The organism is Phyllobacterium sp. 22552 (assembly GCF_052044585.1).
Taxonomy (GTDB): Bacteria; Pseudomonadota; Alphaproteobacteria; order Rhizobiales; family Rhizobiaceae; genus Phyllobacterium; species Phyllobacterium ifriqiyense.
In genome coordinates, this window is the sequence record NZ_JBQENG010000006.1 from 284536 (window position 1) to 342206 (window position 57671).

48 protein-coding genes and 1 tRNA gene (2 of these 49 only partly in view) are annotated in these 57671 nt (G+C 52.2%); 18 read left to right on the top strand and 31 right to left on the bottom strand.

Annotation, left to right across the window (positions count from 1 at the left end):
- A protein-coding gene (locus ACTJI9_RS16045) for an alpha/beta hydrolase (protein WP_354343812.1) crosses the window boundary here: on the top strand, nt 1-849 show its 3' portion. The gene continues 102 nt to the left of window position 1, outside the view; 849 of the gene's 951 nt are visible here — the last part of the coding sequence; the start codon falls outside the window, past its left edge; the stop codon is at nt 847-849.
- A gap of 1 nt (nt 850) precedes the next feature.
- On the opposite strand, the gene ACTJI9_RS16050 is transcribed toward ACTJI9_RS16045, so the two are convergent.
- The 9 genes from ACTJI9_RS16050 to ACTJI9_RS16090 form a co-directional block, all read right to left on the bottom strand.
- Nucleotides 851-2512 (bottom strand): ABC transporter ATP-binding protein, encoded by a 1662-nt coding sequence (locus tag ACTJI9_RS16050; RefSeq protein ID WP_440809277.1) that lies wholly within the window; start codon nt 2510-2512, stop codon nt 851-853.
- On the bottom strand, nt 2512-3336 hold the full coding sequence (locus ACTJI9_RS16055) for an ABC transporter permease (protein WP_440809278.1): 825 nt from the start codon (nt 3334-3336) through the stop codon (nt 2512-2514). Before ACTJI9_RS16055 ends, ACTJI9_RS16050 begins: the two co-directional genes overlap by 1 nt.
- A 10-nt stretch (nt 3337-3346) precedes the next feature.
- Nucleotides 3347-4306, bottom strand: coding sequence for an ABC transporter permease (locus ACTJI9_RS16060; protein WP_122084269.1), 960 nt, complete (start codon nt 4304-4306; stop codon nt 3347-3349).
- A gap of 13 nt (nt 4307-4319) precedes the next feature.
- On the bottom strand, nt 4320-5909 hold the full coding sequence (locus ACTJI9_RS16065; protein WP_115052958.1) for an ABC transporter substrate-binding protein: 1590 nt from the start codon (nt 5907-5909) through the stop codon (nt 4320-4322).
- Nucleotides 5910-6025: 116 nt separating this feature from the next.
- A complete protein-coding gene (locus ACTJI9_RS16070) occupies nt 6026-8029 on the bottom strand; it encodes a CocE/NonD family hydrolase (RefSeq protein ID WP_440809283.1) in 2004 nt (667 codons plus the stop codon).
- A gap of 194 nt (nt 8030-8223) precedes the next feature.
- Nucleotides 8224-8982, bottom strand: coding sequence for an ABC transporter permease (locus tag ACTJI9_RS16075; protein WP_115053290.1), 759 nt, complete (start codon nt 8980-8982; stop codon nt 8224-8226).
- A 92-nt stretch (nt 8983-9074) separates the two neighbouring features.
- Nucleotides 9075-9788, bottom strand: a complete 714-nt coding sequence (locus ACTJI9_RS16080) for an ABC transporter permease (protein ID WP_354344494.1) — start codon at nt 9786-9788, stop codon at nt 9075-9077.
- A gap of 117 nt (nt 9789-9905) precedes the next feature.
- A complete protein-coding gene (locus tag ACTJI9_RS16085) occupies nt 9906-10688 on the bottom strand; it encodes a transporter substrate-binding domain-containing protein (RefSeq protein ID WP_370878825.1) in 783 nt (260 codons plus the stop codon).
- A gap of 52 nt (nt 10689-10740) precedes the next feature.
- A complete protein-coding gene (locus ACTJI9_RS16090) occupies nt 10741-11559 on the bottom strand; it encodes an ATP-binding cassette domain-containing protein (protein ID WP_115052954.1) in 819 nt (272 codons plus the stop codon).
- Nucleotides 11560-11729: 170 nt separating this feature from the next.
- Here ACTJI9_RS16090 and ACTJI9_RS16095 point away from each other — a divergent pair, with 170 nt between their 5' ends.
- Genes ACTJI9_RS16095 through ACTJI9_RS16110 form a run of 4 tightly spaced genes read left to right on the top strand, consistent with a single transcriptional unit; the run spans nt 11730 to nt 16025 of the window.
- The gene (locus tag ACTJI9_RS16095) at nt 11730-12602 is read left to right on the top strand and encodes a dimethylarginine dimethylaminohydrolase family protein (protein ID WP_307285351.1); all 873 of its coding nucleotides are present in this window, start codon (nt 11730-11732) and stop codon (nt 12600-12602) included.
- Entirely contained in the window at nt 12599-13255 is a 657-nt protein-coding gene (locus ACTJI9_RS16100) for a TetR/AcrR family transcriptional regulator (protein ID WP_115052952.1), read from the top strand. The genes ACTJI9_RS16095 and ACTJI9_RS16100 overlap by 4 nt, the downstream gene beginning before the upstream one ends.
- The gene (locus tag ACTJI9_RS16105) at nt 13255-14442 is read left to right on the top strand and encodes a pyridoxal phosphate-dependent aminotransferase (protein ID WP_307286555.1); all 1188 of its coding nucleotides are present in this window, start codon (nt 13255-13257) and stop codon (nt 14440-14442) included. Before ACTJI9_RS16100 ends, ACTJI9_RS16105 begins: the two co-directional genes overlap by 1 nt.
- A complete protein-coding gene (locus tag ACTJI9_RS16110; RefSeq protein WP_307285355.1) occupies nt 14439-16025 on the top strand; it encodes a 5-guanidino-2-oxopentanoate decarboxylase in 1587 nt (528 codons plus the stop codon). The genes ACTJI9_RS16105 and ACTJI9_RS16110 overlap by 4 nt, the downstream gene beginning before the upstream one ends.
- A 28-nt stretch (nt 16026-16053) precedes the next feature.
- Here ACTJI9_RS16110 and ACTJI9_RS16115 read toward each other — a convergent pair whose 3' ends face one another.
- On the bottom strand, nt 16054-17478 hold the full coding sequence (locus ACTJI9_RS16115) for an aldehyde dehydrogenase family protein (RefSeq protein ID WP_337354697.1): 1425 nt from the start codon (nt 17476-17478) through the stop codon (nt 16054-16056).
- A 277-nt stretch (nt 17479-17755) separates the two neighbouring features.
- Between ACTJI9_RS16115 and ACTJI9_RS16120 the strand changes: the two genes are divergently transcribed.
- Nucleotides 17756-18757, top strand: a complete 1002-nt coding sequence (locus tag ACTJI9_RS16120; RefSeq protein ID WP_115052948.1) for a glycine betaine ABC transporter substrate-binding protein — start codon at nt 17756-17758, stop codon at nt 18755-18757.
- A 56-nt stretch (nt 18758-18813) separates the two neighbouring features.
- Here ACTJI9_RS16120 and ACTJI9_RS16125 read toward each other — a convergent pair whose 3' ends face one another.
- The gene (locus tag ACTJI9_RS16125; RefSeq protein WP_440809287.1) at nt 18814-20856 is read right to left on the bottom strand and encodes an oxidoreductase; all 2043 of its coding nucleotides are present in this window, start codon (nt 20854-20856) and stop codon (nt 18814-18816) included.
- Nucleotides 20857-20905: 49 nt separating this feature from the next.
- On the opposite strand from ACTJI9_RS16125, the gene ACTJI9_RS16130 reads away from it, so the two are divergent.
- The 8 genes from ACTJI9_RS16130 to ACTJI9_RS16165 all read left to right on the top strand — a co-directional run bounded on the left by ACTJI9_RS16130 (nt 20906) and on the right by ACTJI9_RS16165 (nt 31554).
- Nucleotides 20906-21937 carry an ABC transporter permease gene (locus ACTJI9_RS16130; RefSeq protein WP_336440027.1) on the top strand — a complete coding sequence of 344 codons (1032 nt, stop codon included), beginning with the start codon at nt 20906-20908 and terminating at the stop codon, nt 21935-21937.
- Between the two features lie 32 nt (nt 21938-21969).
- Nucleotides 21970-22716 carry an ABC transporter ATP-binding protein gene (locus ACTJI9_RS16135; RefSeq protein ID WP_115053288.1) on the top strand — a complete coding sequence of 249 codons (747 nt, stop codon included), beginning with the start codon at nt 21970-21972 and terminating at the stop codon, nt 22714-22716.
- Between the two features lie 47 nt (nt 22717-22763).
- A complete protein-coding gene (locus ACTJI9_RS16140; RefSeq protein ID WP_440809292.1) occupies nt 22764-25340 on the top strand; it encodes a glycosyltransferase in 2577 nt (858 codons plus the stop codon).
- 86 nt (nt 25341-25426) lie between these two features.
- Nucleotides 25427-26626, top strand: coding sequence for a class I SAM-dependent methyltransferase (locus ACTJI9_RS16145; protein WP_307285372.1), 1200 nt, complete (start codon nt 25427-25429; stop codon nt 26624-26626).
- Nucleotides 26627-26731: 105 nt separating this feature from the next.
- The gene (locus tag ACTJI9_RS16150) at nt 26732-28045 is read left to right on the top strand and encodes a glycosyltransferase WbsX family protein (protein WP_307285375.1); all 1314 of its coding nucleotides are present in this window, start codon (nt 26732-26734) and stop codon (nt 28043-28045) included.
- 1 nt (nt 28046) lies between these two features.
- On the top strand, nt 28047-29570 hold the full coding sequence (locus ACTJI9_RS16155; protein WP_440809296.1) for a rhamnan synthesis F family protein: 1524 nt from the start codon (nt 28047-28049) through the stop codon (nt 29568-29570).
- Nucleotides 29571-29629: 59 nt separating this feature from the next.
- Complete coding sequence (locus tag ACTJI9_RS16160) at nt 29630-30601, top strand: methyltransferase domain-containing protein (RefSeq protein ID WP_307285380.1); 972 nt, start codon at nt 29630-29632, stop codon at nt 30599-30601.
- Between the two features lie 257 nt (nt 30602-30858).
- Nucleotides 30859-31554, top strand: coding sequence for a sulfotransferase family 2 domain-containing protein (locus tag ACTJI9_RS16165; protein WP_307285383.1), 696 nt, complete (start codon nt 30859-30861; stop codon nt 31552-31554).
- A gap of 224 nt (nt 31555-31778) precedes the next feature.
- Here ACTJI9_RS16165 and ACTJI9_RS16170 read toward each other — a convergent pair.
- Nucleotides 31779-31863 (bottom strand) — tRNA-Leu (locus tag ACTJI9_RS16170).
- Nucleotides 31864-32091: 228 nt separating this feature from the next.
- On the opposite strand from ACTJI9_RS16170, the gene lipB reads away from it, so the two are divergent.
- Nucleotides 32092-32811: a lipoyl(octanoyl) transferase LipB gene (lipB, locus tag ACTJI9_RS16175; RefSeq protein WP_115052937.1), complete on the top strand. Its 720-nt coding sequence runs from the start codon at nt 32092-32094 to the stop codon at nt 32809-32811.
- Here lipB and ACTJI9_RS16180 read toward each other — a convergent pair.
- Both ACTJI9_RS16180 and ACTJI9_RS16185 read right to left on the bottom strand, forming a co-directional pair.
- On the bottom strand, nt 32808-34820 hold the full coding sequence (locus ACTJI9_RS16180; protein WP_440809298.1) for an acetyl-CoA carboxylase biotin carboxylase subunit: 2013 nt from the start codon (nt 34818-34820) through the stop codon (nt 32808-32810). The two genes, lipB and ACTJI9_RS16180, sit on opposite strands and share 4 nt — an antisense overlap.
- A gap of 62 nt (nt 34821-34882) precedes the next feature.
- The gene (locus ACTJI9_RS16185; RefSeq protein ID WP_115052935.1) at nt 34883-35809 is read right to left on the bottom strand and encodes a DMT family transporter; all 927 of its coding nucleotides are present in this window, start codon (nt 35807-35809) and stop codon (nt 34883-34885) included.
- A gap of 181 nt (nt 35810-35990) precedes the next feature.
- Here ACTJI9_RS16185 and ACTJI9_RS16190 point away from each other — a divergent pair, with 181 nt between their 5' ends.
- Together ACTJI9_RS16190 and parE are read left to right on the top strand one after the other, a co-directional pair.
- Nucleotides 35991-36365 carry a helix-turn-helix domain-containing protein gene (locus ACTJI9_RS16190; protein ID WP_115052934.1) on the top strand — a complete coding sequence of 125 codons (375 nt, stop codon included), beginning with the start codon at nt 35991-35993 and terminating at the stop codon, nt 36363-36365.
- Between the two features lie 124 nt (nt 36366-36489).
- Nucleotides 36490-38595, top strand: a complete 2106-nt coding sequence (parE, locus tag ACTJI9_RS16195) for a DNA topoisomerase IV subunit B (protein WP_440809301.1) — start codon at nt 36490-36492, stop codon at nt 38593-38595.
- 186 nt (nt 38596-38781) lie between these two features.
- On the opposite strand, the gene ACTJI9_RS16200 is transcribed toward parE, so the two are convergent.
- Genes ACTJI9_RS16200 through yajC form a run of 4 tightly spaced genes read right to left on the bottom strand, consistent with a single transcriptional unit; the run spans nt 38782 to nt 42707 of the window.
- Nucleotides 38782-39618: a phytoene/squalene synthase family protein gene (locus ACTJI9_RS16200; protein ID WP_440809304.1), complete on the bottom strand. Its 837-nt coding sequence runs from the start codon at nt 39616-39618 to the stop codon at nt 38782-38784.
- A 27-nt stretch (nt 39619-39645) separates the two neighbouring features.
- Nucleotides 39646-40035: an Mth938-like domain-containing protein gene (locus tag ACTJI9_RS16205; RefSeq protein WP_440809306.1), complete on the bottom strand. Its 390-nt coding sequence runs from the start codon at nt 40033-40035 to the stop codon at nt 39646-39648.
- Between the two features lie 2 nt (nt 40036-40037).
- Nucleotides 40038-42308 carry a protein translocase subunit SecD gene (gene secD / locus ACTJI9_RS16210; RefSeq protein ID WP_307285405.1) on the bottom strand — a complete coding sequence of 757 codons (2271 nt, stop codon included), beginning with the start codon at nt 42306-42308 and terminating at the stop codon, nt 40038-40040.
- 57 nt (nt 42309-42365) lie between these two features.
- Entirely contained in the window at nt 42366-42707 is a 342-nt protein-coding gene (gene yajC / locus ACTJI9_RS16215) for a preprotein translocase subunit YajC (protein WP_106663125.1), read from the bottom strand.
- A 149-nt stretch (nt 42708-42856) separates the two neighbouring features.
- Here yajC and ACTJI9_RS16220 point away from each other — a divergent pair, with 149 nt between their 5' ends.
- Nucleotides 42857-43729 (top strand): ATP-binding protein, encoded by an 873-nt coding sequence (locus ACTJI9_RS16220; RefSeq protein WP_440809309.1) that lies wholly within the window; start codon nt 42857-42859, stop codon nt 43727-43729.
- A gap of 55 nt (nt 43730-43784) precedes the next feature.
- Here ACTJI9_RS16220 and ACTJI9_RS16225 read toward each other — a convergent pair whose 3' ends face one another.
- From ACTJI9_RS16225 to ACTJI9_RS16285, 13 genes are all read right to left on the bottom strand, one after another.
- Nucleotides 43785-45044, bottom strand: a complete 1260-nt coding sequence (locus ACTJI9_RS16225) for a M23 family metallopeptidase (RefSeq protein ID WP_337354689.1) — start codon at nt 45042-45044, stop codon at nt 43785-43787.
- A 135-nt stretch (nt 45045-45179) separates the two neighbouring features.
- Nucleotides 45180-45833 carry a protein-L-isoaspartate(D-aspartate) O-methyltransferase gene (locus ACTJI9_RS16230; RefSeq protein ID WP_440809311.1) on the bottom strand — a complete coding sequence of 218 codons (654 nt, stop codon included), beginning with the start codon at nt 45831-45833 and terminating at the stop codon, nt 45180-45182.
- A complete protein-coding gene (gene surE, locus ACTJI9_RS16235; RefSeq protein ID WP_336440013.1) occupies nt 45830-46588 on the bottom strand; it encodes a 5'/3'-nucleotidase SurE in 759 nt (252 codons plus the stop codon). The genes ACTJI9_RS16230 and surE overlap by 4 nt, the downstream gene beginning before the upstream one ends.
- Before the next feature lie 17 nt (nt 46589-46605).
- On the bottom strand, nt 46606-47889 hold the full coding sequence (gene serS / locus ACTJI9_RS16240) for a serine--tRNA ligase (protein ID WP_440809314.1): 1284 nt from the start codon (nt 47887-47889) through the stop codon (nt 46606-46608).
- Between the two features lie 63 nt (nt 47890-47952).
- On the bottom strand, nt 47953-48768 hold the full coding sequence (tatC, locus tag ACTJI9_RS16245) for a twin-arginine translocase subunit TatC (RefSeq protein WP_307285424.1): 816 nt from the start codon (nt 48766-48768) through the stop codon (nt 47953-47955).
- Nucleotides 48765-49385, bottom strand: a complete 621-nt coding sequence (gene tatB / locus ACTJI9_RS16250) for a Sec-independent protein translocase protein TatB (protein WP_115052923.1) — start codon at nt 49383-49385, stop codon at nt 48765-48767. Before tatB ends, tatC begins: the two co-directional genes overlap by 4 nt.
- A gap of 66 nt (nt 49386-49451) precedes the next feature.
- Complete coding sequence (locus ACTJI9_RS16255; protein ID WP_115052922.1) at nt 49452-49679, bottom strand: twin-arginine translocase TatA/TatE family subunit; 228 nt, start codon at nt 49677-49679, stop codon at nt 49452-49454.
- 179 nt (nt 49680-49858) lie between these two features.
- Nucleotides 49859-50581 (bottom strand): SMC-Scp complex subunit ScpB, encoded by a 723-nt coding sequence (gene scpB / locus ACTJI9_RS16260; protein ID WP_440809317.1) that lies wholly within the window; start codon nt 50579-50581, stop codon nt 49859-49861.
- Complete coding sequence (locus ACTJI9_RS16265) at nt 50574-51416, bottom strand: segregation and condensation protein A (protein ID WP_370878827.1); 843 nt, start codon at nt 51414-51416, stop codon at nt 50574-50576. Before ACTJI9_RS16265 ends, scpB begins: the two co-directional genes overlap by 8 nt.
- 28 nt (nt 51417-51444) lie before the next feature.
- Nucleotides 51445-52464, bottom strand: coding sequence for a beta-N-acetylhexosaminidase (gene nagZ / locus ACTJI9_RS16270; RefSeq protein ID WP_115052919.1), 1020 nt, complete (start codon nt 52462-52464; stop codon nt 51445-51447).
- Nucleotides 52465-52543: 79 nt separating this feature from the next.
- Nucleotides 52544-55063, bottom strand: a complete 2520-nt coding sequence (locus ACTJI9_RS16275; protein WP_440809321.1) for an SPOR domain-containing protein — start codon at nt 55061-55063, stop codon at nt 52544-52546.
- A gap of 100 nt (nt 55064-55163) precedes the next feature.
- Nucleotides 55164-56921: an arginine--tRNA ligase gene (gene argS, locus ACTJI9_RS16280; protein WP_115052917.1), complete on the bottom strand. Its 1758-nt coding sequence runs from the start codon at nt 56919-56921 to the stop codon at nt 55164-55166.
- 64 nt (nt 56922-56985) lie between these two features.
- Nucleotides 56986-57671: the 3' portion of a deoxyguanosinetriphosphate triphosphohydrolase gene (locus tag ACTJI9_RS16285; protein WP_440809323.1), read on the bottom strand. Its footprint extends 523 nt past the window's final position; the window shows 686 of its 1209 coding nt (coding positions 524-1209); its start codon lies beyond the right edge, outside the window; its stop codon occupies nt 56986-56988.

The window sequence follows — 57671 nt, forward strand, 5'->3', positions numbered from 1 at the left end:
CGGCAACGCGAAGTCTACAACACCATGTGCCGGGCATTCTTTTCGCAATATCCAGGATCGGTTTCCTCGACTAACAAATTCGTTCATACCGCAGAACAGCGGATACCGATCCGGGTCTACGAAAAGTCTGATAGCGATCCAGAGGCTGTATGCCTCTATTTCCATGGTGGCGGATTTGTCGTGGGTGGGCTTGAGAGCCATGATGATGTCTGTGCTGAACTTTGCGATGCTACCGGCTTTCGTATCGTCTCGGTTGATTATCGTTTAGCGCCTGAACATTTGCATCCAGCAGCATTCCTTGACTGCCTCGCGGCGTTTGAACACGTCGCATCCACCTGCGAATTGCCGATCATTTTATGCGGTGACAGTGCTGGCGGAAATCTCGCCGCCGCGGTCACACATCATGTGCGCCGTCACGAACGTGCTCCCGTTGGTCAGGTTCTTATCTATCCCGGGCTGGGTGGTGAAACAGATCAAGGCTCGTATCTTACCCATGCTCAAGCACCAATGCTGACGACGCGCGATACGCTCTACTATGCTGAAATTCGCGGTGGTGGTTTTAATTGGTCAAACGATCCGCGCTTTGCACCTTTGAATGATCAGGATTTCAACGGATTGCCCGATACGATCGCCATCTCGGCGGAATGTGACCCACTATCCGACGATGGCCGCGACTATTGCAACAAAATCAGCGCTGCCGGGGGAAAGGCGCTCTGGAACAATGAACCCGGTCTTGTTCATGGTTACCTTCGTGCGCGCCACAGCGTTGATCGTGCGCGAGCGAGCTTTCGCCGGATCACAACCGCCGTACATTTGCTCGGCCAAGGCCGTTGGCCCGGCCAGATTTAACTTAGTTTCCAGCGCTTGCCATTCGCCTTGTCTTCATAGCCGTTTCCAGCCAGCCGAGTTCCATTTCTGGAACCGACGACAAGAGCAAATCCGTGTAATCGTCAAATGGCGGTTTCAACACGTCCGACTTCGGACCGTAGCGAACCACCTCGCCCCGATACATGACTGCGATGGAGTCGGATATGGATTTCACTGTCGCAAGGTCATGCGTGATAAAAAGATAAGCGACGTTTTCATCCTTTTGCAAATTCAAAAGCAGTTTCAAAATACCGTCAGCAACCAAGGGATCAAGCGCGCTGGTTACCTCGTCGCAGATGATGAGCTTGGGTTTTGCAGCCAGTGCGCGCGCGATGCAAACACGCTGCTTCTGCCCGCCGGATAGTTCTGCCGGATAGCAGCCAGCAAAATTTTTGCCCATTTCCATTTTTTCCAGCAATTCGGCAACGCGCTTGTCGCGTTCCTTGCCACCCATACCGAAATAGAATTCCAACGGACGGCCGATAATGGTACCGACCGTTTGGCGTGGATTCATCGCGGTATCAGCCATTTGATAGATCATCTGCAATTCACGCAGATCGTCGCGCGTGCGATTGGCAAGTCGCGCCGATAATGTTCTGCCTTCAAAGGTGATCGCCCCTTCCATCGGCGGCAAAAGCCCAGTGATGACGCGAGCAAGTGTTGATTTACCAGAACCGGATTCACCGACCACAGCCAAGGTCTGACCAAGATGTATATCGACAGAAACGTTCTTGAGCACTTTGACCAATCCGCCGCCATAGGCAGCGGTGATGTTCCTCACCGATAGAATTGGCTTGTCGGCGGGACTTTTTTGTTCGTGCGGAATGTGATGCACGGACACAAGCTGTTTTGTATAGGCTTGGCGCGGCGCTTTGATTATCTGTTGTGTATCTCCGTATTCGACCTGTTTGCCATGGCGCAAGACGAGAATGTCGTCAGCGACCTGTGCAACCACAGCAAGATCGTGCGTGATATAGAGTGCGGCGACATTCGTATCGCGGATTGCATCCTTGATGGAAGCCAGCACATCAATCTGCGTGGTAACATCAAGAGCCGTCGTTGGCTCATCAAAGACAATCAGATCCGGCTCCGAACATAGAGCCATGGCTGTCATGGCACGTTGTAGCTGTCCGCCCGATACCTGATGCGGAAAGCGCTGGCCAAAAGTTTCAGGATTTGGAAGACCCAGCTTTTTGAAAAGTCCGACCGCGCGCTTTTCTGCCTCGGCCTTGGTGCATATTTTGTGAAGCAGCGCGGCTTCAATCACCTGATCCATCAATTTGCGCGCAGGATTGAAGGCCGCAGCAGCCGATTGCGCCACGTAGCAAACTTCGCGGCCCCGTATCTGCCGCAAAATCTTGGCGCCGCCTTTCAGAATATCTCGGCCGTTCAACAGCACTTCACCACCGGTAATGCGTACGCCACCCCTGCCATAGCCCATGCTGGAGAGCCCGATTGTCGATTTGCCCGCACCGGATTCGCCTATAAGTCCGAGCACCTTGCCCCGCTCAAGCTTTACCGACACACCGTCGACAATAATAATATTCCTGGGCGGTTCTCCAGGCGGATAACTGGTTGCTTCGATACGCAGATTGCGGATGTCGAGAAGAAGGCCTGTTTTGTCTTTCAATGGAGCTTTGACCATTATCCGCGACCTCCCTTCAGGCTGGTGGTTCGGTTCAATATCCAGTCCGCGACAAGGTTGACCGAGATCGCAAGCACAGCAATGGCCGCAGCAGGTATCAAAGCTGCAGGAATGCCAAAGACGATACCCTCCTTGTTTTCCTTCACCATTCCACCCCAATCAGCGTCAGGCGGCTGGACACCGAGGCCAAGGAAGGAAAGTGCCGAAAGGAAAAGAACTGCAAATATGAATCTCAGGCCAAGCTCTGCGATCAAAGGTGTCAGGGCATTGGGTAATATTTCCCGGAAAATAATCCAGATACGGCCCTCGCCACGAAGTTTCGCAGCCTCGACAAAGTCCATGACATTGATATCAACGGCTACTGCCCGGGCCAGCCGGTAAACGCGCGTCGCATCCAATAGCCCCATGACGAGGATCAATGTCATTATATTTGCCGGCAAAACCGACAATACAACCAAAGCGAAAATCAACGTCGGGATAGCCATAATCAAATCCACAAACCGCGACATAAGCTGGTCAAACCAGCCACCAATGACTGCGGCAGCAAAGCCAAGCACTGAACCCAGAATAAACGACAGCGCCGTGGCCATCGCTGCAATAAAGATCGTGATGCGGGCACCGAAAATCATGCGTGATAACAGATCACGTCCCAGATTATCCGTGCCAAGCAGATATTTTGCCGACATTGGCTCCCAAACATCGCCAACTGTCTCACCTACAGGATATGGCGCAACCCAAGGCGCGAAGACCGCTGCAAATATAAATATCGCGGTGATGATAAGTCCGATCCACGCACTGATTGGAATATTCTTTGCATTCAACATTATGCGGGCCTCACTTCGGATGTCTGAGGCGGGGATTGGAGACAATCGCCACGATGTCAGCAATGATATTCAGGCTGACATAAACAGCCGCGAAAATAAGCCCGCATGCCTGGACGACCGGCACATCGCGTTTGGCTACATGGTCCACCAGATATTGCCCCATGCCAGGGTAGACAAAAATGACCTCCACCACCACGACCCCGACGACCAGAAATGCGAGATTGAGCATGACGACATTGACGATTGGCGCGATCGCATTGGGAAAGGCATGCCGGGTAATAATCTGTAAGGGAGAAAGCCCTTTAAGCTCGGCCGTTTCGATATAGGCAGATTGCATGACGTTCAAAATGGCGGCGCGTGTCATGCGCATCATATGCGCAAGCACAACCAGTGTCAGGACCGTGACCGGCAAGGCAATGGCGCTGAGCCTTTCACCCAGCGGCATGCCTTCATAAACCGTTGAAACACTTGGGAACCATTGCAGACGAACGGCGACAAAGTAGATCAGCAGGTATCCGGTAAAAAACTCGGGCAACGAAGTTGAGGCCAGACCGAGGCCGGAAATGAGCTTGTCCACAAAACCATTGCGATAGCGCACTGCCAACAGTCCCAGACCAATAGCCAATGGAATGGAAACAATTGCTGCCCAGAATGCAAGGAACAAGGTGTTCCACAGCCTTCCTTTCAGTGAGCTTGCAATGTCCTGCCCGCTTGAGAGGGCCGTTCCCAAATCACCGGTCAATATGCCGCCAAGCCAATGGAGATAGCGGATATAGGCTGGATCATTCAGGCCCATATCACGTCGCAGGTTTTCAAGCGCTTGCGGCGTGGCTGATTGCCCGAGTATGGATTGCGCAACGTCTCCAGGCAGAATCTGGGTGCCTGCAAAAATCAGCACGGAAACTGCAAGGAGAAGAAGGATGCCCATCGCGATGCGTTGGGCAACCAGTTTCAGGACAGGTGTACTCATCTCACGCGGCCGATCAGGCGTTCAGCCAGCAACGCGACAATGCGTAACCGCCGCTCATCTCCTGATTGCCATCTGGTACCCAACCGCCCACCTTTGCGCTTGTCGCATCAATGAAGTCGTTGAACATTGGCACGATCACCCCACCCTCATCGCGCACGATGACTGACATGTCGCGGTACATCGACTTGCGCTTGGCTTCGTCCAGTTCGCCGCGTGCCGTAATCAGCATCTTGTCAAACTTTTCATTGAAGAAGCGCGTGTCATTCCAATCGGCGGTAGAAAGGTAGGCCGTCGAATACATCTGATCTTGCGTTGGACGCCCGCCCCAATAGGATTCGGAAAATGGCTGTTTGTTCCACACTTCTGACCAATAGCCATCGCCGGGCTCGCGCTTGACCTCAATGGTAATGCCGGCCTTTGCAGCGCTCTGCTGATAAAGCTGAGCCGCATCGACAGCGCCCGGAAAGGCAACGTCGGATGTGCGAAGCAATATTGGCCCGTCATGGCCCGACTTTTTAAAGTGGAAGGCGGCTTTATCAGGGTCGTATGCGCGCTGCTCAATATCGTCAGAGAATAATGGATAGGCCTTGTTGATCGGGAAATCATTGCCGACCGAACCGTAACCACGCAGAATTTTCTGCACCATGTCCTCACGGTTCATCGCATATTTAAGCGCCAACCGCAGGTCGTTATTATTGAACGGCGCCGTGTTGCAATGAGCGATGAAAACGTAGTGTCCCTTACCGGCCACGTTCTGAATGGTGACGCCCGGCACGCGCTTGACCAGATCGACAATCTTCGGCTCGACCCGGTTGATCATGTGCACCTGACCCGACTGCAGCGCGGAAGTACGTGCAGTTGCATCATTGATCACGATGATTTCAATTTGCTCGGCATGACCGCGCTTGTCGCCATTCCAATAGTTTTCAAACTTTGCGCCGATATGGCGAACGCCGGGCTCGTCAGTCACGACCTTATAGGGACCCGTGCCAATACCGGCTGTGGGCTTGTCCTTGCCGCCATTCGGCTGAATCATGAGATGGTAGTCATCCATCAGGAATGGCAGGTCAGCATTGGCTTCTTTCAGTGTAAATACAACGGTATCGCCGTCTTTCTTCACATTGGAGATACCACCCATGACGCCTAGCGCACCGGACTTGGAATTCGCGTCGGAGTGGCGTTCCATCGTTGCCACAACATCGTCCGGCGTCATGTCCTTGCCGTCGTGAAACTGAACGCCTTTGCGAATCTTGAATGTCCAGACCTTCGCATCGTCAGATGAGCCCCACTCTTCGGCAAGCTTGGGTTGCAAAGTTCCGTCGGGCTGGATCTCGACCAGTTGCTCGCCCCATTGGCGCCCAAACTTGTAGGGAACCTGACTTTGCCAGGTGGCTGGATCAAGACTGTCAGTCGATGCGCCACCCTGCATACCGGCTTTAAGCGTACCACCTTTGACCGGCCCCTCAGCCAAGGCTGCGCTGGTCAGGAGTGAATTGGCAAAAACTGTGGTTACGCCGAGCGCAGCGGCGCGACCGAGGAAATCCCGGCGCGAAAGCTTTCCAAGTGCAACCCTGCGGCTGAGATAGTCGAGTTCATTAGACATTGAATTCCCCTTCTTGTCTAAGACGCTTTGCGCCTTCTGGTTTTCTCTAATTATGCGACCTGATAGCTATGTATTTCAACCTTTAGATACTTCTCATGTGCGAATGCCGGACATTCTCATATGAAATTTCGATCAATTGTTTCCGCAAAATCACGCTCGAATACGACATTGTCATTCTCATAGGCCTCGATCCGGCCCGTGAGATAAAATTTGTGCTTGTCAGAATGCATGCTCGTAAAAGTCTCAGTTCTGATACGCCAATTGTCACGCCCCGAAATCTCGGTCCAATGGGTTTCACCCCGCGCCGATAGCGGATCATCGGCCTGAATTTCCCAGCGTTCACGCGCCACACCGCCATGGATCAGACCGTGATCCTTGTCTCGCGCTTCGCCGAAATCATCTTCGATCAACAGTACAATCTTTCCACTGACCTGATCATGGACAATTGAGCGACTATTGGCACTGTCGCGCAACGTCTCCAATTGCCATGGCGATGCTGCTTCCGGCTCGGCGAAGGTCCACTCGTCACCCTCAGCCATTGCCCGCGACGGAACAGCAATTGTTCCAGATTGAATTGTCAGACTGACGGGTTCCGGTGAAGGCCAGACCATTGGCCAGTAAGACGAGGATACGGCAACCCGCAACTTATGCCCCGCAGGGAGGCGATAAGCGATATCATCAAGCTTGAAGCTGATTTCATAGCTTTTGCCCGGCTCCAATGCTTCGGGTACAGCGTGATTATTGCGATGGCAAAGATTGAAAACACCATAGGTGATGCGTGTTGAGGCGCCGTCCGGATGCACATCGCAAAGTCGCACGGCAACCATGGCAACAGGCTTGTCGCTCGTCAGTTTCAATGTAATTTCGGGCGCACCGACAATATCCATCGACCGGTCGAGTTGCATATCATAGCAAACGGAAAGAGCGTCATCGCGGCGCTGATCGCCTGGCATTTCCGGACCCAGCCAGATCGCGCAGTATTCGCCTCCCATCATCCCGCAATCCTGCGGCGATGACACCAGATGCGAAAAGGCGTCTGAAGGCTGCCCTGACAGGCTCTTGTCGTCGTGAAGGTGAAACAGCGCAGTTCCAATAGTTTGCGATGGCCATTGTTCTTCTGCAATCCAGCGACCAGGCCGCTCCGTATACCAGCTTTTAGGCCGTACAGAATCCATCAGATAGCCGCGATAGGCCGGATCATTCTCAACGCCGGTATCAATGTCCTTAAGCCATCGATCCCACCAGCGCAGAGCCTCTTGGAGAAAGCCGATACGCGGACCCGGCACCGCAAAATGCGGATATTTATGCACCCAAGGCCCTATAATACCTTTTACCGGTGCAGTAATTCCCGTCATCAATCTGGATACCGCATTCTTATAAGCGTCGCCCCAGCCGCCGATCGCAAGTGTCGCGGCCTTTATCTTCGAAAAATCTTCGCAAACGGAGCCGCGCTGCCAATAGCCATCGCGTGTCTGGTGATTCAACCAGACAGCAGGCAAAAATGGCTCATTGTCCAAGCGCTCGAGCCACATATCCCGCCATTTTTCCCCAACCAAGGCCGGATCAGGCGCTCTGGATGAATAGGACAGCATCGTTGCGCCCCAACCCAGATTTTCATTCAGCAGAAGACCGCCCTTATAGTGAATATCGTCGGCATAACGATCATCGGTCGAACAAAGCGTAATGATGGCTTTGAGTGCATCCGGTTGCATTGCCGCCACTTGAAGCGAGTTAAAACCGCCCCAGGAAATGCCCATCATGCCAACCTTGCCGGTCGACCAGGATTGAGCCGCAATCCATTTGATGACATCGCAGGCATCCTGCAATTCCTGTTCGGAATATTCGTCTTCCATCAATCCTTCGGAATCGCCATTCCCGCGCATATCAACACGCAAGCAGGCATAGCCATGCCCGGCAAAATAAGGATGGGTCAGATTATCGCGCGCGGTCGTTCCGTCACGTTTGCGATATGGCAGAAATTCAAGAATGGCCGGAACAGGATTTTCGTCAGCTTCCTCGGGCATCCAGACCCGCGCTGAAAGGCGGCAGCCGTCGGGCATGACGATGCCCATATCGGCTTGCTCTGTGATCTTATGCGGAAAAGTTTCGACTGTTCGCATTACCACCTTTCGCCCTCACATGGATACGAAAATGGCGATGCATACCGGGCGGAGCGCCCGCGAATGATACAATCCCATTTTCTCGTCTTTGCGAGGCGTTCCCTTATGCTCACACTATGCGCATTTGCTCACGATAACACACCAAACACTTGCGACATAAGTCCCGCCATTTGCGTCAAACATCAGTATATTCGTCAGCCAAGGCGAGAGGGAACAAGCCGTTCCAAACGCCTGAACAGGAAGACAATTATTCCGGTTATGATCAGGTAGCCCGCCGCCAGCAAAAGCAGCGGTTCATAGGTGATGAACGTATCCTGGCGAATTCGCGACGCCACCGAATAAAGGTCCACGACGGTAATCGTTGCTACAAGAGGCGTAGATTTCAGCTGCAATACCGCCTCACCCGCAAGTGTTGGCAGAGCACGATGAATAGCTTGTGGAAGCCAGATGCGCCTTAATATCGTGAATCGGCGCATTCCAAATGCCCGAGCAGCTTCCAATTGTCCCTTGGGCACACCGGCAAAAGCACCGCGCATCACCTCACCTTCATAGCCCGCATAAGACAGCGTAAGGGCAAGCACCGCATAAGGCCATGCCTGCCTCAAATACGGCCAAAGCTCTGACCCGCGTATCCAGGGATATTGAGGGAAAAGTGACCCCAATCCGTAGTAAAGGAGCCAAAGCTGCAGGAGAAGCGGCGTTCCGCGAATGATCGTGCAAAACCAGCGTGCTGGAACAGCGAGAATGGCAGGCCCTGCAGCTTGCGCGAGACCCAGCGGAACCGCCAGCAGAAAGCCGAGAAACACTGTGACGCATAATATCCAGATGGTGCGCCATAATCCTTGGAGAATAAGTCCGCCATAATTGGGCAACCAATCCCAGCGCAGAAAGAATATCGCGGATGCCACGAGCGCCAGACCGATCAATATCAGAACAATCCTGTGCGGCTGCATCCACTCGCGCGGTCGATCAGGGTCCGCATCCTTATGAATGGGAAAGGTCTCAAGGGGGATTTCAATTTTTGTATCAACAGTCAGGTTGGACATTACCCTGCCTCCCTGACCGACGGCATACCACGCCGCGCCCATTTCTCAATTCGCCCAACTATGAGATTGGAGAAAAGCGTGGTGAGCAGATAGAGCACCCCCGCAGCCATAAAGAACAGGAAATATGCTTTGGTCGTTCCTGCGGCTTGCCGGGTTTCCAGCGTCAATTCACTAAAACCGACAACAGCAAGTAACGCCGTATCCTTGGTGGCTATCAGCCAGAGATTGGCCAGACCTGGCAAAGCATAAGGCAGCATTGAGGGAAGCGTTATGCGGCGCATCATCAATATTGGAGACATGCCATAGGCGCGAGCTGCTTCTATCTCCCCATAAGGAATCGCCTTTATGGCACCGCGCAACACTTCGGTAGCATAGGCACCCTGCACGAAACCAAGCACGACTATGCCGGCCACCAAGCCGCTAATATCAATACGTTGATATCCGGCCATCTCAAGAATGCGATTGATAAGGTCGGTACCCGCATAATAGAGCAGCAGGATCAATACGAGTTCCGGCACTGCCCGGACGATGGTTGTGTAAATCCCGGCCAGATCCCGAACCAAGGGCGATCCATAAAGCTTCCCATATGCACCCAGAGTGCCGATTATCAGCCCCATACCAAATGCTCCCAATGCGATCTGCAGTGAGTGCATAAGCCCGCGGAGCAGATTACCACCCCAGCCGGGTGGGCTGGGAGAAAGCAATGTCAGCATCTGCGATAGTGTTTCAGGAATAATCGACACGTCGGCCAAGCCGTCCTCGATTCAGCGCTGTCAGCGCAGTTCTGCAAGAAAATCCGGGCGGGTCATACCCGCCCGGCCAATGGTATATCAGCCACCATACATATCGAAGTTGAAATACTTCTTTGAGATTTCGTCATATTTGCCATTAGCGCGAATGCCTTTGATCGCGGCATTCATTTTTTCCTTGAGTGCCGTATCGCCCTTACGCAAACCAACACCGACGCCAGGTCCCAACACTTCGAGATCGTCGGCAACCTTGCCTTTGATTTCACAGCACGCCTTTCCGGCATCCGTTGCCGCAAAGGTTTCCAGTGCCAGCGCATCTGCCTGTGTCGCATCAATGCGTCCGGCCGCAAGATCCTGATTGGCCTCGTCCTGTGTCTGATATTCCTTGATCTCAGCTGCCGTACCAGCGAAATGCTTCTTCACATAGACCTGGTGTACTGTCGAAACCTGCACACCGATAATCCTGTCTTTCAACCCTTCCGGCGTAGGCTCCATCTTGATGTCTTTTGAGCCCAGGATAACTGTCGGCGTGTTGTAATATTTGTCCGAGAAATCGATTGTCTTTTCGCGTTCAGCCGTGATCGACATTGAAGCGGTGATAATGTCGATCTTCTTCGTTGTCAGCGCTGGAATGATGCCATCCCACGAGACCGGAGTGATAACACAATCCAGTTTCGCTTCTTCACAAAGCGCCATGGCAATGTCGACCTCCCAGCCCTGCCATTTGCCCGATGCGTCCGGCGAGGCGAATGGCGGATATGGCTCTGCCGCAATGCCAACCTTGATTGTTTCAGCATTTGCCACGCCCAATCCGGCCAGAATAACAAAGGCCGCAACTGTTGATTTCAATAGTGTCTTCATCATTATCTCCACTCTTGCTGTTCCCCGGGATTATTCCCCGTATTATTGATTCAGTTTATGAGACAGTTCGGATAAACTGTTTTAAACGTTCTGATTTTGGTGATCCGAACAAATCTTCCGGTGGTCCCTCCTCCTCGACAATGCCGTTGTGCAGGTACATGACATGGCTTGCCACTTCGCGCGCAAACTTCATCTCGTGCGTAACGAGAAGCATTGTCCGGCCTTCCTTGGCCAGATCCGCAATCACTTTCAGGACTTCGCCGACAAGTTCGGGATCAAGCGCTGAGGTTGGTTCGTCAAACAACATGACACGCGGCTGAATAGCCAACGCACGGGCAATAGCGCCGCGTTGCTGTTGGCCGCCGGACAGATAAGCAGGATAAACATCACGTTTGGCAGACAGCCCAACACGCTCAAGAAGTTGTTCGCCCACGGCAATCGCTTCATCGCGTTTCACGCCAAGCACATGCACTGGCACTTCGATGACGTTCTGCAACAGTGTCATATGCTGCCAGAGGTTGAAGTTTTGAAAGACCATTCCCAGACGGCTACGAATACGCTCGATCTGGCGGCGATTGGCAGGATATTGCCCACCCACCCCGTCGCTGACCATTTCAATGTCTTCGCCATTGATGCGTATAACGCCGCTTGTGGGGTTTTCGAGAAAATTGATGCAGCGCAGAAAGGTGGATTTGCCGGAACCGCTACCACCGATCAATGCAACGACATCGCCATCTCTGGCAGTCATGGAAACGCCCTTGAGTACCTCAAGCGAACCAAAGCGCTTATGTAAATTCCACACATGAATGGCTTCAGCCTGCTCAGCTGACTGCGGTTGGAGCGGGTCCGTTAAAACCGCATCGCTCACCGTCATGCGGGAGCTCCAGTCTGTCTTGGTCGTGCAGAATCACTCATGACAATCTCAATCCGCCTCTTTTGTCAGCACAGGTCTAATTTGCCTGAATTAACCGCATCACACCACTTGCGCTCTAATTATGCAAGCGTATAAATACGGGAAGTTGCAATTTTTTGAGAGCATCCGGCATGAGCGCATTCGGTTCCCAATCCATGGCCCTTCCCTTGAAACGCGTCATCATGCGTCTGCCCGATCGCGTTATGGCCGGTGCCGAGCGCGATGTCTGGCACTATGGACCTCAGTTTGATCCACGCAAGGCGTCTGAGCAGCACAGTGTGTTTGCAGATCTGGTCGCAAAATCAGGTGCCGATATTACCTGGATTCGTGACGGCAATGACGGGCTTTCAGACTCCATCTTCACCCACGATCCATCGCTCGTAACCGACAAGGGTGCTGTTCTCTTGCGCATGGGTAAAAGTCTGCGGCTAGATGAAACCGATCTTCACGAGGAAACCTATCGCGAGATGAATGTGCCGGTCCTTGGCCGTATTGAAGCGCCGGGCACCGTCGAAGGTGGTGATTGCGTGTGGGTGGATAGCAAAACGCTTGCAGTCGGCCGTGGCGTTCGCACCAATCAGTCGGGTATTGATCAGCTTCGTGCAATTCTTGAGCCGCTAGGCATTGCTGTTCTGGGCTTTGACTTGCCACTTTGGCAGGGCGAGGAAGCCTGCTTGCATCTCATGTCGATCATTTCACCGCTCGCGGAAGATTTGGCGTTGGTCCATTTGCCTCTTTTGCCAGCCGCATTCTACCAGCTCCTGAAAGAGCGCGGCATTCGTCTCGTTGTAGCACCGGAAGAAGAGTTTGCGGCGAGCAATGGTCTTAATCTCAATGTCCTCCCCACCGCTCCTTACGAAGTAATAGCAGTGGCCGGATTTGAGAAGACCAAGGCCGCAATGGAAGCTGCCGGTTGCACCGTTACGACATTCGACGCGGATGCACTGTGCATCGCCTGTGAAGGCGGCCCTACTTGCCTCACCCGCCCTGTCTGGCGTCAATGAAAACACAGAGCGCCACACGCAAGAGCTTTCGCCGCGAGGGTGAAGACAAACGCCGCGAGGACCTTATCGCGGCAACGCTCGAATGTGTGGCGGAACGTGGACTTGCCGGTGCGACGGTGCGTGAAATTGCATTGCGTGCTGATGTTACTCCGGGGCTGATCCGTTATTATTTTCCGGTCAAAGATGATTTGATCGGCGCGGCGTACAGGGCGGTGATGAGTCGCATGACTGTGCAGGCTAGCGATGCGCTGAAGAACGCGGACTCGGACCCCCGCGCCCGTCTTAGTGCATTCGTGACCGCCAATCTGGGCACGCCAATTATGGACCCCCATAATCTGTCGCTCTGGGCCGGCTTTATCGGTCTCGTTCACGCAGATCCCGCAATGGCAGCTGCACACCGTGACGGCTATTTGGGGTTTCGCGATGAGCTGGAAGCGCTTATTCGTGACGCCTTGCTTGCCACCTCCAAGCCTGCCGACGGCTCGATAACAAGGCGATATGCTATAGCTATCAACGCCATCATCGACGGGTTATGGCTTGAAGGATGTTTGGCCGGCGATATTTTTGCCGACGGGGAGTTGGCGGAAACCGGCATTGCCGCTATCGAGGCGGTTCTTGGAATTTCACTTAGCACCAAAGGAGGCGCGATATGATGCGCTTTGCGTCTGTTACTGATCGTCTGGCCGGATTAGGCTCAGATAAATGGGCCGTGCATATGCGTGCGCGTGAGATGAAACACGCCGGTGCCAAGATCATCGAATTGACCATTGGTGAACCTGATATTCCTACTCCAACCGACATGATGGACGTGGCCGAAAGCGCGATGCGTTCGGGCCGCACCGGCTATTCGAATGGCCGCGGCGAGCCTGCGGTTCTTGCTGAACTGTCAAAAAAATATACCGCCCGCACTGGTCGGCAGATTAATCCGGATAATATCATGTGCTTTCCCGGCACACAGACAGCGCTCTCGCTGGTCATGCTGGGACTGGCTGAAGAAGGCGACGAGATTATCACCGGTGATCCCCTTTATGCGACTTATGACGGCGTGGTGCGCGCCACCGGCGCCACTCGTGTTTCAGTGCCGCTTCGTCCGGAAAAAGGTTTTCGCATGCAGGCGTCTGATCTTGAAAAGGTGATTACGCCAAACGCCAAAGTCCTCTTGCTCAATACGCCGCATAATCCAACTGGAGCTGTATTAAGCGAGAAGGAAGTTGCAGAAATTGGTGAAGTCTGCCGCAAGCACAATCTCTGGATCGTCTCCGACGAGGTGTACGAGCTGCTGATTTTCGACGGCAAATTCGCCTCTCCCTTGGATAGACCAGAGCTGGCAGACCGGACAGTTGCCGTCGCATCGATCTCCAAATCGCATGCGGCCCCCGGCTTCCGCAGTGGATGGTGTGTTGGACCAAAAGAGTTTACGCAAAAGCTATTGCCCTTGTCGGAATCGATCCTTTTTGGAGTTCAGCCATTCATCGCGGACATGACAGCCTATGCGCTCAGCCAACCGGCTGCCGCTGCTGCAATCATGAAGGCAAACTTTTTGCACCGCGCGCAAATGATTTCCGAGCGTCTCGATGGGGTAGCAGGAATCTCCGCCAAACCACCACAAGCTGGCATGTTCATTCTGGTCGACATCCGGGCAACAGGCCTTTCAGGGCAAGATTTTGCCATGCGCTTGCTGGAAGAAGAGCTTGTTGCTGTCATGCCGGGTGAATCCTTTGGCGAAAACCTTTCCGGCTATCTTCGCCTCAGCCTTAGCGTTGCTGAAGACAAGATTGACGCTGCTTGCGCCGGTATTGTCCGCCTCGCTTCCCGCTTGCAACAACGGAAATCCGCATGACCACTGTCGGTGAAGCTCTGGTTCAACTGCTCGAATCTTATGATGTCGACACGGTTTTCGGCATTCCTGGCGTCCATACGATAGAACTCTACCGTGGGCTTGCCGGATCCAAAATACGCCATATCACACCGCGCCACGAGCAAGGTGCTGGCTTTATGGCCGATGGTTACGCGCGGGCTACGGGCAAACCGGGCGTTGCATTTGTAATCACCGGCCCTGGTATCACCAACACGATCACGGCGATGGGACAGGCACGGGCGGACTCCATTCCGATGCTGGTCATTTCCGGGGTAAATCAGCGCGATTCGCTCGGCAAGGGCATGGGTTTTCTGCATGAACTGCCCAATCAACGCGCCATGTTGCAAACCGTCGCCATGTTCTCGCATCGCATTGAACAGCCGGACGAGCTTCCGATTGTTCTGGCAAGGGCTTTTGCCTTGTTCGCATCCCGACGGCCCGGCCCTGTTCACATCGAAATTCCGCTCGATATCATGGCCCTTCCGCTGGAAAATGCGTCACGCCTGCTCTCCGATGCTCCAATTCCACAGGCATCTACTGAGACAATGGTGGAATTAACCCGCCTGTGTCTCAATGCACAGCGTCCGGTACTCCTCATAGGCGGCGGCGCGAAAGCAGCTGCAGATGGCCTGGTAGAACTTTCCGAAAAGCTCGATGCGCCGGTCGTCGCCACGACCAACGCACGCGGCATCATGCATGATCACCCTTTGCTTATCCCTGCCAGCCCCAGCCTTAAGGCAGTGCGGGAGCTTATCGCCGACAGTGACCTTGTGATTGCCATCGGCACAGAAATGGGTCCGACCGATTATGACATGTATGGCGACGGTGGCTTTCCCGAACTGACGCGCTTTGTCCGTATCGATATTGATGCGAGCCAGCTCGATCGCTGGCCGGCATTTCTGCCAATAGAAGCCTCAGCCAAGGAAACGGTCGAGAAATTGGCTGGCGCATTGCCGGAACGTCGCAATGCTCAATCCGGTGAAGATCGCGCACGCAAGGCCCGCGAGAGTGCATGGGCTGACATTGATACCCGCACACAAGGCCAAGTGCGGTTTTTGAATACACTGCGCGATACGTTGCCCAATTCATTGATCGTGGGTGATTCCACCCAGACCATCTATTCCGGCAATATGTATTACGACCACGACCGCGTAGGCGGCTGGTTCAATGCAGCTACAGGCTTTGGCGCGCTTGGCTTCGGTCCTCCCGCAGCAATTGGTGCGGCATTAGGCAAGCCGGACACCACGACGATTTGTATTGTCGGCGATGGCGGGTTTCAGTTTGTTCTCGGCGAACTTGGCGCTGCAATTGACGAACAAGTCCCCGTTATCTTCATCGTCTGGAACAATCAGGGCTATCAAGAAATCGAACGCGCAATGGTTGAGGTCAATATCAATCCGGTTGGTGTCCGCCCCTCGGCTCCAGATTATATCAAGATCGCTGAAGCCTATGGTCTGCCTTCAAAGCGGCTCAGCAATATCAATGAGCTGCCTTCCGCTCTTTTAGCGGCAAAAGAGAGCGAAAAGCCCTATCTCATTGAAATAGATGAAAAACTGGTTGGCTGAGGATGTCCTACCAGCCAACCCGATTTGCCTATGGCCTATGGATTGTTTTGACTTCCAGAAAATCCTCAAGCCCGAATTTTCCACCCTCGCGCCCGTTACCGGATTGCTTGTAGCCACCAAACGGGCTGCCATAGCGATGGGGGCCACCATTGATATGCACCATTCCCGCCTTGAGGCGTGACGCAACCCGTTCCGCCCGCTTTGCATCTCCCGTCTGCACATAGGCCGCAAGGCCATAGGGCGTGTCATTGGCAATCGCGATAGCTTCTTCTTCCGTGTCGAACGGGATTAGCGCCAGAACCGGACCGAACACTTCTTCCTTGGCGATGCGCATGTCATTATTCACATCGGCAAAAATGGTTGGTTGCACGAAATAGCCGGTCTCATATCCTTTCGGCTTGCCAGCGCCGCCAACCAATACACGAGCGCCTTCTGCAATACCGGCCTCGATCAGACTTTGGACGCGGCCATACTGAACATTGCTGACAAGCGGGCCGATATGGTCGCCCTCCTCTTCCGGATTGCCAACGCGCGCTTGCTTTCCGGTTTCTTCCGCAATTTTCACAACCTTGTCATAGACCGAGCGTTGCACGAGCATACGCGTCGGCGCATCGCATGATTGACCGCTATTGTTGAAGCACTCAAACACGCTACTGGAAACCCGGTCTTCAAGGTCTGCATCCTCAAATACAATATTGGGAGATTTGCCCCCCAGTTCCAGCGTGACACGCTTTACGGTATCTGCCGCATCCTTGCTGACGGCGATGCCAGCGCGCGTGGAACCGGTGAATGACATCATGTCGACGTCCTTGTGCTTTGAAAGCGCAGCACCGACTGAAGGCCCATCACCATTGATGAGATTGAAAGTTCCGGCCGGAAATCCTGCCTCATGCACCATTTCCGCATAGAGCATCGCATTAAGCGGCGTGAACTCACTTGGTTTCAATACGCAGGTGCTGCCTGTCGCCAGAGCTGGAATGACCTTCAATGCAATTTGATTCACCGGCCAGTTCCATGGCGTAATCAGCCCGCAAACGCCGATTGGCTCACGTACCAGCAGGTCGCCATTGGGCAAATCCTCTCGCATATGAATGCTTTTGAGGGCATCTATAAAGCCCTGAAGATGTCCCACACCAACATCGGCCTGCTGCTGCGTGCTCATTGTAATCGGAGCGCCCAGTTCCAGCGTGATCGTCCGTGCCATCTCATCATAACGACGTCGGTAAACTGCCAGCAGTTTTTCGAGTAACGCCAGCCGTTCCTCTACCGACGTCCGGCTGTAACTTTCAAAGGCTTTCTTTGCCGCTGCGACTGCACGATTAACATCCGCCGCAGTCCCCATTGAAATAACGGCAATCGGCTTTTCCGTTGCCGGATTAAGCACTTCCAGATCATTTGGTTGCAGCGGATCGACCCATTCACCATTGATATAGAATTTGCGTTTGTCGAGCATAGATCATCCTCCTGCTAACCGAACTTTCCCCATTCTGACCATCAATCAGACGATGGCAAGGCCCGCTGTGGCTGAATATATTTGATGTCGCAGACAATATACGACTTGCCGCATCCAAGCTTCTTGGCTGTGTGTTGCGGTACTATCCTCGCCCTATGGTTCATTCCTGCATCGAGCACGTGCAATCACAATCGGGCGCTGCTCACAGCATCCGGTCAATGGCGAATGCCCATAATTTCCAAGCCAGAATTCAAATAAAAAATGAAGGGGTACTTTAATGAAATCACTCTTATTGAGCAGCGTTATGGGATTGGCGCTACTCGGCGCGGTCAGCAACGCATCCGCTGCGGAATGCGGCGATGTCACCATTGCCAGCATGAACTGGCAGTCGGCGGAAGTTCTCGCCAATCTAGACAAGATCATCCTCAATGCTGGCTATGGCTGCAACGCAGACGTTGTGCAAGGCGACACTATTCCAACCCTCACTTCCATGACGGAAAAGGGACAGCCGGACATTGCGCCCGAAGGTTGGATCGATTTCATGCGCGATATCATGGACAAGGCCGTAGCTGACGGCAAACTTGTCTATGCTTCCAAGTCGCTATCGGATGGTGGCGTGCAGGGTTGGTGGATTCCAAAATATTTGGCTGACGCTCATCCCGATATTAAAACAATCGATGATGCGCTTAAGCATCCGGAACTTTTCCCCGCTCCCGAAGACAAGACAAAAGGCGCGGTATTCAACGGACCTCCCGGCTGGGGCGGTACTGTGGCAACCGCCCAGTTCTTCAAGGCCTATGATGCCGAAAAGAAAGGCTTCACGCTCGTGGACACGGGATCGGCCGCCGGACTTGATGGCTCACTGGCTAAAGCATATGAACGCAAGGAAGGTTGGGTCGGATATTACTGGGAGCCAACGGCCCTTCTTGGCAAATATGCGATGGTCAAACTGGATCATGGCGTGAAATTTGATGCTGCCGAATGGAAGCGCTGCAACACGGTTGCCGATTGTCCTGACCCGAAGAAAAATGATTGGGAAATCGCCGAGGTCGACACAGTCGTTACCAAGAAGTTCAGCGAAAATGCCGGCCCCATCATGGATTATTTGAAAGCCCGCTCCTGGGACAACAAAACGGTCAACGAACTGCTCGCCTGGATGACAGACAATCAGGCGACAGGCGAAGATGGTGCAAAGCACTTCCTGAAGAACAATGAAGCGATCTGGACCAAATGGGTCAGCGCTGAAGTTGCCGAAAAGGTAAAAGCTGAAATCAACTAACCCAGAAAATAAGGGGCAGCGGCTTGGTCGCTGCCCTCCATTCTAGGGTCCGGACCCTAAAAGCGTGTTGCGTAACGCAGGCCGTCATAGATCGCCGCATGAATGTTGCGGGCATGAACGGCATCGCCAATGCGCAAAAGATCGAATTGCCCCTCCGAACGAACCGGGAAAATCGCTCCGCCATTGACCAGCCTGTCATAATCGACCGCACCACCATTGCGCGAAAGCGGCTTCAATTCGCGGTAGAGATCGTCGATGGGCAATGTGCCATGTTCGACAACCACCTGGTCGACCGTTCTTTCTTCCCGATAGTCTGGTGCGTAATCAGAGCCCAATATGGCGATGAGTTGATTGCCAAGGCGCTTAACCGACAACAGCCGAGTATTGATCGTCACGCGCACGCCTTGCTGTTGAAACACGCGCATATAGGGCACGTGATTCATGCCTCCCATCTCTGGCGCGAAAAAGCGCTCAGGACTAACCAGCTCCAGCTTTGAACCACCTTGCGCGATGACTTCAGCCGCACTCATACCTTGGTGCCCGCCATTATCGTCGTAGAGCAGGACATTTTCACCGGGTTTCACGGATCCAGCCAAAATATCCCAGCTCAACGTAACCAGATCGTCCCCGGCAGAAAGTGGCGGGTTCTGTGGCAGTCCACCCGTTGCGATAACGACAATATCCGGATCAAGAGATATAATATCATTAGCCTCAGCCCATATATTGTATTGCAGCGGAACACCGAGGCGCTCAAGCTCGGCAAGACGCCAATCAACAATGCCGATCATTTCCTTACGGCGGGGGTTTTTTGAAGCCAACATCACTTGGCCGCCCGCTTTATCAGCAGCCTCGAGTATTTCGACCCTGTGGCCAGCCTCAGCTGCAACGCGTGCCACTTCAAGTCCTGCGGGACCTGCTCCTACGACAACCACCGACTTGCTTTGGCTGGCTTTGGAAATCACATGCGGCATTGAAATCTCGCGGCCTGTTGCAGCATTGTGAATACACAGCGCCTCTCCGCCCTCGTAAATGCGATCAAGGCAATAGGTCGCTCCAACGCAGGGCCGTATACGGTGCTCTTCACCTGCGATTATTTTACGTACGATATGCGGGTCAGCGATATGAGCACGTGTCATCCCCACCATATCCAGCTTGCCCTCGGCAACCGCATGTCTGGCAGTGGCAACATCGGCAATTCTGGCCGCATGAAACACAGGAAACTTTGTCGCCTCGCGAACATCTCCGGCAAAATCGAGATGCGGGGAAGAGCGCATGCCCTGAATGGGAATCACTTCATTCAGCGCCGCATCCGTATCGATATGACCACGAATAATATTCAGAAAATCAAACTTTCCCGATGCTGCGATACGCCGGGCAATCTCCATACCTTCCTGTTTTGAAAGCCCCTGCTCCCAATCTTCATCCGCAACCATGCGAATGCCGACGATGAAATCCGGTCCGACAGCTTTGCGTACAGCATCGATCACCGACCATGTAAAACGCAGACGATTATCCAGCGAACCGCCATATTCGTCTTCTCGTTTATTCGTGGCGGGCGACCAGAAACCATCCATAAGATGTCCATATGCCTCGAACTCAATGCCATCCAATCCGGCTGCCTGCATGCGCTGCGCCGCAGAAGCATAATCCATGATGATCCGTTCAATATCCCAGTCCTCGGCCTCTTTGGGAAAAGCGCGGTGGGCTGGCTCGCGTATGGGTGATGCAGATATGACGGGCAGCCAATCGGCCTTGTTCCAGCTGGTGCGGCGGCCAAGATGTGTAAGCTGTATCATCACGGCAGCACCGTGCTCATGACAATCATCTGTCAATTCGCGCAGCCACGGCACGATCTCATCGTTGTAGGCGTGCAGATTACCGAAAGCAGGCGGCGATTCCCGCGACACGACAGCCGAACCAGCAGTCATCGTCAGCGCAATGCCGCCCTTTGCCTTTTCCGTATGATAAAGCCTGTACCGCTGCTTCGGCATGCCATCTTCTGAATAGGCAGGCTCATGACTGGTCGACATGATGCGGTTTTTGAGCCGCAAATGTTTCAGCTGATAGGGTTGCAAAAGCGGATCATCATGTGACGGCAATGGACCAGTCCCCTTTTATTTGGGTTCATCCTAATCCAGCAATCGGCCTATGAGTTTCTTGCCCGCGACCTCTTTTGACACGCATCCGCCGCGGCACCAACACTTTGACACCCGCGAAGCAGCACAAAATGTGGAGGCTTCAGGGCCACACTCCAAGTGGGAACAGTTGCCACGAGCATTTAGAAATTTAATCTCCTCATGGAATTGCCGTGATTTTCGGTATATAGCCAGCGCCACTACCCTCGCTTTAAATGACAGAAAGACGCGCTTCCATATGACTATAGCGAATTCGCAGAAGATAACGGCCTGGGAAGACATAACCAGCGCCGTCGGCAATTTTCGGCTTGCAGCACTATTAGGTTGGCAGGATGTCGCTCAACGTTATCGACGATCAAGTGTGGGCGCCTTTTGGCTAACCATCAATATGGGCGTGTTAATCGCAGCTCTTGGCCTGGTTTTCGGCACAATCTTCCGGTCCCCGATGTCGGAGTTTCTGCCCTTCATCTGCGTGGGCCTGATTATGTGGGGATACTATTCTCAGCTCATCAACGAAGGCTGTGTCAGTTTCATATCAAACTCCGACACGATGTTGCAGTTGCCCCTGCCGTTCTTCACATATATTCTCAGAACCTGGTGGCGAAACTCCATAATCCTCTTCCACAATATCATAATTCTTCCGGTCATCCTTTTAATATTCGGAAAATTCTTTGGATGGGAAGCGCTTCTAGTGATTCCAGGATTCGCACTCGTTTCGATAAATCTGCTCTGGATGATGGTAATCCTGTCAATAGTCTGCACCCGTTATCGCGACCTGACGCAAATCATACAAAACATCATGCAAGTGGGAATGTACGTTACCCCCATCATGTGGCAACCGCATCAACTGCCTGCCGATAAATCGCTACTCATTTTGGACTTCAATCCCTTCTATCACCTCATCAGCGTCATACGTGAGCCGTTGCTCGGAAGTACCGGTAGCGCATTAAACTGGGGCGTTGTGTCCGCCATGGCTGTCATAGGTTGGGCAGTTGCGATGTTATTCCTGAACCGGTTTCGCTCACGCGTGACGTACTGGCTCTAATCAGAACTATGAATGAAATTGTGAAGGTAAACATGACTTCCATGTCTCTTGAAGATGTTACTGTAGATTTCCCTATTTATAACGCGAGAAGCAGATCACTTAAGAACCAGGTTATGAGCCTGGCAACCGGGGGGACAATCGGCTCGAACTCGGAAGGACATGTTGTCATTCGAGGCTTGGATTCGATAAATATAAGCCTCAAAGAAGGCGATCGGCTTGGACTTATCGGCCACAACGGCTCAGGAAAAACCACACTTTTGCGGGTGATGAGCGGTGTATATTACCCTTCGGGTGGCCGCATATCTATCAACGGCAAATGCACGTCTTTAATTAATATTTCGCTGGGTATCGATCCTGAGGCAACTGGCAGGGAAAATATCGGCATACGCGGGGCGCTTCTTGGCTTCTCAAAAAAACAAATGGCCGAGAAGCAAAATGAGATCGAAGAGTTTTCCGAATTAGGAAGCTTTCTGGATATGCCCGTCAGGACATACTCGACAGGTATGCAATTGCGACTAGCGTTCTCGATTTCTACAGTCATCAAGCCCGAAATATTGATCATGGACGAGTGGCTCGCTGCAGGAGACGAGAGTTTTCAAAACAAGGCAAACGAGCGGTTGCGGGGACTCGTCAACGAGACGAAAATTCTTATCATTGCTAGTCACTCTCGGGAACTTCTCCTTAAAAATTGCACCCGGATTGTTTGGTTGGAACACGGAAAGATAAAGATGGATGGGGATTCACAAACTGTTGCAGACGCTTACTTTGGCCATCAGTGATTGGAGCACACCAATAGTCCATATGTTCGCGCATTACCGGTAATGGGATGAATTCTTTGCAAGGAATTTCCGGGCACATTCGACGCGCAACAAATGTGCTGCATTTTGCCGGCAGAAAACTGTTAGAATCTGTTCGCATCTTTGGCATACGAAAAACCTTGTTGAGGATTTTCGGGTTCGCAATAAATGGCACATTATGGTCCCTAATTGCAAAAAGACGGGCGTCGCTTTTGTCCTCGGCTACCGATGAAAGCAAAGCCGCCCTGTCAACGTTTTATCCTGTGTCGGAAGGCCCCAGCGCATCTGAATTCATGACTCGGCGCGTTTTAATAGTTGCGGAAATGTCCATTCCCCAATGCAAAAAATATCGGGTGGACCAAAAAGCCGAATTGTTTGCCGAACTTGATATTGAAACCAAGATTGTCAATTGGACGGACTTCGACAAAGTCCGAAACCTTCTTCAGAGCTACCCGATAGTAATATTTTATAGAGTGCCTGCGGTGCCGGATGTCATCTTACTGGCGAACGAGTGTAAGCGCCTCGGGATACGAACATTTTGGGAAGTTGATGACCTAATCTTCGATCCGGAAGGCTATTCGTCCAATACGAATTTACAGCGTTTAGATTCTCACAGCCGAAACAGCCTGTTGGACGGGATGAAGCTATATCGCGAGGCGCTACTTCTCTGCGATGAAGGAATAGGATCGACGAAAGTCATTGCCCAAGTGATGACCGAAACTACGGGCAGACCGGCATACGTTATCGAAAACGCGTTGGATGCTGACACCATAAGAATAGCAGAAAATATCCGCGACAAGGTTACAAAACGGGTGCCCTTCGAAGACGGGGTAACCATCGTCTATGGTTCCGGCACAAAAACTCATGATGTCGACTTTTTGTGTGCCAGTGAAGCTATTTATAACGTTCTTGCGAAGCGTGCCAACGTCAAGCTTCGCATCATCGGCGAACTAAACATCGAATCCAGATTTGGCAGGTTTGCCCATAGGATTGAGCGAATCCCGTTCACTACCTTCGAAGGCTATTTAGAGACTATCGCCAGTGCGGATATTTCGATCGCCCCGCTAGAAAATAGTATTTTCAACAACGCGAAAAGCAACATTAAGTTTCTTGAGGCGTCGATTGTGGGGCTTCCGACTGTATGCTCGCCCGCCGAGGCCTTCTCTTCTGTTATCGTCGACGGTGAAACTGGCCTTCTAGCCTCAAGTCCAACTGAATGGGAACAAGCCCTGCTCTCGCTCGTGGATGATCCTGTAAGAGCTTCTCAGATTGGTGAAAATGCCTATCGCATGGTCCGCCAGATATACGCGCCGGAAAACATCGCAAACCAGCAATTGGCCTCACTTGTATCGACCTTTGCCAGTCCCAATCCAAATGTTACAAGAATACTTCTTGCGAATATTTACTTCTCCCCTCAATCGTATGGAGGAGCGACCATAGTTGTTGAGGAGATTGCGCAACGTTTCGCAGCTAACAAAAATGTTGAAGTTTACATATTCACATCTTGGTCAAATACCAGTGCAGGCGACTACGACCTAGTGCGATATAGCGCCAAGGGAGCCACAGTTTTTGCCACAAAGGTGCCAATAGTCCGAAACCGTCTTATGGATATCAAGGACTATACAATGGGCCAGGTTTTCAAAGAGGTCCTGAAATCTATCAAACCTGACATCGTACAACTGCATTCAATCCAAACTCTGGGCGTTGAGTTGGCAACCGTTTGTAATGATTTTGATATCCCATATACGGTTACCCTTCACGATGCATGGTGGCTTTGTGAGCGGCAGTTCATGGTGACCGGTGACAACAAGTTCTGTAATCAACAATGGATTGATCCCCAAATCTGCTCCAGCTGCGTTCAGGACAGCCAATTTAACAGAGATCGCAGCGCAATTGTCTTGGAGTGTCTCCACCGAGCGGATGGGATAATCTCGCCAAGCGCTTATTTCAAAGAACTTCACATCCAAAATGGATTTGAGCCCGAGCGAATTTCGGTAAATAAAAACGGAATAAAAAAACCACTTCAAACTTATAAGCGCCACCCATCTGACCGCATTAGATTTGGCTACGTCGGGGGAGCTACTCCGATTAAAGGTTATGAATTGGTTCGAAAGGCTTTTTCGGACTTACCACCATGCAACGTTGAGCTGGTGCTTGTAGACAATACCCTTAATCAAGGCCGTAGCACGGTGGATTTAGCAGGACTAAACGCTTCGAATCCGGTGCGTGTAGTTCCGGCCTACACCCAAGAAACAATCGATGAGTTCTTTTCCCAAATAGACGTTCTTCTATTTCCGTCACAATGGAAAGAAAGCTTCGGACTAACCGTTCGAGAAGCACTGATACGCGATGTCTGGGTGATTGTAACTGAAGCCGGGGGAGCAACTGAAGACATAGTTCCTGGAGAAAATGGCGACATTATCCCCATTTCAAATAACAGTATCCATTTGAAAAACGCCATGGAAAACGTCATTCAGAAGCGAGAATTTCTCAAAACCTATTCCAATCCCTATAAGGATAATATTCAAAGTTTCGACAACCAGGCTGCTGAGTTGTTTGGGTATCTCGAAAACGTTATAGCGCGCCACAAGATGAAAGTTGCTTGAGCCAGCAAATCTACAGTTTCTCTCTACGCTTGATGCGTTGAGAGGTGCCGGCAGGCAACCAAAAACTAAAAATAGGGGACTTCGCCATGCCTAAGAGCAATAACTTAAGTGACGCTGAACAAACTGTCGAAGAAATTATCGAGCTTCCGTTCGATGGCGAGCGATATATACCCGGCATGGGCGGACGAATCGCGGCGGAGCACTTAGCCCGCTACGCATTTGCGACCCAATTTATACGCGGGAAAGCAGTGTTGGACATTGCATCTGGCGAAGGATATGGCACCGCCATTATGGCCGAGAAGGCAAAAAACATCATTGGCATGGACGTTGCCGCCAACGCGATTGCCTATGCGAAACGCAAATACGCGAAAATTCGCAATGTTCAATTTGAAGTTGGCGATCTTGCGCATTTGCCTTTCGATACAGACACATTTGACGTAATCGTCTGCTTTGAAACAGTAGAACATGTCGATGACCCGCTTGCCGCAATCAATGAATTGCAGCGAGTGCTGAAGAGCAACGGCTTGTTGATAATATCCACTCCAAATAAGGAGAATTATAGCGATCGCTTCAACTATGATAATCCATATCATCTGAAAGAATTAGCATTTTCCGAATTCCAGAACGCGCTAAACAATACGTTTAAGCACACCAAATTGTTTGGCCAATTTTCGGGAGCATCCTCGCACGTCGTTGAAATCGACAGCCATGGAGAATGGAAAATGCCAAACAACGACTTTAAGATGACTTATGCAGACGTCCCGAAATGGACGGAAAGATTTGACGGCGTCACCGCTACTCCAATGTACTTTCTAGCAGTTTGCTCGAATACAACCATCGATTCTAACGTTGAGAATTACGGATTTTTTGATGCAAGCGACTGGCAGGTAATTGATGAGGAGTTCCTTCTCCGCAAAACTCAAAATGATTTAGACACATGTGCTAACGATCTAAAAGAGCGCGATACACGGCTTGAAACAACCACCCAAGATCTTCACAGTCATAAGGTGGAAGTCAACTCACTGCGGTCCTCGCTGCAATTAGCGCAAGAAGAGCACGAAAAGCTTGCCAATGCTCTTGAGACCACTCGATTAGAAAATGAAACCAGATTGGCTCGTATAAATAGATTGTCAGATGCGCTCGATAGCTTGAGAGAGCAACTTCACAACGTTCATTCCAGCACGACATGGCGGCTTGCAATTCGGTTCAATAGCCTCATCAACAGAATCCCATTTTTGAAGGGAGCTGCAAAGTTCCTCGCAAGGTTAATCGTTCCTCGTCAATGATATCAGCAATTCACGTGCTGAACTGGTGGATATGAATTAAAGTTTGACAGGCGTTAAAGTGCCCTTCAATACAGCTCAAGTTGTTGTAATCAGAAGCTGAGATTCATGATCAAGCCTATCGCCTTTTACCTTCCGCAGTTCCACCCTGTAAAAGAAAACTCAGAGTGGTGGGGCGCGGGTTTTACGGAATGGACCAACGTTGCCAAGGCAAAACCGAATTATGAGGGGCATTACCAACCGCAAATACCGAAGGATCTGGGTTTTTATGACCTCCGTATGCCGGAAACTTTGGCCGCTCAAGCGGCGCTCGCCAAAGAATACGGCATATACGGGTTCTGTTTCTACTATTACTGGTTTTCTGGCCGTCGTATCCTTGAAAAACCGATTGATACTTTTATAAAAAACAAAATCGATATGCCCTTTTGTTTTTGCTGGGCAAACGAAAATTGGACAAAGCGGTGGGATGGCGGCAACAATGAGGTTTTGCTGTCTAACGAACACAGTGTAGAGAATGACAATCGCATCATTGATGACATCATCCCCACCATGCAGGATGATCGGTATATTCGTTATGACGGATTGCCCCTCATAATCGTTTATCGTCCGGACATACTCGCGGATTCTAAGAAAACTTTTGCACATTGGCGGAAACAGGCGAAAGCTGCCGGACTTCCGGGCTTATTCATAGCGTCTGTAGCCTTTTATGATATTTTTCATCCTTCCGACTGGGGATGTGATGCGCTTGTAGAATTTCCGCCGCACCAGTATCTACAAAATTCGTTTGCTTCTGATATGCCGAAATTCACTAATCCTGAGTTTCGCGGCAACATAATGGACTATAGAGCGGTGATGTCCACATCCATCGATCGTGTTCACAATGACTTTTTATTTTTTCATGGAACTATGCCTTCTTGGGACAACACAGCGAGGAGGCAAAACGACCCATTTATATTCAAAAACTCTTCGCCCGAATTATTTGAGTTTTGGCTACGCAATCAAAGTGTGAAGACACTTGAGGATACTCAAAATAAAGAAAAGTTTGTCTTTATCAATGCATGGAACGAGTGGGCGGAAGGCGCCCATTTGGAGCCATGTTTGAAGTATGGCCACCAACATTTGGAAGCGGTTCGACGTGGTGCCGACGTAGAGAGATATACCACAAACATACCTGCTCACGATACAACTATGGGGGCATTAGCTGCTATAAAGTCCTATGATATCGCTAACTTTAGATACCTGACGGGTGTAGAAAGCGAATACAAGGCTGCCTTGAGCGAGATACAATCTCTTAGAGCCCGTCGTATCGAAACCGATGTTCCGCTCGCCTGGGTGATTGCAAACAAACTGAAAAATCGTCCTCTATTTTATAGAGCAGCTCGGATCCTATATCGCATGATACGTAAAATCAGAGGGCGGTGATATGGCTGTGAATGCAATCATTGCCCATTTCGATCCTTATAGCGAGCGATCGAAAAATTGGCACAAATTGTTGACTGCGATCAGGCCCCACGTCCAAAAAGCTGTGGTCGTTTCAACAGGGATATCACAACAAGATTCAGAGACCGCCAAGCAGCTAGGTTTTTCCGTCATAGCCCGTGACAATGTGGGTTACGATTTCATGAGCTATGCGGTCGGCTTCGATGTTCTTCAAGGAGACGCTAGAGCCGACAAAATTCTATTTACAAACGATAGCTACTTTATTTCCGATGAGGAGAAGTTCACCGACAGTTTGTCGAAGCTGTTATCTGCAAAAGATGGTGCGGCATTTTTGACCTGTTCGTCACAAATCATTAGGCACGGACAAAGCTATTTATTCGCTATCGACCGAAAGATTTTTTCACAGCGATTATTCCATGAATTTCTAAGTGGCGTGCGACCGCAACCCACACGCCTAAGCGTTATTTTTGCTTACGAAATTGGTCTAACGCACTGTCTGAATGATCTGAATGTGTCATTTTCGTCGCTTGTCGATACAAGCGGCCTCTCCGGTCGTATCTCGAGTGAACAGCGCAAAAGAGGTATCAACCCTACCCATGATTACGCTGAAGAGATTGAGGATCGTTGCGGAATTGTAAAATATGAACGCCTGGTCAAGAATCCGTTGCGGCTAGCCGAAACGCCGCGCATGGCCGCAATCGCATTAGCAGCTGCTACAACAGCAGCCAGAGCGCCCATGCAGGTGTCACAGCTAGAGCCGCCGGCAGTTGTCATTTGTCATTGCCACTACGAAGAGGTAGTGGACGAACTAATATTAAAACTCGAACGCTTGCCCGATGGCTGTGAAATCCATGTCACATCGTCAAATCCGTCCGTACTCTCCGCATTTAAGACGAGATGGAAGCGAAAGAAAGTTTATTTGAACGTATTAGCAACAGAGAACAAAGGTCGAGATGTATTACCATTCTTCGTTGCTCTTCGGCTTCTGGGATTAGCTGACAACATTCCTATCCTCAAGATACATGGCAAACGTAGCCTTTATTCACCACTCGGCGAGAAGTGGCGTAAGGATCTCTTGGATCAATTACTTCCAGATTTCGGCGGTATTAACGATATTATTCGGCAATTTGAAACCTCCCCTAAATTGGCAATGATTGGCGCTCAAGGATCTTACGTCAGCGACCTCGGATATTGGGGAGCAAACGAAAGACGAGTATGCGAGTTTATGGAGCGCGGAGGTTATGCCACCCCTACCTCAGACGATCTAGGCTTTTACGCGGGAACAATGTTTTGGATTCGCTCCCAATGTGCGAACGAAATTTTGGAGTCTGTGGACTTTGCGCAATTCGAAAGCGAGGGTGGTGAGCGGGATGGCACTTACGGCCATGTTTTGGAGCGCGCCATACCGATGGCACTGCACTCCCAAGGCTGGACATTGCTGGAAGCAGGCTGTGAAAAAGAGCTATCGCCGGAATTAGCCAGGGAAAGGAAGCTTGAGTACTTCTGATATTTCTTGGCTTTGGAAGTAGATGGAAAGTAGGCGGCGACATCCACAGCATCAATACATTGCAAATTACCATTGCCGACTTGCCCTTGGCGCCGCAGGGCAGCGCACCAATGAAAAACAAACCAGCACAATACAAGGCGGTTAATCTTGCCGTCGGCAGTCGAGATAGCGTCTTGCCGCTTTACCTCTACGTTCTGGTCAAGCCTCGCATTCAAGTCGATTGTATTGCAACAGCAGAGGTTAGAAAGCACTTTTTCCAAACACCAACCTGTGTTAGCGGTCATTTAGGGGGAGAAACCAAATTGATCATAGACCGCACACTATCCAGAGTAGAGCAAGTCTTTCAAAACATTGACCAACGGAGCATGGTCGGCCTCGAAATCGGCGCGTTGGACAATCCAATTGCCAGGCCAGCTGCTGGCCAAGTTTTTTATGCTGACTACTGCTCTACGGCGGATTTGCGACGAAATCACGTAAACACGCCAACGGTGGACATCAATAGTATTGTTGATGTTGATTTCGTGACAAATGGTGGCTATTTGCGAGATGTTGTGCCGGACAGTTTGAAGTTTGACTATGTGATTGCATCCCACGTAATCGAACATGTCCCTGACATTATTTCCTGGCTTCAGGATATTGGACATGTTTTGAAACCAGGCGGCATCTTGTCACTGATTGTTCCTAATAAGGAGCATACTTTCGACAGCAGACGTTCCATTTCTGAACAAAAGGACTTTTTCGCAGCCAATATACTACGTCAAACGAAGCCATCACCGATTCAGGTGTTCGATTACTATCGCTGGCACGAGAGAAACGGCTCCCTTGTTCACACGCTTGAATATTCGATTGAAATGGCAAGAAAATCTATTAGCGATTATGTCGATGCTCATTGCTGGGTCTTCACAACAGAGACTTTTTATGACGAAATCCAGACTCTCATTGACGAAAACCTTATTCCTTACAACCTAGGTGTAGTCACGAAAACGCCTCCGGGTGAGATTGATATGTTTGCTCAACTTGTGCGGACCTAGATATTGTCGACTTGATTGAGTTGTCGCCAATTGCGCTTCCTTTGGATTTCTCCCATTAGCCTGAGATAGGCAGGAATCAGCAGTCATTTATAATGCGCTGTATGATGTTGCAAAAACGCAAGCCGCTCTCAATTCTAAGTTTATCTACACACCGGGATGAACTTTATAGTTGTATTTATTGCAACCTCACATCATAGCTTTCGCAGGATTTATGTGAAAGATCAAAGATGATAATCTCTCATTCAAAGAAGTTTTGCATGCTTCTGCCATGGAAAACAGCAAGCCAAACCATGGTTGCCAGACTTTCTGGTTACAACGAGAGTCCATACAGCGCTTTTTTCAGTTTCAACCCCACTTTGAATAGAATTGTCCACCAGCACATGACATGTGCAGATTTTGCCTGTTTACCGGAAAGCAAGTTAAACTATTTCATTGGGTCTTTCGTTCGAAACCCTTATGATCGTGTCTATTCGGGATTTCGTCAGCTGCAGGAAGACATTCGAACGCAGCCTTCATATAGTTATGCAGCAGAGTGGATCAGAACGCTGGTCATGAAACAATTGGACGAGAATCACCGACAGCTTCAGGCGGCAGACTTTGACTTCGACAAGTGGCTAGCCAGCGTGACTGAGGATCAAATTTACGAGATTGGATATAACACCAATTTCCCACTGCATCCCGGCCACTATTGGACCCATATAAACCAAACACAATTTGCGAACTTTATCGGCCGCGTCGAACACTTTGAAAAAGACTTTTCTGATTTTTGTTCGAAGGTGGGCATAGTAACAGAGGCGCGCAACGCAAACGTTGTAGATTTGGAGGGGGCAGCTTCTGAAAATCCATTCAGCTATCGATACATTAACCGAATGGACAAGAAATCTATTGAAAAGATCAACTCCCTGTTTTTCCGTGACTTTGAATTATTTGGGTACGACCGTCTGCCTTGTTAAAAAATGCCGCTGACCTCGATATCTATCCCAGCCGCCGTTTTCCTTATCTCGATTGTAGCGACGGTGATTATAGCCGATCGATTCACCGTATGGATTGAGGCCTATATTGCTGCAGGCGTTGCAAGCCTCGCCAAGTCTGTGCGACAGACCACATGCACAAAAAGCAATACGGCGCCCGATGGGCGCCGTATTCTGCTTTATAATCAAATACTTGGAAAAGTATATGGTGCGGTCGAGAAGACTCGAACTTCCACGTCTTGCGACACAGCGACCTCAACGCTGCGCGTCTACCAATTCCGCCACGACCGCACTGTGGTAGAAGCCGAACATGTCGGCTTGGCGCTAGTAGCAAATAGGTTTCCGGGAAACAAGCCCTATCATGCTTTATCTCAGATAGTTTTTCATAAACTTGTCAAAAAGCCGCTCTTGTCGCATCCCACTGGAAATAATCCGCGAAAAAGTCCATATGCGCGGGACCCATCCTTGATCTCCGCGCGCGGAGCATGACAGGCAGTCTTAATTGGAATTATCCGCTCTATGAAGTCCAGCCGCGATGAACTCGCTCCCGCCTTTTTACCCCTCGAGGGATCATCACCGGTGGCATGGGCAGTTGCCGACGGCCTCACTGATTATGATTTCGCCCTCGCCTTCATGGAAGAACGCGTCGCAGCCATCAGAGATGGAACAGCGTCCGAACTGGTCTGGTTCGTCGAGCATCCACCGCTTTACACGGCCGGCACAAGCGCCAAGGAGGTAGACCTGCTGGCAACCGACCGCTTCCCGGTCTATGCAACCGGTCGTGGCGGCGAATATACTTATCACGGACCTGGCCAGCGCGTGGTTTATGTCATGCTGGACCTGAAAAAGCGGCGCGAAGATATCCGTGCATTCGTGACAGCGCTCGAACAATGGATCATTTTCACGCTCGCTTCATTCAATGTGAAGGGCGAACGGCGTGAAGATCGCGTCGGCGTTTGGGTGAGCAGGCCGGAACGCCCAGCGCTGGCAGATGGCTCGCCTGCGGAAGACAAAATCGCCGCCATTGGCATTCGTTTGCGTAAATGGGTCAGTTTTCACGGCATCTCCATCAACGTCGAGCCGGAGCTGTCACATTTTGACGGAATTGTTCCGTGTGGCGTGCGCGGCCATGGCGTCACCAGCCTTGTTGATCTGGGGTTGCCGGTCGAAATGCATGATCTCGACCGCGCGCTGCTAGAATCTTTTGAAAGCGTCTTTGGCCCTATCGAGCCGGCTTAGTCAAACTCCATAATGACAGCGTCCACGGCAAGGCTGTCACCCTGCTTTGCATTGATGACGGAGACGGTCAGATCGCGCTCGGCGCGCAACACATTCTCCATCTTCATGGCTTCAACGATAGCAAGTGTTTCGCCCGCCTTGACCTCCTGCCCGGCACTCACATTTACCGAGACGAGCAATCCCGGCATAGGACAAAGCAACAATTTTGACGTGTCCGGCGGAATCTTGACCGGCATCAGCTTTTCCAGCGCCGCAACATGCTTTTGCATGGGATGGGCGATGATCGACATCCCCTTCCAGTCAATTCGCATACCGTTGGAAACGGGGCGTAACTGAGCTTTGACAGGGCGCTCGTTGACATAGCCATCCCAAACGGCCTCGCCCGGACGCCAATCGCTACGAACGGTGACAAAGTCCCCACCCCGCAAGGAGAGCTCAAGCTTGACGGGAGGTTTGGCTGCGCTGCTGCGAATAATCACCGGCACGTAATCGTCACCGATCCGCACCTCCCATTCCGCGTGAATCCTGCCGGAATGCGGGCGCAGCCGGTCACCCAGACGGTCCAGGCGCTCTTTGCGTACAAGCTCGGCAGAAAGTCCAATTGCCGCCAGAACATCAAGGTCATCTGCGGTTGGGGATATCGGCTGGAACCCGTCCGGAAATTCCTCGGCGATAAAAGCCGTTGAAAGCCTGCCTTCCCTCCAGCGGGGGTGCTGCATCAGCGCCGCGAGAAATGGAATATTATGCTCAATTCCGTCGACGACAAAATTGTCGAGCGCATCGGCCATCGCATCGACAGCTTCCAGCCGTGTCGGTGCCCAGGTGCAAAGCTTTGCCACCATAGGATCATAGAACATCGAAATTTCGGACCCTTCCGTCACGCCCGTATCATTCCGGATGACAGCTTTGCCCACAGGACCCTCCAGCGGCGGACGATACCGCGTCAGCCGCCCGATTGATGGCAGAAAATTACGATATGGATCTTCTGCATAAAGACGGCTTTCAACGGCCCATCCATTGAGTTTCACCTCGTTTTGCTTGATTGCAAGCTTTTCCCCAGCGGCAATGCGGATCATCTGTTCAACCAGATCGATGCCGGTAATCAGCTCGGTTACAGGATGCTCCACCTGCAAGCGTGTATTCATCTCAAGGAAATAAAAGTTGCGGTCCTTGTCTACGATAAATTCGACGGTGCCGGCGCTCTGATAATCAACGGCTTTGGACAGTGCCACAGCCTGGTCGCCCATTGCTTTGCGAGTTGCCTCATCCAAAAATGGTGATGGTGCCTCTTCGACGACCTTCTGGTTGCGCCGTTGTACGGAACATTCCCGTTCGCCAAGATAAATGCAATTGCCAAAGCTATCTGCAAGAACCTGAATTTCGATGTGGCGCGGATCGACAATGAACTTTTCGATGAAGATGCGATCATCTCCGAAGGAATTACGCGCTTCCGAGGTCGCGCGTTCAAATCCGTCGCGCACTTCAGCCTTGTGCCAGGCTATGCGCATGCCCTTACCGCCGCCGCCAGCGGAAGCCTTGATCATGACGGGATAGCCGATTTCTCCGGCGATCCGTTCAGCATGTGCAACGTCAATAATCACATCGGGTGAGCCGGGCACAGTGCTGACCTTTGCCTCATTGGCAAATTTTTTCGATTCGATTTTGTCGCCCATCGCGATGATCGCGCGGGGCTTCGGACCAATGAATATAATGCCCTGCTTTTCCAGCTCTTCGCAAAAAGAGGCGCGTTCGGAAAGAAAGCCATAACCGGGATGGACAGCCTCTGCCCCGGTTTCCTTGCAAGCAGCGATAATCTTTTCAGGGACGAGATAGCTTTCGGATGCCGTAGCTGGTCCGATATGCACGGCCTCATCCGCCATCTCAACATGCACAGCATCACGATCAGCGTCAGAATAGACCGCTACTGTTGCAATTCCCATTTTCCGTGCAGACTTGATAACGCGGCACGCAATCTCACCACGATTGGCAATCAGAATTTTTTTAAACACTTAGACCTCCCAACAGATCTTTGTTTCTATTGTGAAACACAACTTTGCTCAACAGCTGTCAATTAATTGTACGCCGGTTCCGTGGTCTCTCGCTTCTTGCCCTCGCGCCAGATCAGATAGGCGCCTGATGCAACGATGATGATGATCCCGACCCATTTAGACGGCGTTGGAAAATCACCGAAAACCAATAAGCCGATGAGAACTGCCATGACAATTTCGAGATATTGGAATGATGCCAGCAGGGAAGCCGGTGCAAGTCGTGAGGCATGTGTGATCAGGAGATGTCCGATTGTGGCTATCAATCCCATCATGAACAGCAAAAACCACGACATGGCATTTCCTGGCATGGCGAATGTCATGTCTTGAATACCCAGAAATGCAGCAGGTATGAGGGCAATCAAAACGGTAATCGTTCCGCCAATCCCGGCGTAAAGCTGCATCACAAGCGGCGTATCGACAGTGCCATAGCGGCGATTGAGGATAAGGTAGATTGCAAAGACCGCTGCTGTTCCAAGCGGCAGCAACGATACCCACCCAAACAGCTCCCAGCTTGGCTGTATGACGATCAATGTTCCAATGAAGCCGATTGCCACTGCAACCCGGCGTCGCCAACCAACTTGCTCCTTTAGAATAAGCGCCGACAAGACGGTCAACATCAGTGGCTCAACGAAAAACACCGCCATTGCGTCTGCGAGCGGCATATATTTGACGGCTGCATAAAAGCACAGGCTGCCAATACCCATAAGGAAGCCGCGAAACAGATTTCCCCACAGTTTCACAGGTATCAGGGATTTGAAGCCCGTCATGGGCACAATGATCATCATGGTCAAAATGGTTTGGACAACAAACCTGAAAAGCGTAGCTGTCGCAGGCGGCAGGCTGTCAAAGACCGAAAGCCATTTGGCTATAGCGTCCATCATAGGCAGGAAGAACATGGCGGCAGCCATCGCAGAAACGCCCCGCACTTGTTGTGAGGTCGTATTTTCCATCGCCAATACCTTTCTGAAGAAAGTCCGCTGGTAGGAATTTTGGCATATCTGCTCCACCAGAAAAAGCAATCTCGGCGCCTAAACAATCTCGCGCAATAGCTGCAAAATTTGACTTTTGGGGCCGTAAATGGTGCAACGAGCCCTCCCAAGACTGAAAAAACAAGAAAAACTGGAGAATTCCATGAATTTTCGCTCGAATATCATGACCGAAACGCCTGACATGGACACCATGGGTGGACGGCTGCTACGGGCCCGCGATGCCAAATCCATGAGTGTTTCGCAAGTTGCCGAGCGCATTGGCGTCAAGACCCAGACAATCCTTGCATGGGAGTCGGACCGGTCAGAGCCGCGGGCCAATAGGCTTGTCATGCTTGCCGGGTTTCTCGGTGTTACGCCAACATGGTTGATGCACGGCATTGGTCAGGCCCCTGTGGATACCGCTGAAGATGCGGCGACCATCAATGCCGAAATAAGCATACTCAAGAACCATCATGAAAAACTCGGCAATCGGATTTCCAATCTGGAAGATCGTATAGCAGCGCTCAAAGCGGCATAAAATATGGGGATTCACCGTTATGTTCAGCGGCGAACCTTGGAACATATAGCGAACGCCCATCGCGTTTCAACCGGAACCATGCAAAGATTAAAAGTGATTCGAAACCATAAAATACTGGCCTGCCATGGATGATACTAACGACCTATTTTCAGCAATCGTGAAGACTGCACGCGAGCGGCAGGAAGCAATAGCACCGGCCCAAAAAACCGAAGCACCTCCACAGGTTGCTGCGGCTTTGCCTGTTACGCCGACCAAGCCAGTTCCGGCTCGCGCTCCTGCGCGTGCCGTTCCGGAAACGAGCGGTAATTATAACGCGTCGGACATTGAGGTTCTCGAAGGTCTGGAGCCGGTTCGGCGTCGCCCCGGCATGTATATCGGTGGCACGGATGAGCGGGCGCTGCATCACCTTTTTGCTGAAGTCATCGACAATTCCATGGATGAGGCCGTTGCCGGTCATGCCAATTTTATTGACATTGATCTGGATGAAAACGGCTATCTGTCAGTAACGGATAATGGTCGTGGTATCCCGGTCGATGCTCACCCGAAGTTCAAGGATAAGTCCGCCCTCGAAGTCATCATGACGACATTGCATGCGGGCGGTAAGTTCGATTCCAAGGTCTATGAAACATCCGGCGGTCTGCATGGTGTCGGCGTATCAGTGGTCAACGCGCTTTCCGACCATCTTGAGGTAGAAGTTGCGCGAAATCGACGCCTTTATCGCCAACGTTTCTCACGCGGCATAGCGCTTGGCCCGCTTGAAGAAGTGGGTGAAGTGCAAAACCGTCGTGGCACGCGCATAACTTTCCATCCGGATGCAGAAATCTTCGGGCAGGAAGCAAAGTTCGATCCCGCGCGCCTGTACAAGATGGCCCGTTCCAAGGCTTATTTGTTCGGCGGCGTTGAGATTCGTTGGAGTTGCGCTCCCTCGCTGCTCGATCCCAAGGATCCGACACCGGACAAAGCAGTTTTCCATTTTCCCGGAGGTCTGAAAGAATATCTGGCCGCTTCGCTGGGCAAGGATTTTCAAGTTACCCGCGAAATGTTTGCGGGTAAGACGGAAAAATCCGGCGGGCATGGATCAATGGAATGGGCGGTTGCCTGGTATGGCGGCGATGGGTTCGTCAACTCCTATTGCAACACCATTCCCACAGGCGAAGGTGGAACGCATGAAGCGGGACTCCGCATCGCCCTCACCCGTGGGTTGAAAGCCTATGCGGAACTGACGAACAACAAGCGGGCATCGATCATCACCACTGACGACGTGATGATTTCATCTGCTGCCATGCTTTCCGTCTTTATTCGCGAACCTGAATTTGTCGGCCAAACCAAGGATAAGCTTGCAACGGTGGAAGCACAGCGCCTTGTCGAAAACGCCATTCGCGACCCGTTCGACCATTGGCTTGCTGCATCGCCGCAAGAAGCATCGAAACTGCTCGATTGGGTGGTGGACCGCGCGGAAGAGCGGGTAAAACGCCGTCAGGAAAAAGAGGTCAACCGTAAATCAGCGGTGAAAAAACTGCGTCTGCCGGGCAAACTGGCTGATTGTAGTCAAACCGGAGCGCTCGGTGCAGAACTCTTTATCGTTGAGGGTGATTCCGCTGGTGGTTCAGCAAAGCAGGCGCGGGATCGTGCGACGCAGGCTGTTCTGCCGTTGCGCGGCAAGATTTTGAATGTTGTCAGCGCCGGCCGGGAAAAAATGACGGCCAATCAGCAGATTAGCGATCTTATACAAGCGCTTGGCTGCGGTACCCGGTCAAAATATCGCGATGAAGATCTGCGCTATGATCGCATCATCATCATGACCGATGCTGACGTTGACGGCGCTCATATCGCATCGCTCTTGATCACATTCTTTTATCAGGAAATGCCCGACCTTATCCGCAATGGCCATTTGTTCCTTGGCGTCCCGCCACTTTACCGCATCGCTCAAGGCGGAACAGTGGCCTATGCGCGCAACGACGCGCATAAGGACGAGTTGATGAAGACGCTTTTCACGGGTCGTGGAAAGATCGAAATCGGCCGGTTCAAGGGACTAGGCGAGATGCGCGCCGATCAGCTCAAAGAAACCACGATGGATCGCAAGAAGCGCACGCTGCTTCGCGTTCAGATTGATGAAGAGTGGGCCAATGAAACGCGCCTTGCAGTCGACGATCTGATGGGAACGCGTCCTGACGCGCGCTTCCGGTTCATTCAGGATCGCGCTGCCTTTGTTGAAGAGCTGGATATTTAGAACAAGGTGGCATGAGCTTCATGCGTAGTTCGCCCTTCGACAAGCTCAGGATTGCTTACCATGAGGAAGGTGGCTGGGCTGCATAGATAGCTATGAGTTAGCAGAACTACTTCCTGCAAACCTCAACCTTCCTCATGGTGAGCTTGTCGAATCACGCAGAATAGTCTTGCAGCCAAGTCGAATAATCTAACCTATCGATGCTCTAAACGCCGTCCATTGGCGGCGCAGAGGTGAGATTTCTGCGATCTCGGTCGACGCATTGAAACCCTTCGCTTTCAACCGCTTCAAGTAGACCGGCGTCAGCCAAACGGGCAGGTAAGCGGGGCGCAAAGATTTCGGCAATCCTTTAGAACCTGCCTGAAATTTGGAAAAATGATCCTCAGCCAGCGCGATCATGGCCGCGACAGCACGCTCGGTCGCTTGCCGGTCAGTGCCATCCAGCAGGACCTGCGAGGTACACCCCACAGCGCTAAGTACATCAGCAGGTATATAAACTTGGCCGCGACGGCGGTGTAGCGGCAAACTCCGCAAAAGTCCTGTGATGGCTTGGGCAACACCGGCATGTCCTGCAAGATCGGCATGCTTTGCCGCCTGCTCCGTGTCAAGGATCAGCGATGCAAGCTGGATCATGGCTGAAGCCGTTTCTCCGCAATAACCTTCCAGATCATTTCGGCTCGGCATGGGATCATCGTAAAAGTCAAAAATCCGCGCTTCGCAATAATTGTCGAAAGCCGCATGGGGCAGATTGTATGTTTGAATAGTATCCACAAGGGCGGCGGCAACCGGGTTACCTGCTGCTGCACCATGCTCTGTGCCATTGATCAGATCGCGCCACCATTGTAGCCGCACTTCGCCCGGCAAAGGATCGTGAATCAAATCGCGAATCCGCGCGATTTCGACATTAAACGCGTAAAGAGCCGCTAAAGCGCCCCGCTTGGCTTCCGGTGCATATAAGACGGACAGATAGCGATCAGGATCGGCATCCCGCAGCAACTGGATGCAGTGAGTTTCATTGACATTCATGGCGTGAGATATAGCCGGACCGGAGAATTAATCCACCGCAAACAACGCCGCAGCCACGGCGCGGTTTTCAGCCAAGAGCACATTATAGGTACGCACCGCCGCGCCGGTGCTCATCGGATCGGATGAAATACGGTGCTTGCGCAATATTTCCCGCAACTCTTCCGGCAAACGGCGCAGTTCTGTACCAGTGCCGACCAGCAGGATTTCAATTTCCGCAGATTGTTCGAGAACAAGGGCCAAATCAGCCGCAGTCGGTACGGGCGGTGTTTTTGGCTCCCAGCCATGTATCCCGGAAGGAAGGCACAGGATCGAGCCGCGATGTGACATATCGGCAAACCGAAAACCGCCATTGCCATAAGCGTCAATGGGTGCGCGCCCTGGAAAATGCGCATCCCGAATCTCGATACCTTTTGCCACTTTTAAATCCTGCTTTCGTCGGTAATTGGCGCAGGATGCTGCTCATCCATCACGTCGCGGCCCTTCAGCCCGAAGAGCATCAATAGCGGGCCAGCAACGAAGATCGAGGAGTATGTCGCAACAATAATGCCCACACCGATGGTCAACGCGAAGGAACGCACGTCATCGCCGCCATAGAGGTAAAGCACAATGAGGGCCAGAAAGGTCGCCAGAGACGTGAGAATGGTACGTGATAGTGTTTGATTAATAGACGCATCCAATATGCTGGACAGCGAAACATTGCTGCCATATTTGCGCAAATTCTCGCGTACCCGGTCATAAATGACCACCGTATCGTTCAACGAATAGCCAACAATCGCCAGCAAGGCGGCAATGCTCCAGAGATTGAATTCCATCTTGAAGACAATGAACATCAAAAGCAGAAGCAGCACATCGTGGATCGTTGCGAGAATAGCACCGAGAGCAAAGTGCCACTCAAATCGGAACCAGACATAGGCAAAGATCAAGACGAGGCAAAGGCCCACAGCCAAAATGCCTGCTTGAGACAATTCCGATGATACGGACGGCCCAATGACGTCTACCCGTGGAAGATTATACTCGTCCTGAAACTCGCCGCGGATTTTGACGCCCACGGTCTGTTCCGCATCTTCGCCCTCGCCCTGACTTCCCACAGTAATCAACGCCCGGTCGTCGGATTTGAAGCGTTCGATCTTCACGTCACCGATATTGAGTTCATCGAGGCGGCTGTAGACGTCATCAAGATCGATTGCACCTTCCGACGATTGCATTTCGACCATCGTTCCACCCTTGAAATCAATGCCGAAATTCATCCCGATGATCAGGAAAAGCGCAATCGCTGCAATGCTTGAAAGGGCGGAAAAGCCCAGCGTCAAACTCCGCAGCTTCATGAAGGCGATCTTGGTATTGTAAGGAACAAGCTTGAGCAGCGCGCCAGGTACTTCTTTTGGCTTGGAGCGTTGCACCCAAACCGAAACAAGCAATCGGGTTAAAGTGAACGTGGTGAACAATGTCGTGACAATGCCGATGGTAACCGTCAGCGCAAATCCATGCACGGGGCCGCTGCCAAGTGTGAAGAGGACCAGAGCTGCGATCAATGTCGTGACATTGGCATCGACAATAGTCGCAAGAGCACGGGCGAAGCCCGAATCTATAGCCTGGATAACCGAGAAACCAGCCCGCCTGTCCTCGCGAATACGCTCATAAATAAGTACATTGGAATCGACAGCCATTCCGATGGTGAGAACGATACCGGCAACGCCGGCAAGCGTCAGCGGCGCACCGAACAATGTCAGGACGGCCAAGATGAGAATGACGTTCACAACCAGAGCAATGCTGGCGATCACACCCAGCAATCCATAAGTCAAAAGCATGAACAGGATAACCAATGCTGCGCCAACAAGAGCAGCGATTTTCCCGTAGGAGACGGAGGCAGCACCAAGGTCAGTACCCACGGTGCGCTCTTCAATCACAGTTACACTCGCAGGCAGCGAACCGGCGCGCATGACGAGTGCGAGATTGCTGGCACCTGAAAGATCGAAATTTCCGGCAATTTGCCCCGTATTTCCGGGTATCGCTTCCTGAATAACAGGAGCCGAGAGAACCTGATTATCGAGAACAATGGCGAATGACTGTCCGATACCGGCTTTTGTCGCCTTGGAGAAGCGATCCGCACCGACACTGTCGAGGTGGAATGTAATCACCGGCTGCTGCGTGGCCGTGTCAATTCCCGCTTGTGCATCGACAAAATTCTCGTTGGTAACGAGCGGCTCTTTTTTGACGAGATAGGCAACAGGCGGATCGTCAAAAGAGTAGACTACCTCATCGCCTTCGGGCGGCGTGCCGTCTATCGCCTGCTGCACCGGCACGGAAGAATCGACCATGCGGAAACTTAATTCGCCTGTGAGACTTAGAATGTCCTTGAGTAGCTGGGAATCGTAAAGACCAGGCACTTCAATCAACACCCGGCCATTGCGTTCAGTCACAACATGCGGGTTGGCGTAGCCAAGCTCGCTGAGACGGCGCGTAAGAACTGCAACGGTGGCATCGGTATCAGGCAGATGTTCTTTATCCACCTGCAGGCGCATGCGTGAGCCGCCTTCAAGATCAAGCCCGAGAGCAAGCTGTTTCTTGGGTAGCCAGTCCGGCAAACTGTCCAGCTGGCTCTGCGTAAAGGCATTGGGAAGCGAAAGTATCAGTCCGGCAAGGACCACAGTCCAGATGAGAACAGTCTTCCAGCGGCTAAAGTAAAGCATACGGTCGCAACCTCAAGAATCAGAAGGGCGGCTCCAGGGCCGCCCATCACTTAAGCTTTATTTCTTGTTGTCGGCAACCGGTTCGCCTTTAACGCGAACATCTGCAACCATGCCACGAAGAACACGAGCCTTTACGCCATCACCGATTTCAACGTCGAGCTCACCAGTGTCTTCATAAACTTTCGTAACCTTGGCGATAAAACCACCACCGGTAATAATGGTGTCGCCGCGGCGAATATTCTTCAGCTGCTCTTCACGCTTCTTCGCGGCTGTACGCTGCGGGCGGATGATCAGGAAATACATGATCACGAAGATCAAAATGAAGGGAAGAATGCTCATCAGCATTTCCGGAGCGCCACCGGCACCCGTTGCCTGTGCATATGCGGGAGTTACGAACATAGAACCTCCAGATAGATCAAATTTGAAACAGTCAGAACCAGCGCAATACAATGTTTAAGCTGGCAAAAGCAACAGTACAAAACCACCACGACTGCTTTTCCATTATCAGTCAACATGATAGTGACGTTCAAACTGAAGAATGTAAGGGCATGTCTGGTATGACTGAGGAATTGCTGAGCGAAAAACTTGACCGTTTGATTGCTGTGCTAGAGCGCATGGCGCCGCCAACCCCGCAGCCTGTCAATCTGGAAATTGCCGATTGTTTTGTATGGAACCCTTCCCGTCTCGGTTTCGATCCCGTCAATAGGGTCAATCGCGTCGACATTTCCTTGATCAGAGGTGTTGATACGGTTCGCGACATTCTCTTTGATAATACCAAACGGTTTGCCGATGGCATGCAGGCAAATAATGTTCTGCTCTGGGGTGCGCGCGGCATGGGCAAGTCTTCGCTTGTGAAAGCCGTGCACGCTTCGGTAAATGCTGAAGCTCCGGCCGCCGCTCACCCGCTCAAACTCATTGAAATTCACCGCGAAGACATTGATAGCCTGCCAGCCTTGATGGGCATCATCAAGAATACGCCCTACCTGTTTATCCTGTTCTGCGATGATCTTTCTTTCGACCATGATGATACGTCGTACAAATCATTGAAAGCCGCGCTCGAGGGCGGTGTCGAAGGCCGCCCGGACAATGTGATTTTTTATGCGACATCGAACCGCCGCCATCTGCTCCCGCGGGATATGATCGAGAACGAGCGTTCAACAGCCATCAATCCATCGGAGGCCGTTGAAGAAAAGGTGTCTCTATCGGACCGCTTTGGTCTTTGGCTTGGATTTCACAAGTGTAGCCAAGATGATTATCTTGCAATGATCGACGGCTACGCCGCACATTTTGATCTGGCTATGGAAAAAGATCAGCTTCATGCGCAGGCACTTGAATGGTCAACCACGCGTGGCGCGCGCTCCGGTCGCGTTGCGTGGCAGTTCATACAGGATCTTGCCGGGCGCCTTGGCAAAAAGCTTTAAAATAAAAAAGCCCGTATCGAAACAATACGGGCTTTTTTGGAAATCAATGAACTGACTATAGTTCGAGATATTTTGTAGGATCGACAGGCGTCGAATTCTTGCGAACTTCGAAGTGAAGCTTCGGCGTTGTAGCATTGCCAGTCATGCCGGATGCGCCCAGCTCTTCGCCACGCTTGACCTTCTGGCCGCGCTGAACGTTCAGCTTGCTCGCATTACCGTAAACGGTGACCAAGCCATTATCATGGCGGACCAGAACCGTATTGCCGAATTCCTTCAGTCCATCGCCCGAATAGATCACGACACCGCTTTCGGCGGCCTTGATTGGGGTGCCTTCCGGAACCGAAATGTCTATGCCGTCGCTACCTTTGCCGTAATTGGCGACAACGCGGCCACGCACAGGCCAGCGCAATTGCGATGCACCCGAAGCCGATGGAATTGATGCGACTTCCTTCTCCGCTTCGCCTGCAGCCTTTTCACTCGCTTGCGGCGGGGTATAGGGCTTGGCTTCCGATCCGGCGGCGGCTGTAGCAGGAGCAGGCGCGGCAGGTGCGCTTGCAACAACCTTAGGCTGTTCGACAGGCGGTGTAGCAGCAGTTTTCACCTGGTCAGTGCCGCCCTTGGGCTTCATCGTATTGGCAACATTTTGTGCCAGCGATGAATTGGACGGCGGAATGATCAGCGATTGCCCGAGACGGACTGTTCCGTCCTGCATATTATTGGCTTGCTTGATCGCATCGACATTCGCGCCTGTCTTGCGCGAAATGGCATGAAGCGTATCGCCGGATTGAACCTTATAGGTGCCGCTTGCCGTTGAAGTCGTGATGGGTTTTGCTGCGGCCTGCGCGGGCGCAGTAGCGGCAGGCATTCTGGCTTCGCGTCCATCTGGTGTCTTCAAAGTTGCAGACCCTGCGGGCGCTGTCTGCATGGGTGCCGCCATGGCGACCTGCTGCTGACGTACTGGCGCATTGTTCGCAACGGGAGCGAGAGCCGGGCGCGAAGGCTGCGAGGAAACCGGCGGCAATGAAGAAGCGCTTTGGCTGCCAACGGGCGGCAGACTACCGCGCTGAACACCGCCCGATGAGCGGATCGGCGCATTATTGACCGAAGCAGTGTAGGTTGAATCGACCGGCGCCACCGAACCACTGTTCTGGGTCTGCATGATCGATCTCTGGTTATCACTGTAACCAGAGCTGAAATCTGCACTGGAGAAACGTGACACCCCGGAGCTGCAACCGGCAGCAATGCCGGCAACTGTGAGAATGGCGGCATTGAGAGCCAACCGCCGTGACGCTTTGTCTAGTGTACTCAAACGCATCGCTTAATCCCGCCCGTACTCATACAAGAATATTAGACGCATTAGATCGCGTTAATGTTACCCGACCGTTAAAACTTTCGAAAATTTGCAAAAAATTCACCAAGCTCGTAAACGCTTGGCTCGGCCGCAGTCAGGTTAAAGCGCCGAGGAAACCCCTTCGACCAAGGGCAGGAACCTTACGCGCATCAACTCCTGCTGGTCAAAACGGCTGCCAATCTTTGTTAGACGTGCAACTGTCTGCTCCCCGTCAACAGGGCCGATAGGCGCCACCAAAATACCGTTGGACGAAAGGAGATCGACAAAATGCCTTGGCATAGCGTCGAACGCAGACCAGACGATGATCCGGTCAAAGGGGCCATCGCTTGCGAGCCCCAACCGCCCGTCTGCATGTTTGATAATACAGTTTTCAATTTTCAAAGCCTGAAGACGCTGCTGCGCAAGCTCGACCAGTGTGCGATAGCGTTCAAGTGATAGGACACGTCCTGAAAGCCGGGCCATGACTGCGGCGGTAAAACCGGAACCCGTTCCAATTTCCAAAACCCGGTGCGATGGTTCCAGCTCGAGCGCCTTGATCAACTGGGCCTGGAGGTCCAGGCCTTCAATGAATTCTCCGCACTCAATAGGCAATACACCCTTACTATAAGCGACATTGCCAAGGTTACCGCTCACGAAACTCATGCGAGGCGTGGCTTCAAGAGCGCTCATCAATCTCTGGTCGCTTAGGCCCAACCTGCGCATACGCAGCACAAAAGCCGCAAAACCTTCACGCTCGGACATGGCCGGTTTCATATAAATGTTTCCTCAAGAACGGCTCGCATCTCATGCGCGGTCAGATCAAGCTGCAATGGCGTAATGGAAATGTAGTTGTTGCGGATCGCAGCGACATCGCTGTTTTCGGCAGGCACATCCTTACCCCGTCCATATCGAAGCCAGTAATAGGGCAAACCGCGCCCATCGTGACGCTCTTCAATCGTCAACCCGTGCGAAAGCTTTCCCTGTACCGTCACGCGGGTGCCTGCGATCTCGGAAGCCTGGCAACTGGGGAAATTGATGTTGACGAGAACGCCCTTGTTCAATTCAACACCAAGCACTTTTCGAAGCACATCCGGAGCGCGCTCTTCCACAATCTCCCATGGCAGGACGCGAGCGCCACCGTTGAGATTATATTCTTGTGATAAAGCGATGGATTTGATCCCCAGCAAAGTGCCTTCAATGGCTGCGGCGATCGTACCCGAATAAGTTACGTCATCTGCAGTATTTGATCCGGAGTTGACGCCGGAAAGCACAAGATCAGGTGGCTCGGGCATCACATGCTTGACGCCCATGATGACGCAATCGGTCGGCGTGCCGCTCACTGCAAAATGGCGGTCATCAATTTTGCGCAGCCGCAATGGGTTGGAAAGCGTCAGCGAGTGAGCAAGTCCACTCTGGTCCGTCTCAGGCGCAATGACCCAAACATCGTCAGAAAGCTGGCGGGCGACACGTTCAAGAACACTCAGACCTTCCGCATGAATTCCGTCATCGTTGGTCAAGAGAATCCGCATCGCCCTACCCCGTTTGTTTAAGCCGCTTTTTCGATCCGTGTCAGCCCACCCATATAAGGCACAAGTGCTTGAGGAACTGTAACGCTGCCGTCTTCATTCTGATAATTTTCGACAACTGCAATCAAAGCGCGGCCAACAGCAGTGCCCGAACCATTCAATGTGTGGACAAAACGGGTGGATTTCTCGCCCTCTGGCCGGTAACGGGCATTCATCCGCCGGCCTTGAAAATCACCGCAAACAGAACAGCTTGAAATTTCGCGGTAAGATTTCTGTCCTGGAAGCCATACTTCCAGATCATAGGTCTTTTGCGCGCCGAACCCCATATCGCCGGTGCAAAGCGTCATGGTACGGAATGACAGATCAAGGCGCTTAAGCACCTCTTCCGCGCAGGCAGTCATGCGTTCATGCTCTTCGACAGCGCGTTCCGCATCGGTGATCGAAACCAGTTCCACCTTCATGAATTGGTGCTGGCGCAGCATGCCGCGCGTATCGCGTCCAGCGGAACCTGCCTCGGAACGGAAACAAGCGGTCAGCGCGGTCATACGGATCGGCAGATCGCGAATATCGAGAATCTCGTCACGCACCAGATTGGTCAGCGGCACCTCGGCAGTGGGGATGAGATAGCGGCCGTCAGTGGTCTTGAAGAGATCTTCGGCAAATTTCGGCAATTGCCCGGTGCCATAAAGCGTATCGTCATTGACCAATAGCGGCGGATTGACCTCCATATAGCCATGCTCCGTCGTGTGCATGTCCAACATGAACTGACCAAGAGCCCGTTCCAGCCGCGCAAGCTGGCTCTTCAATACGGTAAAACGGCTGCCGGACAGGCGCGCAGCCCGCTCGAAATCCATATATCCAAGCTTCTCGCCTATTTCGAAATGTTCTTTCGGTTCAAACGAAAAGTTCTTCAGATGGCCGACGCGGCGCGTTTCCACATTGCCACTTTCATCCTTGCCCAAAGGCACACTATCCAGTGGAATATTGGGCAGCACTTCAAGCGCCTCAGTGAGCGCGCGCTCTAGCTGGCGCTCTTCCTCTTCTGCAGAAGTCAGCGCTTGCTTGATATCGGCGACTTCCGCCTTCAACTGATCGGCCGCTGCCTGATCTTTGGCGGCCATCGCCTTGCCAATTTCCTTGGAAGCGGCATTGCGACGCTCCTGCAGCCCTTGAGATTTTGCAATGGATTGCCGCCGCTTTTCGTCAAGCTCTATCAAGCGTGACGAAATCGGCTCCATTCCGCGCTTGGCCATTGCGGCGTCGAAAGCCTGCGGATTCTGGACGATCCATTTAATGTCATGCATGAGAGTAAAGCCGTACTGGAATAATTATATCTTATGGGGCGAACCCCGGCGAACTGGAGAGTGTCAGGACGAGATTTCGCTCGACTGTGCTTCTGTCTCAGCCGCACGCTTTTTCTCGATCAGACGCGCCATCCAGATGGAAATCTCGTAGAGAAGGATGGTGGGAAGCGCAAGACCGATCTGGCTGACAGGATCGGGCGGCGTGATCACCGCGGCAACGATGAAAGCAATCACAATCGCATATTTGCGCTTTGATCTGAGACCTTCATAGCCGACCAACCCAACCCGGGCCAAAAGGGTCGTCACAACCGGCAACTGAAAAACGAGTCCGAACGCGAATATCAGCGTCATGATAAGGCTGAGATATTCGGAAACCTTGGGCAGCAAGGAAATTTGCACTTCACCGGCCCCGCCGGTCTGCTGCATGGCAAGGAAGAACCACATAACCATCGGCGTGAAGAAAAAGTAGACCAGAGCGCCGCCCATGAGAAACAGAATTGGCGAGGCGATCAAAAACGGCAAGAAAGCCATGCGCTCATTCTTGTAGAGGCCGGGCGCAACAAATTTATAAATCTGGGAAGCAATAACAGGGAAGGCAATGACGATACCGCCAAACATGGCAATCTTGACCTGCGTGAAGAAAAACTCCTGTGGCGCGGTGTAAATCAGCTGCGCCTTTGCCGGATCAAATCCTGCCCAGCCCACTGCCCATTGATAGGGAATAACCAGCAGGTTGAAAAGCTGCTTGCCAAAATGGAAGCAACCCAGGAACGCGACGAAAAAAGCCAGCAGAGCCCAGATAAGACGACGGCGCAGCTCAATCAGATGCTCTATCAGCGGCGCTGAACTCTTGTCGATTTCATCGTCGGTATTGCTCAAGATTTCGTCCCCGTATCACTGCTCTTGGCACGTGGCTTAGCCGTCTTTTTGACCGGCGCTGCGGCTGCTTTGGCAGCAGTCTGCTTTGTGACAGTCTGTTTTGTAGTGCCTGGCTTAACAGCGACTGCCTTTGCAGGCCCCGCGCTGGCGGGTTTAGCGGTCGTCGTGGTTTTGGGGGCTGCCTTTGGCTTGGCCGCAGCCCTCGGCTTTTTCTTTGGCTCGTCAACAGGCGGCAATGGCTCCATCACCACAGGTTGCGCCTGCGTGGCACCGGGCGCTGATGGGTCGGGAATGGCCACATTATCCTTCGCCGTATCCGTCGCATCTTTCAATGTAGAGCGTATTTCCTCGCCTATTGTTCTGACGGGATCGAATACTTTGCGTATGTCATTGCGCGGGTCGAGGCTCTTTGCATCATTTATAATGCCACGAACATCATCAAGTTCGGCTTCTTTCAGAGCTTCATCAAACTGCTTGCGAAACTCACCTGCAGTTGCCCGAAACTTAGTCGTCGCCTTGCCGAACGCACGCAGCATTTTGGGCAAGTCTTTCGGACCTACAACCACAATCAGAACGACCGCGATGACCAGTATTTCCGACCAACCAACATCAAACATTTATCATGCTCCAGCCACAACGCGGCCATTCAGCCACGCGCAGGGCAAGGCTCCCGCCCTTACCGTTCAAGACTTCTTGGTCTTTTCCTTGACTGAATTCACTGGCTCACTTGTCGTGTTGTCAATGGTCTTGGAATTATTGGCGTCCGCAGCATCTTCGTCGCTCATGCCGCTTTTGAAGTTCTTGATACCCTTGGCAACATCGCCCATCAGCTCAGGAATTTTGCCGCGTCCGAAGAGAAGCAACACGACCGCAAGCACGATAAGCCAGTGCCAGATTGAAAAACTACCCATTTTACCCTCACATTCGCCCAGTGGTTTGAGCTGATCTAAGCTTTTTCCCCGTGCTTTTCAAACACAAGTCGCTTTTGTTCTTTCACATTCGCGTAAACCCAGCGCAAGCCCGAATTGATTTGCGAGGTACGAATTTTGCCTTAAGGGACTATCCGCCGCAAATGTGGCGAGAAATAATGTCACTCCTGCTCAACCTTAGGTGTCAAAAGGCCCAGTTCTTCCAGATCGATATCTGTCAAAGGATCTTCATCCTCGGTCAGTTCGTCCGGATCGTTGAAAGGCACAGGAATTGCAAAATTGGTTGGCATGCGGGCGGAAAGCAGCCCTGCCCCGCGCAGCTCATCTATGCCGGGCAGATCGCGTACTTCCTGTAACCCGAAGTGATCGAGGAACGAGGCTGTTGTTCCATAAGTTATGGGGCGACCGGGCGTGCGGCGACGCCCCCGGAATTTGATCCAGCCCGTTTCCATCAGCACATCAAGCGTGCCCTTGGAGGTTTCAACACCGCGAATATCTTCGAGTTCCGCACGCGTTACCGGCTGGTGATAGGCAATGATAGCAAGCACTTCGAGAGCTGCCCGCGACAATTTCTTGAGCTGTATAGCCTCGCGATTCATCAGGAATGCAAGATCTGCGGCAGTGCGGAATGCCCACGCACCACCAACCTGCCGCAGATTTATACCGCGATTGGAGTATATTTCCTGCAACTCTCCCAGCAACATCGCAACGTCAACATCCGATGGCAGGCGCTCTTTGAGGGCTTTTTCTGTTACAGGCTGCGCCGATGCAAACAGGATCGCCTCAACCATTCGCAACGCGTCTGATGTTTTGACTGCCGTATTCCAGTTGTCCTCAGCCTCTTGCCTGTCAATTTTGACATCGTCATTTGCAGGATCAGCCATTGACCACATCCTTCATTGGTTCTTCCGGCCGGTTGCGGAGGTAGATCGGTTTGAAAGCGCCCGTCTGGCGGATTTCCAGATGTCCCTCGCGGACCATTTCAAGACTTGCAGCAAAAGAACTTGCTATTGCCGAAGCACGTTCTGCCGGAGTCGTAATAAATTCCAGCAAATATTGGTCCAGCGCGGTCCAGTCTTTCATCTCGCCAACGAGACGCATCAATATTTCCCGAGCATCCTTGAGCGACCAGACGGAACGCCGCGCAATCTGCACATGCGAGGTCGCGCGCTTTTGCCTTTGTGAGGCATAGGCAGTCAGAAGCTCATATAGCGTGGCTGAGTAAGCATTTGTCTGATCAACAATAACAGCTTCCGGCATGCCACGGGGAAAGACATCACGGCCAAGACGATTGCAGTTGATAAGCTTCATCGCCGCGTCGCGCATTGCCTCAAGCCGTTTCAGCCTGAATTGCAAAGTGGCGGCCAGTTCTTCGCCGCTTTCACCTTCTTCACCCGGAGCTTTCGGGATGAGCAGCTTCGATTTCAAGTATGTTAGCCAGGCGGCCATGACCAGATAATCAGCCGCCAGTTCAAGGCGAAGGGCCTGTGCCTGCCGGATAAACACGAGATATTGTTCAACAAGGGCAACAACAGAAATTCGCGCCAGATCGACACGCTGATTTCGCGCAAGATGCAGCAAAAGATCAAGCGGCCCCTCAAACCCTTGAATGTCGATGACAAGGGAAGGCTCGCTGGCAGCGCGATCAACCTGGCTCTCCCAAAGCGCCTCCATTGGAGCTGCTTTGTTGCCATTCATGTTTTTTTCGCTAACTGCCAAACCTGTCTCGCTTCCCTGTTATCGCACTTTATGCAACCGCCTCGAACATGCTGCGGAATTCGTCCCTGAGCTCTTCTTCACTGGAAGCGTCGGGTTTCCGTTTGTATTTTATGGCCTTTACCGCCCGTTCAAGTGCCTTGCCTTGCAGCTCCGGAGTGCATGAGGCAACCGCCGTCATTTGCTCCATAATCCCGTGACAATGAAGCACCATATCCAATCCTGCCGCAAAGATTGCTTTGGTTCGGTCGAAGTAATCCCCAGAAAGTGCATTCATGGAGACGTCATCGCTCATCAAAAGCCCGTCAAAGCCTATATAGTCACGGATAATCTCTTCGACCACCTTACCAGACGTCGTAGCCGGATATTTAGGGTCGACCGCTGAAAAGATCACATGAGCGCTCATGGCCATTGGCAGATGCGATAGCGCTTTGAAGGGCGCAAAATCATGCTCAGCCAGTTCATCCAGCCCGGTCGCAACGGTCGGTAGCTCGTGATGCGTATCAGCAAAGGCCCTGCCGTGACCGGGAATATGTTTCATGACCGGCAGCATGCCGCCCGCCAGCAATCCTTCTGCTGCCGCACTGCCCATGGCTGTTACAATGTCCGGATGCTTGCCATAGGCGCGCGTACCGATCACATCATTGGCACCTTCCACCGGCACGTCCAGCACTGGCAGGCAATCCACGTCAATGCCAAGCTTCAACAGATCAAACGCATGCAGGCGGGACAAAAGCCAAGCCGCCCGCAGCCCCTTCTCCTCATTTTCGCGGTAGAGAGCGCCCAGCGCCGAACCCGATGGATAATCAGGGGCCAATGGCGGGCGCAAACGTTGCACACGTCCACCCTCCTGGTCGATTAGCACAGGCGCATCATTGCGCCCGACCAGATCACGCAAATGCGCGCACAAATCTTCGATTTGTGCAGCTTCGCTCACATTGCGTGCAAAAAGAATAAAACCCCAAGGACGTTCATCGCGAAAAAACGCAATCTCATCCGGAGTCAGTTTCAGGCCGGTGGTACCAGCAATCCATGCTTTTGATTCGCTCATATTGGGAGTCTACTGCTTCAATGCACAAAAAGAAAAGGCGGCCAGTGGCCGCCTTTTCTCTTATTTTTGTCTGTTCGGTCTATTGCGTCACAAAGCAGCTTCCGCCTGCGGATTTGTACTTGGAGCACAAATTCACCGCGTCGCTCTTCGAGCCGGCAGGGATACGTACACGATAGAATGTGCCCTTTCCTGCAATCTCGGCCTGCTTGATATCGACACCGCGTCCGCCAATAACGCCCGCATGTTTCTGCGACAGCGATGCATAGGTCTTCTGCGCACCCTCAACGCTTGGCTGCGAAGCAACCTGGATGAAGTAGCTTCCAGCAGCAGGTGCAGCCGAAGCCACCTGTTGTGCAGGAGCATTTTTGGCTGGCACGCGATCAACAATATCGAGCGGCTGTTCGGCAGGACGCGATTCCACCACGGGAACGTTTTTCGGCGCAACCGAGGCGACTGTTTCCTGTGTGATCTTCTTCGTTTCTACCGGCTTGGCCGCAACTTGAGCTTTTGGAGCAGCGGGTGCCGCAGCGGCTGGCGCTTCTGGCGCAAGCGCTGGTTCCGGCTCAACTGGATCTCCTCCCGCAAGTGCAGCAACAGGATCATCCGCTGAGACAGGCCCCGTTGCTGTGTTGCCGGGACGTTCCACGGGAGCAGCGGCGGCACCAGTGCCTGCCGGCGGCGCGTCAGGAGTAATGGAGGCAACCATCGTTCCGTCCGGCTTGACGATCATTGTCTGAACCTTACGCGGTGCAAGTGCACCATTGCGTTCCGGAGCTGGCTCATTTGCCGCCAGATCTTGATCGGCAGGGTCGATACGCGCATCAACCTTGTCGGCGATTGGCACTTCATCGTCTTCATCGGCTGCAAGATCAACAGGATCCTGGCGCGTTGTTACCAATTGCTCCTGTTTAGGCGTTACCGGAGCAGCGGTTGCATCCTTATCGAAAACAGCCTTGTCCTGATTGGGAACGACAGCGCTCGCCGTTGCTTCTGGCTGAACCTTCATCGGCGCCTTATCGGCCATGATGACCACGGGTTCACCACCCGTTGAGCCAGTCCACTTATATGCGAGCGCACCCGCAACAGCGACCAGAACCACAGCAGCAGCCACACCCGGAACGAACAGAGGATTACGGCGCGGCCTGTTTTCGTTCTGCGCATAGGCTCCAGCAGCAATGTCGACATCATCCTGACGCGGATCATAACCGAAATTAGCATCGTCCTCAGGACCGTGCTGATAACGGGCCGAGGCAGCAGGAGCCTGCAATGCTGCTCCGGCTACACCTGCCGCAGCGACACCGGCAGCCGCATAGCCAGCTTCATTGTAACGGCTTTGTTCGGCTTCATTGCCAAAGACATCGGCATAGATTTCAGCAAACTCGTCCTTTGCAGGTTCCGGCTGTGCCTGTTCCTTGGACGCTGCAGCAAAATCATTGTGCTGTGTGTCGGATTCGATCGAGCCGAATACTTCAGCAAACTCGCTCTCCAGCTCGTTGAGACCATTGTTCTGGGGAGCATCGTCTTCGTAGTTCACCATCGGAAGATCGAGTGACTCGGTGTAGTCAACCCGACTTTCGGTAACGGCGATAGTATCCACATCAGGTGCTTGAGCCGGCTTGGCGGCGCGATCGAGTTCATCCGCATAATCGCTCAAGGCATGAACTTCTGGAACCTTAGGCACCCCGGCAATAGGAGCAGCAACTGGAACAGCGATCTGTTCCCGCACTGGCGCAAGCTCTTCCTCGGCATCCATCGGCACTTCAAAATCATCAAGCGCTGCCATCAGCTCCTGATCATTGAAAGCATCTTCGATTTCCGTGTCGGAATTTTCCTGCTCGGCATAGGAAACCTGCGGCTCATAAGAAGGCTCTGGTGCAGCATAAGCAACCGGCGCAGCAATCTCCTCCACAGGCGGCTCATACGCAGCAGCGGGCGATGCTGGTGCATAAGCGACCGGAGCAGGCGCTGGCGCTGCTTCTGGCTGCTGGTAGGCAGTTGCGCGGCTGATAATCGGCGCTGCTTCCGTGCGACCGGCTACATTGGAACGTGAACCGTATCCCCAGGATGCATTCGCAGACCTCTGCACAACTGGCCTTGCCGATCCGGCAAGCAGTGTTTCCAATTCATCTTCAAGGCTGATCGCCGGCGCGGCCGCAACTGGCGCAGCGGGAGCTTCAGCGCCTGTATTTGAAATTACACCCTCGCCTGCTTCATTGTCGGCATAAGCCGTCTCCGGCTCATAATCCGCATAGTCAGGCTCTTCGTAAGCGGCGACGGGTTGCGCAGGAATGTCGTAAGGCTGCTCAGGCTGCATGGCCGAAAGCTCGCGCTCGATTGACTCCTGAAATTCGCTAGCGTCAGGCTCGTCATTCTGCTGATTGCGATCTGATTCAGCCGAAGCGGACTGTGAGGTGACTTCGTCATCGAAGCCTCCCATCAGTTCGCGTTCAAGATCCAGAGCAAAATCATCATTGGACCCGGAAGGTGACTCATCCTGCTCCGGAGTTCCCATAATGCGGGATAGCTCCATCAGAGGATCATCAATACCGAATCGCGAATCATCCTGCCGGTTAGAACGCTGAAGATAGTTTTCCGCCATGGCGTTAATCCTGTACTCTCAACTGTGGGACGTCCGAAAACGTCACGCATTGGCCATACCAGCGCAATGTGGGCAAAAGTTGACAGGATTTCTACGCTTATTAGCGCATTTCAGTCGGAGCGTCCGCACCAATAATTGACAAACCGGACGCCAAAACCTTCGAAACAACCTGAACCAGCCCTAGCCTGGCTTGGGACAAGTTTGGATCGTTAACCTTAATAAAACGTAAGTCCGGATTTTCAGTGCCTTTATTCCACTGTCCATGCAGCGAACTTGCAAGGTCATAAAGGTAAAATGCGACCCGGTGCGGCTCCTGATGAAGCGCAGCTGTTTCGATCATGCGCGGATATTCGGCAAGCTTGCGGATAAGCGCAATTTCACTCTCGTCGGTCAGCAAATTGAAATGCTTCGCGCTCGCCGCCAGATCCACTTCGCCAATGCCAAGCTGCTCAATCGCCTGCCGGAACACCGAATGGCACCGTGCGGACGCATATTGAACGTAGAACACAGGATTATCTTTCGAATGTTCCGTTACTTTGGCAAAATCGAAATCAAGGGGTGCATCATTCTTCCGGTATAGCATCATGAACCGGACGGGATCGCGGCCAACTTCCTCAACCACATCCCGCAGGGTCACAAATTCGCCGGACCGCTTCGACATCCGCACCGGCTCGCCATTGCGGTAAAGTTTGACGAGCTGGCAAATCAGTACCGTCAGCTTTGCCGTGCCGCCCGAAACTGCGCGCGCCAGTGATTCCAGCCGCTTGACGTAGCCGCCATGGTCTGCACCAAGCACATAGATCATCTCATCGAAATGCCGGTCATACTTGTCTTTGAAATAGGCAACGTCCGCCGCAAAATAAGTGAACTGACCATCCGACTTCACCAATGGCCGATCGATATCATCACCCACATCTGTGGACCGAAACAGGGTTTGTTCCCTGTCTTCCCAATCTTCCGGCACTTGGCCTTTGGGTGGAGGAAGCTTACCCTTGTAGACATGCCCCTTCAGCGTCAGATCATTGATGGCCGAGCGGATGAGCTTGGCATTATTGGCGTGCAGCGTCCGCTCGGAGAAAAAGATGTCGTGATGAACGTTGAGCGAAGCCAGATCGTCACGGATCATTGCCATCATTGCGTCGATAGTCCGGTCCTTGACGATCGCAAGGCTTTTTTCTTCCGGCATTTCGAGCAATTTCGTACCGTAATCGTCGGCCAGCGCCTTGCCGACAGGAACGAGATAGTCGCCCGGATATAAACCGGCAGGAATCTCACCGATCTGTTCTCCCAAAGCCTCGCGGTACCGGAGCATGACAGAATTTGCCAACACGTCGATCTGCGCGCCGGCATCGTTGATGTAATATTCCTTGCCAACTTCGTAACCGGCAAAAGATAGAAGATTGGCCAGCGCATCACCCACCACTGCGCCGCGGCAGTGCCCGACATGCATTGGACCTGTCGGATTGGCTGAAACATACTCAACATTGACCCTATGGCCATAGCCGAGCTTTGACCGGCCATAATCGAGTCCGGCATCAAGCATGGTGGAGAGTTGCTGTTGCCAGTAACTGTCTTTCAGCCTCAAATTGATAAAGCCCGGACCTGCAACATCGACTGAGCCGACATCAGGATCATTCTTCAGCGCATCACCGATTTTAACGGCAAGTTCGCGTGGATTTTGACCGACCGCTTTCGACAACACCATCGCTGCATTGGTTGCAATATCGCCATGACTTGCATCGCGAGGTGGCTCGACGCCAACGCGCGACAGATCGACTGCTGCACCATCAGTTGTTTTCAAATCAAGTGCTTGCAGGGCGTTCTTAATCCGCGCATCGAAGTCCGCGAAGATGTTCATGACGTAATTCTCATTCGAGGTTTATAGAAAAGTCTGGGGCCTCATGGCCAAAGTTGAGCCTGCTCTAGGACAATTCGGGCGTATGGTCAAACAGCCTGCGATGCTCGCGCACAGCATAAGTGTCGGTCATACCACTCAGGAAATCGGCAACCAGGCGAGCGCGGGCGGGCATATCTGCCTGAACTTGCTCGTTCCTCCAGCCTTCCGGCATTGCTTGAGCGTCATTCATATAGGCTTCAAAAAGATTTCTCACAATCTTGTCAGCCGATTTGCGCACTCTTAGAACACTTTCGTGAAAATACAGATTGTCGTAGAGAAATGTCTTCAGTGCCTTCTCTTGCAATCTCATAGCCTCGGTGAAGGCAACAATGTTTTGCCCAGCATTGTGTATGTCTTCGATCTTTTGAGGTTGGATACGATCAAGATTGGCTTGTGACTGACTTATAACGTTCTCAACCATCAGGGTTATCTGGCGTCTGACAATCTCATGTGTCGTGCGAACTTCATCAAGTTTGGGATATTTTGTCCTTACAGCCCGCAAAATATCGCCGATTATTGCTACATCTTCCAGAGCATCCAAGGATAGGAGGCCCGAACGAAGCCCATCGTCAATGTCGTGAGCATTATAAGCGATATCGTCTGCTATTGCGGCGCATTGCGCTTCAAGAGAGGCATGGTGCCCAAGTTCCAGATTAAACTGGGCATTATACTCAAGGATCGCCGCCGGAACAGGATGACCAATGCCTCGCC

What these genes read in the sequence shown, in the direction of transcription:
- ACTJI9_RS16135 (WP_115053288.1), top strand. Translation starts at nt 21,970, where the DNA reads ATGACTTCCATGTCTCTTGAAGATGTTACTGTAGATTTCCCTATTTAT.
- ACTJI9_RS16145 (WP_307285372.1), top strand. Translation starts at nt 25,427, where the DNA reads ATGCCTAAGAGCAATAACTTAAGTGACGCTGAACAAACTGTCGAAGAA.
- ACTJI9_RS16140 (WP_440809292.1), top strand. Translation starts at nt 22,764, where the DNA reads ATGAATTCTTTGCAAGGAATTTCCGGGCACATTCGACGCGCAACAAAT.
- nagZ (WP_115052919.1), bottom strand. Translation starts at nt 52,464, where the DNA reads ATGAGCGAATCAAAAGCATGGATTGCTGGTACCACCGGCCTGAAACTG.
- secD (WP_307285405.1), bottom strand. Translation starts at nt 42,308, where the DNA reads ATGCTTTACTTTAGCCGCTGGAAGACTGTTCTCATCTGGACTGTGGTC.
- yajC (WP_106663125.1), bottom strand. Translation starts at nt 42,707, where the DNA reads ATGTTCGTAACTCCCGCATATGCACAGGCAACGGGTGCCGGTGGCGCT.
- ACTJI9_RS16275 (WP_440809321.1), bottom strand. Translation starts at nt 55,063, where the DNA reads ATGGCGGAAAACTATCTTCAGCGTTCTAACCGGCAGGATGATTCGCGA.
- ACTJI9_RS16230 (WP_440809311.1), bottom strand. Translation starts at nt 45,833, where the DNA reads ATGAAACCGGCCATGTCCGAGCGTGAAGGTTTTGCGGCTTTTGTGCTG.
- ACTJI9_RS16155 (WP_440809296.1), top strand. Translation starts at nt 28,047, where the DNA reads ATGGCTGTGAATGCAATCATTGCCCATTTCGATCCTTATAGCGAGCGA.
- argS (WP_115052917.1), bottom strand. Translation starts at nt 56,921, where the DNA reads ATGAACATCTTCGCGGACTTCGATGCGCGGATTAAGAACGCCCTGCAA.
- ACTJI9_RS16080 (WP_354344494.1), bottom strand. Translation starts at nt 9,788, where the DNA reads ATGCTGACATTGCTTTCTCCCAGCCCACCCGGCTGGGGTGGTAATCTG.
- ACTJI9_RS16085 (WP_370878825.1), bottom strand. Translation starts at nt 10,688, where the DNA reads ATGATGAAGACACTATTGAAATCAACAGTTGCGGCCTTTGTTATTCTG.
- surE (WP_336440013.1), bottom strand. Translation starts at nt 46,588, where the DNA reads ATGCGGATTCTCTTGACCAACGATGACGGAATTCATGCGGAAGGTCTG.
- ACTJI9_RS16050 (WP_440809277.1), bottom strand. Translation starts at nt 2,512, where the DNA reads ATGGTCAAAGCTCCATTGAAAGACAAAACAGGCCTTCTTCTCGACATC.
- ACTJI9_RS16220 (WP_440809309.1), top strand. Translation starts at nt 42,857, where the DNA reads ATGTCTGGTATGACTGAGGAATTGCTGAGCGAAAAACTTGACCGTTTG.
- ACTJI9_RS16255 (WP_115052922.1), bottom strand. Translation starts at nt 49,679, where the DNA reads ATGGGTAGTTTTTCAATCTGGCACTGGCTTATCGTGCTTGCGGTCGTG.
- ACTJI9_RS16090 (WP_115052954.1), bottom strand. Translation starts at nt 11,559, where the DNA reads ATGACGGTGAGCGATGCGGTTTTAACGGACCCGCTCCAACCGCAGTCA.
- ACTJI9_RS16060 (WP_122084269.1), bottom strand. Translation starts at nt 4,306, where the DNA reads ATGAGTACACCTGTCCTGAAACTGGTTGCCCAACGCATCGCGATGGGC.
- tatB (WP_115052923.1), bottom strand. Translation starts at nt 49,385, where the DNA reads ATGTTTGATGTTGGTTGGTCGGAAATACTGGTCATCGCGGTCGTTCTG.
- ACTJI9_RS16075 (WP_115053290.1), bottom strand. Translation starts at nt 8,982, where the DNA reads ATGCAGCCGCACAGGATTGTTCTGATATTGATCGGTCTGGCGCTCGTG.
- ACTJI9_RS16070 (WP_440809283.1), bottom strand. Translation starts at nt 8,029, where the DNA reads ATGCGAACAGTCGAAACTTTTCCGCATAAGATCACAGAGCAAGCCGAT.
- ACTJI9_RS16150 (WP_307285375.1), top strand. Translation starts at nt 26,732, where the DNA reads ATGATCAAGCCTATCGCCTTTTACCTTCCGCAGTTCCACCCTGTAAAA.
- ACTJI9_RS16100 (WP_115052952.1), top strand. Translation starts at nt 12,599, where the DNA reads ATGAAAACACAGAGCGCCACACGCAAGAGCTTTCGCCGCGAGGGTGAA.
- ACTJI9_RS16165 (WP_307285383.1), top strand. Translation starts at nt 30,859, where the DNA reads ATGCTTCTGCCATGGAAAACAGCAAGCCAAACCATGGTTGCCAGACTT.
- ACTJI9_RS16115 (WP_337354697.1), bottom strand. Translation starts at nt 17,478, where the DNA reads ATGCTCGACAAACGCAAATTCTATATCAATGGTGAATGGGTCGATCCG.
- parE (WP_440809301.1), top strand. Translation starts at nt 36,490, where the DNA reads ATGGATGATACTAACGACCTATTTTCAGCAATCGTGAAGACTGCACGC.
- ACTJI9_RS16110 (WP_307285355.1), top strand. Translation starts at nt 14,439, where the DNA reads ATGACCACTGTCGGTGAAGCTCTGGTTCAACTGCTCGAATCTTATGAT.
- ACTJI9_RS16105 (WP_307286555.1), top strand. Translation starts at nt 13,255, where the DNA reads ATGCGCTTTGCGTCTGTTACTGATCGTCTGGCCGGATTAGGCTCAGAT.
- ACTJI9_RS16065 (WP_115052958.1), bottom strand. Translation starts at nt 5,909, where the DNA reads ATGTCTAATGAACTCGACTATCTCAGCCGCAGGGTTGCACTTGGAAAG.
- ACTJI9_RS16185 (WP_115052935.1), bottom strand. Translation starts at nt 35,809, where the DNA reads ATGGAAAATACGACCTCACAACAAGTGCGGGGCGTTTCTGCGATGGCT.
- scpB (WP_440809317.1), bottom strand. Translation starts at nt 50,581, where the DNA reads ATGGCTGATCCTGCAAATGACGATGTCAAAATTGACAGGCAAGAGGCT.
- ACTJI9_RS16225 (WP_337354689.1), bottom strand. Translation starts at nt 45,044, where the DNA reads ATGCGTTTGAGTACACTAGACAAAGCGTCACGGCGGTTGGCTCTCAAT.
- ACTJI9_RS16200 (WP_440809304.1), bottom strand. Translation starts at nt 39,618, where the DNA reads ATGAATGTCAATGAAACTCACTGCATCCAGTTGCTGCGGGATGCCGAT.
- lipB (WP_115052937.1), top strand. Translation starts at nt 32,092, where the DNA reads ATGAAGTCCAGCCGCGATGAACTCGCTCCCGCCTTTTTACCCCTCGAG.
- ACTJI9_RS16120 (WP_115052948.1), top strand. Translation starts at nt 17,756, where the DNA reads ATGAAATCACTCTTATTGAGCAGCGTTATGGGATTGGCGCTACTCGGC.
- serS (WP_440809314.1), bottom strand. Translation starts at nt 47,889, where the DNA reads ATGCATGACATTAAATGGATCGTCCAGAATCCGCAGGCTTTCGACGCC.
- ACTJI9_RS16055 (WP_440809278.1), bottom strand. Translation starts at nt 3,336, where the DNA reads ATGTTGAATGCAAAGAATATTCCAATCAGTGCGTGGATCGGACTTATC.
- ACTJI9_RS16190 (WP_115052934.1), top strand. Translation starts at nt 35,991, where the DNA reads ATGAATTTTCGCTCGAATATCATGACCGAAACGCCTGACATGGACACC.
- ACTJI9_RS16130 (WP_336440027.1), top strand. Translation starts at nt 20,906, where the DNA reads ATGAGTTTCTTGCCCGCGACCTCTTTTGACACGCATCCGCCGCGGCAC.
- ACTJI9_RS16095 (WP_307285351.1), top strand. Translation starts at nt 11,730, where the DNA reads ATGAGCGCATTCGGTTCCCAATCCATGGCCCTTCCCTTGAAACGCGTC.